This is a genomic window from Paenibacillus sp. FSL R7-0302, from assembly GCF_038006885.1.
Taxonomy (GTDB): Bacteria; Bacillota; Bacilli; order Paenibacillales; family Paenibacillaceae; genus Paenibacillus_AQ.
This window is the reverse complement of sequence record NZ_JBBOWB010000001.1, coordinates 748967-806637: the sequence shown is the minus strand read 5'-3', so window position 1 is coordinate 806637 and position 57671 is coordinate 748967. Positions and strand designations below refer to the sequence as shown.

Sequence of the window (57671 nt, the reverse complement as noted above, 5' to 3'; positions counted from 1 at the left end):
GCAGCCCCTCCGCCTTATTCTTATTGTATTCGTTCAGGGCGGCTATCCCCTGGCTCATGGATTTCTCCAGCCCGTCAGCGATTCTCTGCCCTTCCGGGGTCAGGCCCGGCTCCAGTGCCTTGACTGCCTGGGTCCACTGCATATGGAGATCGCTTACCGCTCCGCCAGCGTTCCCGCTGTCTCCCCCGCCCAGCAGGGAAGCAGACAAGCTGCTGAGCTCGCTTAACAGCTGGCTGCTAAGCTTGAAGTAGCTGTCTACCGCCGCCGCCGTTCCGGTATAGCGGACCTGGTTCACAGCTGGCAGGGCCACTTCTCTCACGTACAGCTCGATGCCCTGCCCCTTAAGGCCATTGCTGAGCAGCTTGGCCTGCTCACGGTCAGGCGACAATCCGGCGTACACACGGTTGCCGTCTGCCGGGTCAAGACCTGCGGCAAGGCCGGCGGTCAGCAGCTCCTGCCGGGCCTGCTCCGCTCCTGCCGGTGTACTGAACACGCCATATTGCAGCAGATAATAGCTCTGCGGCGCAACCTGAACCGGAATCTGCGTGCTCACCGCTTCTCCCGTCTGCTCAGGAGGCACGCCCGTAATCTCTGCTGCGTTACCGCTGTTTGCCGCCTTTTGCCCCTGAGTGATTCCCGTCTTAACCGCTGCATTGCCGGGAGCTTTAGCAGTCTCCCCCGTCCCTCCTGTGATGAACGACAGGGCTGCGTATCCGAGCAGAATTCCCGTTCCCAGCGCTCCAGCGACGGACAGTGCGAACTTCCACCAATACGAGGGACGGCGGGTATGATAAGAGCCGCCGTAGCTATTCCCTTGAGCTCCCGGTTGATCATGACTGTCTGTAGCGGATTCACGGTTATCTTCATACAGCGGGTAGTACTCATCTGCTGAATGCAGACCTTCTTCACTCGCCCCTCCATAGAAGGAATGCTCCTCCGAATCTTCACTCTGTTCCCATAGATGCCTTGCAGAAGCAGGACGGACAACAGAATACAGCCCCAAATCATAGTTATCCTCAGGAGCTTTCGGTTTCCGGCGGGCGGAGCCCGGGGGCTTCAAGTAAGCTGCCTCTACAGGCCGGAGCAGCTCCACCTTCTCCAGATCCACAATATATTCATCGGCCTTGGAATAGGAGGATGTCTTAATTTCCCCGCGCTGCACCTTGTCAGTGTCCTTATTCTCCAGAACCACACCGGTTTCGTTCACTGCCCGGCGCTCTGCCGTCTCTGTCCGCTGTCTGCTCTGGTTCCCGTCGAAGCGGAATGTCATTCTTCCGTTATTCAATACCCTCACCTCGCGATCTTCAGTTCTATACTGAAAGATATGAAAGATGCGAGAGAGATATGCTATTTTAATATATTTACACCAGACTAAGCAGCTTCGCCTTCACACCGTCTGCTGCATAATGCCTGCTCAGTGTCCGGTAGGCCTGATCCGCAATAATAGAGCCAAGCTCCGGCGTCGTCAGCAGCCTGATCAGATGATCGGCAGTGCCGGCCGTTGTTCCGGCCAGCAGAATATTCCGCCCCGGCTCGCAGATCAGCTCCTCCGAGCCCTTCAGGCTGCTGACCACCGGCGTGCGGAGGGCCCAGGCCTCCAGAATGCTGCTCTGAGCGCCGCAGTCCTCGCAGCATGAGGCAACCACAGCTCTGGCCCTGCGGATATAATCGGCTGTCTCTATGGCTTCACTGATAATTGAAATAGAAGAGTCCTTCCGGACGGCAGCTGCGACCTCTGCATGCACCGCTCTGCTAATAATGCAGCAGCGGATATCCGGCACCGCTGCCCGGATCAGCGGATATACCTTCTTGAAGAACAGCAGCGCTGCATTCTTGCCTTCAGTGGAATGCATGTCCCAGTGCAGAACGATAGAGTTCTCCTTGGCAGTATCTCCCGCAGCCGCATAAGGGGGTTCACTCAGATTAATGTACGGCGGAACAACATGCACCTTGCCTGCATCGGCAAAGGATAGCGCCTTAAAGGACAGCGCCTCTTCTTCTGAAGCGGCCAGCAGCAGGCTGGTCTTGTTCATTAACCGGCGCTCTTCGCGGCGGATCAGCGCATCATTCAGCTTGCGGTAGCCTGTACTTATTCCCCGCTTGCCAGCCGCCCGGCTCTGCACCCGTATGCCACCGGCACGGCGGGCGTCGGTGACGATAACAGCCCCGGGAAGCAGCGAGGCGACCAGATCCAGCCCATTGCCGAGCATGGCATACGAGACAAACACATGGCTGTAGGCATGCTGGTTGCACATCTCTGTTATTACCGCCCGCAGCGACTTGTCATTGCCGATCATCGAGGCATCCCTGCGGAGCCTGTTCAGCGGAAACAGCAGGCTTCTGCGGGTGGACGCAGGCCGCTTCACCTGATGCACGGTCAGGGCAGGACTGCGCAGAATCTGTGTCTCGCGGCGGTGGTAGCAATACTCCAGCAGATCGATATCAAACCGCTCCAGCAGCATATTAAGGAAATTCTCTATTCTGATGTCTCCTTCCCGGTCTCCCGGTGTGTGACTCCGGGCAGAAAGGAAAAGCATTCTCTCTCTCATGGCTATAGCTCCTTGGTTCTATGTAAATGTGTATGATTATGTACGAAACAAAAAAGGCCGGATGACATCCAGCCCAGAAATGTGAAACTTTCGATGTAGATCTATAGTAACGCAATCCCCCTGAGAAGGTTGTCGATTTATGGGGAAAAATAATTATTTTACCCTCCATATCCCTTCAGACCAGACGAAGCAGCTTATCCTTGACACTTTCCGCCTCATAATTCGCCAGCAGAGTCTCGTATGCACGGTCCGCGAGCACTACTCCTCTTTCATGATCCTGAAGCAGCAGTGTCACACTATCGGCAAAGGAAACCGGGTCATCGGCAATCATAATATTCCGCGAATGCTCATAGAGCAGCCCTTCTGCCCCCTTGGAGCTGGATACGACAGGCGTCCTCAGCGCCCAGGCCTCCAGAATTTTCAGCCTTGTCCCGCTGCCTTCCAGGAGCGGAGCTACGACCACCTGCGCCTTGCGTATATAATCCGCCACACTGTCCACATACCCGGTGATGACGATAGAGGAATCCTTCAAGGCCAGTGCCGCTACCTCCGGATGCACATCCCGTCCGACAATATACCACTTAATGTCCGGTACCCTCGCCTTAACCAGAGGATATACCTCACGGTAGAAGTAGAGGGCTGCGTTAATGTTAGGGAAGTAGTTCATATTACCCGGAAGAATAATCCACTGCTCCTTGGACTGCTGACTCTTGGTCCGGTAATCCTCCATGCGTATGAAATTGGGAATGACATGAACCTTCTGCGACCGGCTTGGAGCCAGTGCCTTGAAGGCCAGAGCATCCTCTTCCGAAGTAGTCAGCAGCAGATCAGTCTTGTCCATCAGCTTCAGCTCATCCCTGCGCGTCCATATAGCATTAAGGGAATAGTAGACCTTGGCGATCCCCTTTTTGCCGCCTGCCAGCTGTGCAGACAGTCCGCTCTCGAAATTATGCGCATCGGTAATGATCACAGTGTCAGGCAAGCAGCGCTGTACAATGTCGATGCAGCAGCCCAGCAGGCTGTGCGAAATAAATACATGACCGTAGGAATTCCGGCTGCAGAGCTCCATAATCTTCGCCTTCATGTCCACATCGACATGGCTCATATACGAGCAGTTCCGCCAGGTATAGAGGGATCGAAGAAGCGCTCTGCGGTAGCTGACCGTACGCTCTACTTCATACACTGTAAGTGACGGAAGTCCCTCCGGTGTCCCTGTCTTCCGGGGATTGGCATAGGTGATGAGCTCTACCTCATATTTGCCCTGCAGAAGCTTCAGAATGTTGCCTGTTCTCAGCTTGCCCCCGCTATCCTGCGGATATGGATTCTCTGCGGAAATGAATAGCAACGGTTCCTTCATGGCCTCTTCTCCTACTCTCCAATGATCAATTCGCCCTGGACTGCCCGGGACATCTAGGATCTATTACCCAAGTTAGGGTGTTTGACCACGCAGTTCCTTCCACGCTGCTTCGCCTCATATAGTGCGGTGTCACTCAGTTTGTATAAGGTGCTAAGCGGCATGCGTTCACCGGAGAGAATCGTAATCAGACCGATGCTGACTGTATAGGATAGCGGCATGCCTTCGACCGTCGCACCAAGCACAGAGCAGCGCAGCCGTTCCGCAATTCGCTCACCATCTTCCTCATCCGACCTGTGCAGCAGCACCGCGAATTCCTCGCCCCCGAATCTTCCGAAGAGATCCCCGCTGCCGAGCTGGCGCTCAATCCTGCGGGCGAAATCCTGCAGCACCCGGTCTCCCGTATCATGGCCATAGGTGTCATTAACCTGCTTGAAGTGGTCCACATCCAGCAGCATGAATGAGAAGGGCATCTTCTCCTTGGCGGCGGCAGCAATCAGAGGCTGGGCACGCAGCACGAAGGCCCTGCGGTTCAAGACGCCCGTCAGCTCATCATACGTTGCCACACGCTCCAGCTCCGCATAGGACTGTTCCCGGGAGAGCAGCATGAAGCCCGCAGTTCCGAGGAACATCAGCAGATAGATCCCCGCATAGAAATAGCTCTGCAGCCACGCCGCTGCAATCGAGCCGGCAGGCGGAAGATAGAACAGGCCGCTGGCCTTACTGAGCAGAGAGAGGATAGCCACGCCATACAGCATACCCGTAATTTCCTGCAGCGGGGTCTTTCTCGCCTTCCAGGATAACAGATAGGCCGGATAGAGCAGCAGAATGGCACCCGTAAGCGCAGAGGCTGCGATTAGCCCGGGGACATCCGGATGCAGCAGGTTGAGCAGAAGCAGACCTATCGCAGATATCCCGGCCAGCGCGTAATACCGCTGCTTCATTCGTTCGGAATCGGCTTCCAGCTTCTTCAGCAGAGCCAGAATCTCCGCAGTTCCTGCAGCCACGCTCAAGAGAATAAGACTTGGAAGCACGAATGGTAAATCATGAATTCCCTCTAATAATAACAGCTGCAGAATAGCGAGCTGCAGAATTTTGGCTGTCAGGAACAATGGGGTTGTCTTCTCTTTCGGATAACTGGGCCGGTATGCCAGAATAAGCAGAACCGTAAATAGATTGCCGAAAAAAAGACAAGCCAGCAATGTCTTCAAATCTAAGCCGGCTGTCATCATGTCCACCCCTTTGTTTGACGATATGTCTATGTATGATATGTATTCGAGCGTCCGGTTACCCGGGCCCTGACCACACGGTCCCGCCCTTCCTGCTTCGCCTGATAAAGCGCCAGATCACAAAGCTTGTAAAGTGCGTTCAAGCTGGTCTGCTGATCGGGCAGCACAGAGACTATACCAATACTGACTGTATACCCGCAGGGCAGACAATGCACAGAGGCCTCCCCCAGCGTCTCCCGCAGTGCTTCCGCCTGATGGCTGCTGCTAAGCGCATCCTGCCCGTACAGCAGAATGGCGAATTCCTCGCCGCCTACCCTTCCGAGCAAGTCGCCGCCTGCAAGCGTACTCTCAGCAGTGAGGGCGAAATCCTGCAGCACACTGTCGCCGGTGTCATGCCCGTAGGTATCATTCACTTTTTTGAAATGATCCAGATCCAGCAGCAGCAGGGAACAATATTCCCTCTTCTTGGCAGCCAGCGCCAGCTTCAGTTCGGCTTCCAGCAGGAAGGCCCGTCGGCCGAGAATCCCGGTCAGGCTGTCATAGGTGGCGATACGCTTCAGCTTCTGGTAGGAATGCTCATTGGAGAGCAGAATGAAGGCGGCAATGCCTCCAATCAGCATCAGGAACATCCCGAGATAATACAAATACTGCGCCGGGTTAGTCGTCAGCGGTCCCATATCCGGCTCCACCGCCAGCGCAACGAACGACCGGAGTAGCATCACCGCTGCAATCGCATAAAATACGGTGGCGAGTATCTTCTGGAGCGGAGAGCGCTCCGGGCTCGCTGTCAGTCGGCAACCTGGGTAGAGCACAAACAGCATGACCCATAACGAGGTCGTTGCGACCCGTATATTCGGATGGTTGAAGAACAGGGCAACGATAACGAAGCTGAGTATGCTCCCTGCCGTGATTGCCAGATAATAGAGCTTCGCCCGGCGGTCCAGCATACCCATCATCATCAGCAGCGCAGCGATCTCCAGCCCTCCGCCGGCCAGAATGAGCGCATTGCTCAGAGGCACAGCGATTCTATGGGGAAGATAGTCCCAGAGTAGAATGGAGCTCCAGAAGGTCACCTGAATCCACTTGGAGGCAATGAACAGACTGGAGGCAATGTCTTTGGGGAAGTGATAGCGGTAAAACGTAATCATCAGGCCGGAAAATAAATTTCCCAGAATGAACAAGTATAACAGCGACTTAATATCAAGCTGAAAGCTCATCAACACACCACCGAACTATGCGGATATACCTGCTCTATTCCGAACGATATCATTCACAGCTTATATCGGCAATATCATTATTATCTATAACCTCTAACTTCGTATGCAAAAAAACGGCCCTACACTCCTTATTAAAGGAATGTGGAGCCGTTTCTGTAGTCATGCGATACTATTTTACCGGTTCTTCAGGCTGTCTGCCAGCGCATAACCGACCTTCCAGATATCGCCTGCACCCATGGTGATGACCAGATCACCGGGAGCAATGCGGTTCTGCAGATCTGCCAGCACAGCTTCCTTCGTCGGCAGATGCCGCGCACCGGCGTTGCTGTTCTGTACAATCAACTCTACCAGCTTGGCGGAGGTGACGCCCTCAATCTGCTTCTCACCCGCAGGGGAGTAGATATCGGTAATAATCACTTCGTCCGCCTCGCTGAACGCGCGGCTGAAAGCATCCAGCAGGAAGAAGGTACGCGTGTAGCGCTGCGGCTGGAACACGGCGATAATGCGTTTGCCGGTTGCCTTGGCGGCGCTGATCGTAGCCTGAATCTCTGTGGGATGATGCGCATAATCATCAATGACGAGAATCTCGTCAACCTCGCCCAGCACCTGGAAGCGCCGTTTGGCGCCGTGGAACTTCACAATCGCAGCCGCAATGGCTTCAAAGGCAATGCCCGATTTCAGGCAGGAAATCACTGCCGCCATAGAGTTATACAGATTGTATTGTCCCGGAATAGAGAGCTCAATCCGGCCTAGCACCTCAGCTCCATGGTTCATCGTATACGATACCTGCCGGTCGCCGAGAACAATATCAGTCGCTGTATAATCAGCCGTCTCTGATTCGATCCCGTAGCTGATCACTGTACCTTTTACCTTAGGCAGCAGGGATTTCAGATTCTCATCATCCGCACATACGATAGCTGTTCCGTCCTCGCGCAGCTGATTCATGAACTGAACATAAGCATCCTTCAGCTTGCCGAAGTCGCCGCCGTAGTTCTCCAGATGGTCAGCTTCAATGTTCGTAACGATTCCCAGCCAAGGGTGGTACTGCAGGAACGAGCCGTCACTCTCATCGGCCTCTGCCACGACGAATTCCCCTTGTCCCGCTTTGGCATTCGTGCCGACATTCATAATCTCCCCGCCGATAATGTAGGTAGGGTCCACGCCGCAGTCTTCCATCACCAGAGCAATCATGGAAGAGGTGGTAGTCTTGCCGTGCGCTCCGGCCACCGCAACGCCCTTGCGTTCATTCAGCAGCCGGGCCAGCATCTGCGAACGGTGCAGAATGGGAATCTTCAGCCGCTCTGCTTCCACCCATTCCACATTATCCGCGGCAAGCGCCGTGGAGTAGACGACCAGATCCGCGCCTTTTACCTGCTCCGCCGTATGCCCGATGAAGACCTTGGCACCTTTGGCAATCAATTTCTCCGTTAACTCCTGGGCAGCTACGTCAGAGCCCGTAACTGTATATCCCATCTCCAGCATCACCCGGGCAATCGCGCTCATACCATAGCCGCCGATCCCTATAAAATGCACACGTTCAGTAGTATCCAACAGTTCGTCACCAGCCTTTTTCAGAATCGGGTTGCCGTAAAAGCGTACTGCGCACATCAGAAATCAAATACAGCGTTCCGGACACAACCGCGAGGTCATCGTCCGCTGTGATCGTCTGCAGCTTCTGCAGCGCTTGGCCCCAATTACGTTCTACTATGATTTCCAAGTTTTCCTTGGCATATTTATCCCGCAGACTTTCTGCGATCGCCTGCAGATCTTCCGCGTCCATCTTCTTACGGAAATCAGGTTCGGTCAGGATGAGCGTATCCACTATAGGCAGTATATGCTTGAGATACGACTCGTGATGCTTATTTGCCAGCATCCCCATGAGCAAATTTAATTTACCGTAAGGCTGGAACTGCGGAAGGCTCTTCGCAAGGCTCTCAGCCCCTTCCGGGTTGTGCGCGCCGTCCAGAATAATTCTGGGCGAGGCGCTCACTTCCTCCAGCCTTCCGGCCCAGAATGTGCCCCGGAAGCCCTCCAGCACATCCTCGTCCTCCAGCATGAAGGCCATATACTGCCGCAGCACCTCAAGCGCCATCATCGCTCCGGCCGCATTCTGCAGCTGGTGTTCACCTTTCATGGCAATATCCAGCTCAAGTCCCCGGAACGGCCCGTTGAAGGTGAAATGCTGGCAGCCGTCTCTCAGCTCAACTCCGCTATAGCTGAAATCTTCTCCGGCTAAATAGAGTGTCGAACGGGTAGCCGCCGCCTTGGCCTTCAATACAGCTACAGCCTCAGGCTGGCTCACGCAGCTGACTACAGGAACGCCCGGCTTAATAATCCCGGCTTTCTCGCCGGCAATCAGCGTAAGCGTATCTCCCAGCACATCGGTATGGTCATGTCCCACATTGGTAATGACCGACACCACCGGAGTAACGATATTCGTTACATCCAGCCTTCCCCCAAGCCCCGTCTCCCATACGACTACATCGGGATAACAGACTTCACCGTAATAGAGAATTGCAAGCGCCGTCGCCGCCTCGAACATGGTCGGTGAGCCCAGCTCAGTGCCGGCAATCTCCTCGACCAGCGGACGCAGCTGATTGGCAAGCGCAAGCAGCGTCTCCTCAGGAATATCCGTCCCGTTGTACTGGAACCGGTTCGTGAACTTCGTGATATAAGGAGAGGTAAATGTCCCCACCGAATATCCGCTCTGAATAAGGGCCGAGGTCAAAAAGGCGCAGGTCGAGCCCTTGCCGTTGGTCCCCGCCACATGAATGAACTTCAGCTTCCGGTGCGGATGTCCCAGCTTCTCCATTAGAAGCTCTATCCGCTCCAGACCCGGCCGGATTCCAAAAGGAATCAGGCTGTTGATCCAGTCTACGGCTTCTGTATAAGAACTTAAGGGAGCGGCAGCGCCGCTCCGGGTGATCTCTTCCATGTCTGTTATCCTCTCAGTTCTGCAATACGGGCCAGCACCTTATCGCGTCTGTCGGAATAATCCGCCTGCTTCGCCCGTTCCTCTTCGATGACTTTCGCCGGAGCTTTGGCCACAAAGCCCTGATTACTAAGCTTCTTCTCCACACGCTCCACTTCGCTGTTCAGGGTCTGAACTTCTTTTTCGAGACGAATAATCTCCTGATCGATATCAATCAGACCGGACAGCGGCAGAAGCAGCTCCGCTCCGGTAACCACGGCGGACATCATTTTGTCCGGCGTCTGCGGCGCAAGGCCTGCTTCGAAGGAAGAGGTGTTGCAGAAGCGCCCGATGTAATTGTCGTTGCGGGAAATAATGTCCAGGGTGTCCTGGCTGCCGGCCTTGATAATCAGCTCGACCTTCTTGCTCATTGGCGCATTCACTTCCGCACGGATCCCGCGAACGGCCCGGATAATATCCATCAGCAGGTTCATCTCTGATACTGCCTGCGGATTCTCAAGCGCCGCATCGTACTTTGGCCACTCGGCCAAGGTGATGGATTCGCCCTGATGCGGCAGATGCTGCCAGATCTCCTCCGTAATGAACGGCATGAACGGGTGAATCAGCCGCAGTGTGCGGTCCAGCACGTAAGCCAGAACAGACTGGGTCTTGGCCTTGGCAGCTGCGTCCGCTCCGTATAGCGAGAGCTTGGCGAATTCGATATACCAGTCACACAGATCATCCCAGATGAAGTTGTAGAGCAGGCGCCCGGTCTCGCCGAACTCGTACGAGTCAATTAGACGCGTAATATCGCGGGAAGTTTCGTTCAGGCGGTGCAGAATCCAGCGGTCCGCTGTGCCAAGCTCACCTGTAATGTCAATATCTTCAAAGGCTACGCCTTCCAGATTCATCAGCGCGAACCGGGAGGCATTCCAGATCTTGTTGGCAAAATTACGCGCCTGCTCTACCTTTTCCATACGGAACCGCAGATCCTGGCCCGCTGTACTGCCGGTAGTAATCATATAGCGCATGGCGTCAGCGCCGTACTGCTCGATAACATCCAGCGGATCAATACCGTTGCCCAGCGACTTGGACATCTTGCGTCCTTCGGCATCGCGTACGAGTCCGTGCATCAGCACATCGGAGAACGGCTTCTGGCCTGTGAATTCCATGGCTGAGAAAATCATGCGCGCTACCCAGAAGTAGATGATATCGTAGCCGGTAACCAGTACATTGTTCGGATAGTAACGCTGATAGTCGCTGCTGTCCTGATCAGGCCAGCCTAAGGTAGCGAACGGCCAGAGGTTCGAGCTGAACCAGGTATCCAGAACATCCTCATCCTGCTTCAGGTCGGACAGCCCGCTGATGCGGCGCGCTTCTTCTTCATCGTGTGCAACTACAAGCTCCCCGGTAGATTCGGAGTACCAGGCCGGAATACGGTGGCCCCACCACAATTGGCGGGAGATACACCAGTCACGGACATTCTCGATCCAGTTCAGGTACGTCTTCTCGAAGCGGTCCGGCACGAAGTGGACCCCGTCACCGTCCTTCTGTGCAGCGATGGCTGCTTCTGCCAGCGGCTGCATTTTGACGAACCACTGGGTGGACAGATAAGGCTCTACTACGGCCCCGGAACGCTCACTGTGCCCAACCTGGTGTACATGATCCTCAATGGAGATCAGCACGCCTTGCTCCTTCAGGTCGGCTACGATGGCCTTACGGCAGTCGCTGCGGTCCATTCCCTGGTAAGCGCCCGCTTCCTCATTCATCACTCCGCCTTCATCCATTACGTTGATCTGCGGAAGGTTATGGCGGACTCCCATCTCGAAGTCGTTCGGATCATGCGCCGGTGTAATCTTAACCGCACCGCTGCCGAAATCCTTATCTACGTATTCATCAGCAATAACCGGAATCTCACGTAAGGTAACCGGCAGAATCAGCGTCTTCCCGATCAGATCCTTATAGCGCTCATCCTCCGGGTGTACCGCTACCGCTGTATCACCCAGCATCGTCTCGGGCCGCGTGGTAGCCACCGTGATATGGCCGCTGCCATCCTTCAGCGGATAACGCAGATGGTACAGATGCCCGTTCACTTCCTTGTATTCAACCTCAATATCCGACAGCGCTGTACGGGCAGCCGGGTCCCAGTTAATAATCCGCTTGCCGCGGTAGATCAGGCCCTTCTGGTACAGCTCCACAAATACCTTGCTTACCGCCTTCTTCATTCCATCATCAAAGGTAAATCGTTCGCGGGAGTAATCGAGGGACAGGCCCATCTTGGCCCACTGGTCATGAATCGTCTCTGCATACTGGTCTTTCCAGGCCCATACCTGCTCCAGGAACTTCTCGCGTCCCAGATCATGGCGGGAAATTCCCTGCTGGCGCAGCTTCTGCTCTACCTTGGTCTGTGTAGCAATCCCTGCATGGTCCGTACCCGGCAGCCACAGGGTATCATATCCCTGCATCCGCTTGGTGCGGATCAGCACATCCTGAAGCGTGAAATCCAGCGCATGTCCGATATGCAGCATTCCTGTTACATTCGGCGGCGGAATCACGATGCTGTAAGGCTCCGCATCCGGCCGTTTGCCGGCTTCGAAGAAGCCCTTCTCCATCCAGTACGCATACCATTTCTTCTCTGCCGCTCCCGGATCATATGTAGTCGGCATGTCGCTCTGCTTGTGATTAGCTGAAGCGGTAGCTTCTGCCGCTTCCTGCCCGTTCGGCAGCTCTGCTGCTGCATTGTTGTTATCAGCCATTGTGAACCCTCCACTGTTAAATGTATTGAGTAGCTAGCGGTTTCTGAGAATACAAAAAGGCCCTTCGTCTCAAAGGACGAAAGGCCATTCTTTCGCGGTACCACCTTTGTTTCGCGCCAATAAAAAATAAACCACTGCCTTAAGTTCCCTTACAGGTTCCTGAAGCTTAGCGCGACACTCATGCAGGGTAACGGCTGCAACCGGCCGCATCCTAACCGGTCTTCATGATGAAGACAAGCTCAGAAGGGCAACTCCGGGGCGACTTCGGGGGCTGCATCCTGCGGGAATTCACACCAATGATAATCCCGCTCTCTGAAGGGCTGACCGCCTACTCTTCCCGTTCCCAGTCTTTATGCTAGTTATTACATAGTTCAATAATACATTCAGTGTTATCCCTAGTCAACCAGCATATACACAAAGGGCGCGCAGCAGACGTACATTGCTGCTTACTCCCCGCTCCAGATCACTTGAACCACATTGAAGCCCTGATTGCCGCCCGTTCCGGGAGCGCCATCCAGCGTAACGGAGAATGTGCTTCCGGCATCAATAATCGAGAAGGCTGAGGCGGAGACCTCCTCAGACTTGGAGGTTGCCCCTTTTTGTACAAAATAGTCCTTGTACGTATTGCCGAGCGTCTCCAGACTCTGCTTCGTGCGGTAGCTGAAGGTCGCGGACGGCTTACCGGTTGCCGAGCCTTCGATCAGATCAAATATCTTCGCGTCCGCCGGAAGCGGGAAGTCTGCCGGCAGGCTCTTCGGCCGCTTCACAGCATCTGCTGGTGTTCCTGCGGACGAGCCGCCGGAGGAGACAGCCGGAGCAGCCGCATCACCGATGATGACCCGGCTGGTTGCAGCATCGTAAGTAACAGCAGTGTTCAGCGCTTCGCCGATGGAGCGTACAGGCAGATAAGTGATGCCGTTGTAGGTAATCGGGGCGAGGGTTTTGCCGTTGCCGTCTTTGGGCGTGTACGCCTGGCCGTTCACGACGATCCCGATTTTGTTGTTCAGGAGCGCCTTGATCTCCTGCAGATTACTGGCGGCGTAGACACCGGCCGAGACTGTGAGCGTCAAGCTTAGTGCGGCCGCAGTGGCTGCCACTTTTCTCTTCATGTGATATATCATCCTTCCAGAAGTGATGTACCAGCGCATAGCTGCCTGAATGTGTAATGTATGTAGGCCGGTAGTGACTATTACCCCGACCTAGGCGGTTTGTAAACCAGGAGCGGAGACACGTGTAAACATGCCCCCAACAAAAGCCGGTTCACAAAAAACAGGAACAGCCCCATGCATAAGGCAAGGGCTGTTCCTGTTAAGCCTGAATTCTCCGCACACCGTCAATCTCAAGGAATGTATAATACCTGTCCCTCTTCTACAATCTGACCGGACAGCCGGTTATACATTGTCAGCTCCCGGGTGCTTAGCTGGTATTTCTCGGCTATGGTATCCAGCGTCTCTTCCCGCTGCACGATGCAGAGCCGTACCTTGCGGAACAGCTCTGTCCCGCCCATCCCGCCGATGAACCGGCTCTTCCACGCTGTATCATTGCCTGCCTCAGGAACAGCCTGCGCTACAGAGTCTATATTGCCAGAGAGCAGTTCCTCCTGCTCTCGGTTGGCGCGGCTTGCGCTGAGCAGCGAGGAGAAGGTGAGCGGCTCCTGCTCGGCGGCTCCCGGTTCTTTTTTGCTGCCAAGAGCAACCTTGAGATCCTGCTTCTCCTCCTGGGGAGACAGAGATTCCGCAGACAGGAAGACTTCATTGTCTGTGGCCTGGATCTCCTCTGCCGCCTCCCCTTCTTCGTTCCCGGCAAACAGCGCAGCAGCATCGTTGGCAGCGGAGGTAAGCACCGGCTCCGGCTGCGATACGGCATGAAGCTTCGCATTGCCCCAATGGTCCACAGTGTTCAAGGCGGCGGTGCCTGTCTGAAGCGTGGTGTCCTCCTGAAGCGAGCCGTTCACAGCCGCCGGTGCCGTCTTCTCTCTGGAGGTGAGGAAATGAGCGGAGGCCTTATCAGCCGACGGCTTGCTGCCTGCCGAAGAAGCCGTATCCAGACTATGGGTCCTTACTCTGGGTTCCTTGTCCTTCAGGGGTGTGGAGAGATAGGCCGCGGGCTGGCTGTAAGAAGTATCTTCTGCGTACAGCGGCTCAGCTGCTGCCTCAGCCGGAACAGCGGAGTTCTGATCTTCCGCAGCGCCCTCTGCCGTCCCTTCGCCATAGGTCCAGAGCGAATTCTCATACAGGGTGTCATTCTCCGGATTGCGGATTTGCTCCTCAGCCGCCCTGCTGTCTCCTGATTCCGGCGAATACGCTACCGTGTATTCCTCCTGCTGCCAGGCGGGCTGTACATCTGTACTTCCGATTCCGCGCAGCGAGAGCACTCCGGTAATGTTGACGGTTCGCATCGTCAGCAGATCAATATCGAAATTCTCGATCTCCACCCCTATGTCATCAAGTGAGCTGACCCGGGTCAGCGGAACAGTGATTTCAACAGGAATTGCATGCTCCAGACGCTGTGTAAGGTCATCCTCCCCCCGGTAGAGTCCGGTGAGCAGCAGCTGTCCGTGCAGCTCGGCCCGGTCCTCCCGCTGGATGACCTGGATGTCGGGAACCAGCTCGACTTCCTCAAGCTCTGCTATTCCCGGAAGCTCTTCCGAAAGGTGAATGCGTTCATAAATATCAAACCGCAAGCCATGGGACTGGTCAAACACGGGAAATGTCCTCCTTCTTGGCATAATCTATCCCTGAGACAAGCCCAGAGTATAAGCCCAAAATGTTACTCCCCTCATGTATATGCTTCAATCAGGCAGGCATGACAACTTTGCCGCTTCAATTGCGGACAGCGCCTATCCCAGGGGAGGAAGGGCCGTACGTGCATCAGGAATAGAGTAGTGCTGCGGAAGCTTGACACGCATCGTTACGGCAAGCGGATTCCCCGGATCACCCTCGTTAAGCACATCTGCCGGATGAAAAGCTGCCGGCAGCGCACCCGCGCCCGGTTCTTCCTCAAACCGGAGGTGATCCGGAATTCCCGGCCGGCCGGCCCGCAGATTGACCGCTCTCTGGTATACATGCAGCGTACCCGCAGCCATGACCTCCAGCGAACGGGTCTGCTCTGCCCAGTGCTTAGCCTGGAGGCCGGTGCGTCTTCTCAGCTCCTCATGCCCCAGCAGCTGCTCCATCTGCAGGGCGAGCTGAGCGGCATCTCCGGGAGGAACAATCCAGCCCGTCTCTCCCTGCCGGACCATCTCCGGCATGCCTGCAGTTCCGGCGACAATCGGCGCGATTCCGGCAAGCTGCGCTTCTGTAACCGAGAAAGGCTGCGTATCCTGGAGGGAGGGCTGCACATAGATGTCGGCAGCCCGGAGTGCAGCCGGAATATTGTTCAGCTTCCCGGTGAAATGGACCTTCCCCGCGATACCCAGCAGGCGGGCCTGCTCCATGAGCTCCTCCAGGAGGCTGCCGATTCCGGCCACCGCACAGATCCACTGCTGACAGCGCTGCTCCAGAATGCCTAGCGCCTCTATCAGCACATGGACGCCTTTGATATATTCAAGACGTCCGGCATACATGATGACAGGGATTCCTTCTGCAAATTGAAGCGGCGGCGTCTCTGCGGCCCTGGCTGCATATTGATGCAGGTCCAGCCCGTACGGCAAGGTATGAATACGGTCCGGGCTGACCCCCAGGCTCTGCGTAAGCTGTCCGATCCACTCCGAAGAGACCAGAATCTGGTCAGCCGCCTGGGCACCCAGTGTCTCAAGCCTGCGGAAATAGCTCCAGATCGGCCGCTGCTCATAGGCCTCCCGGGTCAGTCCGGGCTCAAGCCCCTTATACTCATAGTAGGTCTCCTTGGTCAATGCCCCATGAACACTTGCGACCAGCGGAACAGGACGGCGCATGATCCGCCGTATTGCATATGAGGCTATAGGGTCCTGGGCGTGAATGACATCATATTCCTCCAGCCCCAGCACAGCGGCGCCGCCCTCGAATACGTAACGCCCCAGCTCAAAGCTGAAGATGCCATGCTCCAGATGCAGCGAGGGGAACCGGCCGATATCAAGCTGGGGCAGCAGCAGCGAATAGAACGCTTTTTTATCAAAAGACTCCGTCCGGTTGAGCAAATACAATGTATTGTTCTCCGCATGGCTGCCCATCAGTGTAACGGAATGGCCCTGCTCGCCCAGCTTGTCGGCCAGCTGCTTCATATATGTCCAAATTCCGCCCATATTGGTGAGGCCCCAGTAGGTGACCAGCAATATCTTCATGCATTCCTCTCCCCGGCTATAGATGTATTTAGGTGCAGGAGCAGTCTGCTCCACCCTAATCAGAATAGTATATGTAGGCTGCGGGCAGGCGGAAAGGGATATATGATCATTCCCTGCAAATTTCAAAAATATCTTTTAATCAAGAATCATCTTTTCGGGTATAATCGGTATAAATCCTGAAAGGAAATTTCCGACATGTCAAAAGCGAGGGTATTTGACCTTTTTCTATTTGTCGCATCCCTGGCTATAGCCTTCATTCCCGCGCATGCTGTAGTCCTGGACGCTACCTATATAAAAGCATTACTGCTATACACTATCTTCTCCAGCATCTACTTCCAATTGCGGATTGTGACCCGGAGCGGGAACTCAACAATCGATTATGCCATCAGCTATACCTCCTCCTTCGGGATTTTTGCCGGTCCGCTCGGCACGCTCCTGTTCGAGACCGTATACCGGTTCATCGTATATTTCTATAAAAAGAAAACAAAAACCGCCGATCCCGGCGAGTTCCTGGATACCTTCTACAATATCGGTTCGTTCACACTGGGCGGCTCTGCTGCGTACTATCTGTATACGGCGCTCTCTCCCCTGGCGGACAAGCTTCCGCTCGGATACTGGCTGCTGTTCCTGCTCGTGGTCTGCGTCACCACCCTGCTGTCCTCCACCTTCCTGGTGCTGACCTTTGCCTTGTCGGGAGATATCAAGACACGCCGGGAAGCGCGAAATCTGCTATTCCGAAGCCGGAATCTGCTGGACTTCAGCAAGGTGGCTCTTAGTAACGCTCTGCTGCTGCGGCTGCTGCAAATGGAGAAATGGGAGATGCTGATCGCCCTCTTCCTGCTCAACTATGTAGTCAGCATCTCGTTCTATTCCAAATCACAGAGTGCCCAGCACAAGTATGAACGCGACAAATTCGAGCAGATGGCTTACCGCGACTTCCTCACCGGCACCTATAACCGGGCGCATATGGACAAAATGATGAAGGAGCTGAACCAGAGCGGGGAGTACATCGGGATTGTAGTGGCGGACATCGACCGGTTCAAAAAAATCAATGACAGCTACAACCACGCCGTTGGTGACCGGGTCATTGTTCATTTTGCCAAGACGCTGCAGATGCACCTGCAGGAGCAGGATGTTCTGTTCCGCAGCGGCGGCGAAGAGTTCACGCTCTTCCTAAGGGACAAGACCTTCGAGGAGTGCAGGACGCAGATTCAGGAGATTCTGGACAGCCTTCACGGTCACACCGTAAGTGCAGAATTCGAGGAGCAGATCATCCGCGTGCCCTATTCGGCATCCTTCGGACTCTTTTACTACAAGGCAGACCCGGACCAGAAGACCTCTATGGAAAAAGGGTACGTCTACGCCGACCAGCTCCTGCTGGAGTCCAAGAAGCTTGGCCGCAACCGTCTGTCTTACCGGAACGATGTGCAGCCTTGACACTCGTTTCCGCGCAGAGGGACGGCCTATGAAGGCGCGTGCGCGGCAGCACAATGTATGCTGTTTTTGGCATACACCCCAGCTTCCCGGCGGAGCAGAAACGGCTCCTCATGATAAATCCCAAATAAGAACAAGAGCCGCTCTCCGGCAACCGGAAGAGCGGCTCTTGGTGTTCCTGATGCAGGCGGCTACAGCTCAGCAGCCTTGAAGGTATCTCCGCCGGCAATCGTGCCGGAGTTGAAGCCCTTATAGAACCAGCGCTTACGTTGCTCGGAGGTTCCGTGCGTGAAGCTGTCGGGCACCACATATCCCTGCGCCCGCTTCTGGATCGTATCGTCCCCGACTGCGCTCGCTGCCGTCAGAGCCTCATCCAAGTCTCCCTCCTCCAGCAGATTCTCGCCCTGGACATGATGCGCCCACACTCCGGCATAATAATCGGCCTGCAGCTCAAAGCGAACCTGAACCTTGTTGAACTCGGTCTCACTGAGGCGCTGGCGCTCCGAATTCAGCTGCTCGGAAGCGCCCAGCAGCGTCTGCACATGATGGCCCACCTCGTGGGCAATCACATACGCCATGGCGAAGTCGCCCGGCGCATTGAACTGCTGCTGCAGCTCATCATAGAAGCTGAGGTCGATATACAGCTTGGCATCTCCCGGACAATAGAACGGGCCTACGGCCGAGCTGGCGGTACCGCAGGCAGAGTTCACACTGCCGCTGTAGAGCACTAGCGTCGGGTCCTGGTATGTCATCCCCTGCTCTTTGAAGATATCGGACCAGACATCCTCGGTATCGGCCAGCACCACAGATACGAACTCGGATAACTCCTTCTCCTGGGCGCTCTGTTCATAAGGGACACTTGAGTTCGTGCCCGAACCGGTTGACGTCAGATTCCCCATAATATCGCCGATGTTCCCGCCGCTCAGCAGCGTAACAATCACTATAATCACGATCCCGCTGATTCCGCCGCCAATCAGCTTGCCTCCGCCTCCGCCGCCGCGGCCTCTGCGGTCTTCCACATTGGAACTGCCTCTTCTGCCCTGCCATTTCATGGCCTTCCCCCCAGTTATGAATACTCGCGAATGCAGATATCTTTGTACTTATTAGTGTTATACCCATAATTGCAGGGGTGCCACTCTCCTGAGCAGAGGAGCCGGTCTGGCGATATGTGGCAACAGCATAGCAAAACCCCTCACAGCCGCAGCCATGAAGGGGTTGAAATCGGTTAAATGATGGAACAGCCGTTTATTTTGCAGCTTTGGCTGCGCTTAGAATGGCTTTCAGGTAACCTTGGGTATCCACCAGAGTTGCACCGCTTACCGCATCAACGACTTGCTCTTTGCTTTTGTTAGTCAGTGTAGCTTCGAGGGACTTTATAGTCTTGCCTGTTGCGAACTTCTCGATAGCCGCCAGGTTCTTGTCATAGGCTACTGTCGATTTGGCTTCTTCCGTCATGTGCTCACTGTAGTATTTGGCGTTGGTCTTCTTGGAGGCCAGCACCATATTCGGATCTTTGTAATTCTTGCCGAAGTCCTTGTCCGAGTTCGGTACGCCAGTGGCTACATCGGTGCCCAGGAACTGATAATCATCCAGCGAAGCCGCAACGATTACGCCATTCTGGACTACAGCAACCGCTACGGTGAAGCATTTGGTGCCATGGGCAGCCGCTTCCACCCGGCCTACCTTAAGCGGTGCGCTCGCTGCCGAAGTGACATTGTTCAGGGCGCCGCTGTTCCCTACCCCGACAAGTGCCAATGAGATGCCGGCCACGAGCATTAACTTAGTAACTTTTTTCACAAATATTCCCCCAGTTAACGTTATGAGTTACGCTTACATCCTATTTTTATCAATATATTGGGGGGCCGTCAGTTACAAATGTTACTGGGAATCTGCAAATATATGGATGAAGCACGGGAATGCATCAGAGGGAACGCGGGCTCACCGGCAACTTGACTGGTGGAGGTTTCCTTGAACAACAAGAACAAGATCACCCAGCGGGTAAACGATGCTAATGTCTCCCTCACCGGCCGCTTTTAAGGAGCAGTATTGTTGCACTTTTGGCAGGATTTCTCTATACCTTTCAATGCTTGTAGTACATTGTTGCATTATTTGCACAAATTTCGGTGTTTAGAGCAAGTTAGCGCTGAATTTGTTGCAGTTTGTGCAGGATTTCAGCATAGAACGCTTCTTTGGGGCAGTATTGTTGCATTTTTTTGCAGGATTCCTCTTAAATGGTTACTTCCTGTGATGTATGGGGCCCTTTAGCCAGGCCGCAATCCTCCAGAGTTCAGAGAAATGCGGCCCGGCTGGGCATGGCTTACATTGACTTATCTTAACTTCACAGAGCCGATTGGCTAATGGCCTACTCCTGATCTGTGCCGCCGATTTGCTCGCGCAGGCGGCGCATATCCTCCGGCCAGGGATCGGCTACTTCGATCTTGCTGCGGGTCCAGGGGTGGGCGAAAATCAGCTTCTCGCCATGCAGCGCCTGGCGGTCCGAACTCCCCTGCTTCGCCTTGACTCCCGGCTTCGAAGGTGGAGCCGGCGGCTGCTTGCCTTGGACTTGCAGACCAGGGGTGAGCCCTGCCTTCTCCTGCTCTTCGAACCAGGCCGTAATGGCAGACTTCACCTGACCGGGCTCCGAACGAAGGGGCTGCTTTTCCTTAAGGCTGTTGCCGGAAGGAATACCCGCAGAGTGCCAGGCCGATCCGCCGTACAGATCGTCCCCGAACAGCGGATGGCCCGCATGGCTGAGGTGGACACGAATCTGGTGCGTCCGGCCCGTCTCCAGCTGCAGCTTCACTACGGTTCCGCCGGGCAGGGCTTCGCGCCCCACAATCCGTGTTACCGCCGCTTGCCCTCCAGGGGATACCCGTCTGCGCGCCGCATGATGGCGGTCACGGCCGATGGGGGCATCGATCACCGTAAGCTCAGGCGGCACTGTGCCTTCAACAATGGCCGCATACAGGCGGGATACCTTCTTCTCACGCATCTCTTCATCCAGCACAAGCTGGGCGTATTCGTTCTTCGCATACAGCACGGGTCCGGTAGTATCCTTGTCCAGCCGGTGGATATGACGGACGGCAATGCCGCCGCCGGAAGCCGCATAATGCGCGGCTACAAGATGATCCAGCGTTACCCCAGTGCCGCTGCCGTCCGGGTGAACTGCCAGACCCGCAGGCTTGTGGACCACAAGGCAGAAGTCGTCCTCGAACAGCACCTCAGCCGCAGCCTCCTGCCACACCGGCTCTATTCCTGCCTCCCGGTGGGGGAACAGGGCCAGCCGCAGCCGGTCGCCCCTCCACTGGATGCCGTCCTCGCGGCGCAGCCGGGCGTGCAGCTTCTCCGGTATGCCGGCTGCGCCCAGCAGCCAGGCATCGATGGCTGCCGCTCTGTCGGCAGCCCCCGTAATGACCCGGCCAGGCATGGCTTCCAGCCATTCCCCGCGCCGGGTCCACTTGCCCCCGCCCGCGAAGCCGGCGGCGGTAACCGCAGGGTCTGCGCCTGCACGGCGGGCAACGCCCTCCGTATCTGCGCGTTGCCCGCCGGACCGGTCCTCCGGTCCAGCCGTCATAGCGATTTCAGGGCCTGGTAATGGCCCGCAATCGTATCGTCAATATCCTGCTCGCTATGCGCAGCGGATACGAACATTCCCTCGAACTGGGAGGGTGGAACGCTGATGCCCTGATCCAGCATTTTGCCGAAATAACGCTTGAACAGCTCCAGGTTACTGGTCTTGGCCGTCTCAAAGTTAATGACCGGCTCCTCCGTGAAGAATGGACATACCATCGAGCCCACACGGTTAATCGTCAGCGGAATTCCCGTCTCCTGCGCATTGCGCTTAAGTCCGGCTTCCAGTCTCGCGCCAAGCGACTCCAGACGGGTGTAGACCTCAGGGGTCAGCAGCGCAAGCGTGCTGTAGCCCGCCGCCATCGCCAGCGGATTCCCGCTGAGTGTGCCTGCCTGATAGATCGGGCCGGACGGGGCGATCTGCTCCATGATCTCTCTTTTGCCGCCGTAAGCCCCTACAGGGAGCCCGCCGCCGATTACCTTGCCGAAGCAGGTCAGATCCGGGTCCATCCCGAACAGTCCCTGCGCACAGCCCCTGTCTACACGGAAGCCGGTCATCACCTCGTCAAAAATCAGCAAAGCCCCGTACCCCGTAGTCACCTTACGGAGACCTTCCAGGAATCCCGGAAGCGGAGGCACAACGCCCATATTTCCGGCGATCGGCTCCACGATGATAGCGGCAATCTCGTTGCCATAGCGCTCAAACGCGATTTTGACCCCGTCCAAGTCATTATAAGGTACCGTGATCGTATTCACCGCTACCCCTTCCGGCACGCCCGGACTATCCGGCAGCCCCAAGGTCGCCACACCGGAACCGGCCTTAATCAGCAGGCTGTCGGCATGGCCGTGATAGGAGCCTTCGAATTTGAGGATTTTGCTGCGTCCGGTGTAGCCGCGGGCCAGTCTGATCGCGCTCATCGTCGCTTCCGTTCCCGAGTTCACCATGCGGACAATGTCCACCGAGGCCACGCGTTCTACCACGGTTTTGGCCATAGCGGTCTCGAGCAGGGTCGGCGCGCCGAAGCTTGTCCCTCTGGCCGCAGTCTCCTGCAGCGCCTTCACCACCTCAGGATGAGCATGTCCCATAATCAGCGGTCCCCACGAGCAGACGTAGTCAATGAAGCTGTTGCCGTCAATATCGTAGATCCGTGAGCCTTCGCCCCTCTCCACATAGACCGGGGTCAATCCTACGGACTTGAATGCCCGGACCGGGCTGTTCACCCCGCCGGGAATATATTGTTTTGCCTCTTCAAAAGCCATGCGGGAAGCCTCTTCCCGGCGGTTCAACGGCAGATTGCCCATGCTTGTTCCCTCCTGATCCTAGCCGCGCAGCCAGCGGGCTGCGTCCTTGGCGAAATAGGTAATAATTATATCTGCTCCTGCGCGCTTCATGCCTGTCAGCATCTCCAGCACAACCGCCTGCTCATCGATCCAGCCCTGCTGTGCAGCAGCCTTGACCATCGAGTACTCACCGCTGACGTTGTAGGCTACAAGCGGCAGATCGAACTGGTCGCGGATGGTGCGGATTACATCCAGATAAGCCAGCGCAGGCTTCACCATCAGCATGTCCGCGCCTTCCAGCACATCGGAATCCGCTTCGCGAACCGCTTCCCGCAGGTTGGCCGGGTCCATCTGGTACGTCTTGCGGTTGCCGAACTGGGGAGCGGAATCCGCTGCTTCGCGGAACGGGCCGTAGAAGGCGGAGGCGTATTTTACCGAATAGGACATGATCGGCACCTGCTCGAAGCCATTCGCATCGAGTCCGGCACGGATCGCCTGCACGAATCCGTCCATCATGTTGGACGGCGCGATAATATCCGCCCCTGCCCGGGCCTGCGAGACCGCCGTGCGGGTCAGCAGCTCAAGCGAAGCATCGTTAATTACATCCCCGTGCACTACACCGTCTACCGTATGGGTATGCACCATGCCGCAGTGGCCATGGTCGGTGAATTCACACAGGCAGGTATCGGCGACAACCAGCAGGTCGGGATACCATTTTTTGATCAGACGCGTGGCTTCCTGCACAATGCCATCGTCTGCGAAGCCGGACGAGCCAACCGCATCCTTCGTCTCGGGAATACCGAACAGCAGTACCGCCGGAATGCCGAGGGAAGCAATCTCATCCACCTCCTCCTTCAGCGTATCCAGCGAGAAATGATAGACGCCGGGCATGGAGCTGATCTCATTCTTTACACCCGTTCCATAGGATACAAAAATCGGCTGGATGAAATCCAGCACATGGAGTACGGTCTCGCGCACCATGCCGCGAATACCGGCCGACCCGCGCAAACGGCGGTGTCTGGTTATTGGAAAGCTCATTGCTGCAAACCCCCTGTTCAGTAAGTATATACACACATCTATTCGTCTTAAGCAATATTGAGATGTTAAAGTTATCGCTGCTAGTAAGCCAGACCCGATTGCAATGCTCAAAGGCAGCGCTGACAGATCCGGCAGGAACAGGCTATCTCAGCCTCGTCGATTCATTCCAGCGGCACAGCTCCTGCACCAGTCCTTCGATGGTGGCTTCTTCCGGGAGCAGTCCCGGCGTGAGGCCCGCTTCGACTGCGGTCTGCTCGGTAACCGGGCCGATGCAGGCAATCTTGACACCCGCCAGCAGCGCCAGCGGATCTTCCAGACCCATCCGCTTCAGGATGCCAAGGAAGTTGCGCACTGTGGACGAGCTGGTGAAGGTCACCGCATGAATGCGCTTCTCCTCCAGCAGCTTCACCAGCTCAATATCATCCTCGCCGGTGACAACCGTCTCATACGTATCCACCTCGGTCACTTCCAGCCCCAGCTCCCTCAGCTTGCCGGGCAGCCACTCGCGCGCCAGGTCGCCGCGGGGAAGCAGCACCTTCTGCCCCGGCTGCAGCTGTGAGCCGAAGGCTTCAATCAGCCCTTCGGCCTGGAAGCGGCCGGGCAATTCTTCAGAGATCAGCCCGCGCTCTGCGAGCGCTGCCGCAGTTCCCGGTCCCACTGCACACAGCCGCGCCCCGTGGAGGGCGCGAATATCCAGCTTCTGCTGCGTCAGATGACGCATGAAGAAGTCCACGCCGTTCGGACTGGTGAAGAACACCCAGTCGTACGCCGCAAGCCCGCCAAGTGCCGCAGCGATCTCCGCCTGCTTGCCCGCATCCCGCTGCATGACCGTCTCAATGACCGGGAACTCGTACGGCTCGCCGCCCAGCTCCTCGATCCGGTCCACCAGTTCGCTTGCCTGCGCACGCGCACGCGTCACTACAATGCGCTTGCCGAACAGCGGCAGCGCCTCCACCCACATCAGGTGCTCCCGCTGGAGCACAACGTCACCGACCACAATAACCGCCGGCGGCTGAAAATCCGCTGCCGTAACCTTCGCCTCAATATCGGCCAGCGTGCCGGTCAGCGTCTCCTGATCCGCACGGGTCCCCCAGCGCACCAGCGCCACCGGGGTTTCCGGCGGACGGCCGTGCTTCATCAGCTGGGCGCTGATATAGCCGATTTTGGCAACACCCATCAGGAATACCAGCGTGCCTGTCGCATTCGTTACTTTATCCCATTGAATGGAATGATCCAGCTTATCCGGGCTCTCATGGCCGGTAATAATCGACAGGGAAGACGATGCCTCCCGGTGGGTCACCGGAATCCCGGCATATGCCGGGACGCTGATGGCCGAGGTAATGCCCGGCACAATCTCATAGTAGATGCCATTCCTGCGCAGCAGCTCCGCTTCTTCACCCACCCGGCCAAAAATCACGGGGTCCCCGCCCTTCAGACGCACCACCGTTTTGCCCTCCAATGCGAGATCTACCAGCAGCTGATTAATATCCTCCTGCTTCATCGTATGGCGGTCCGAAAGCTTGCCTACGTATATTTTCTCGCCGCCGGGCTTCATCCATTTCAGCAGCCTTGGACTGGCCAGCCTGTCATAGACCAGCACATCGGCCTTGCGGATACACTCCAGCCCCTTGACTGTAATCAGCTTCGCATCCCCCGGACCTGCACCTACCAGATATACCTTCCCCACCATCTCCGTCATCCCCTTATCCCTCTACACATGCGATTCCTTACCCCTTATTCCCTTACATCCGCCAAAATCTTCTCCGCACCTCTTGCCACCAGCTTACGCGCGACCTCCGTACCCAGCTCCACCGGATCATTGCCGGTGCAGGTCTCCTTCAGAATGACTGTGCCGTCCGGTGTTCCGACCATTCCGGTTAACGTTATGGACGGATTCGCTGCTGCCACGGCCTCTGATTCAAGTACTGCATAGGCGCCAATGGGGACCTGGCACCCCCCGTTCAGAGCACCGAGGAAGGTCCGCTCCGCTGTCACCGTGAGTGCCGTGCGCTCATCATTATACAGCGCCAGCAGCTTGCGCAGCTCCTCATCGTCCTCACGGCACTCAATACCGAGTGCTCCTTGGCCTACAGCGGGCAGGCAGACCTCAGGCGGCAAATATGCCGTAATCCGGTCCTGCCAGCCCATGCGCGACAGCCCCGCTGCTGCCAGCAGAATCGCGTCATATTCGCCGCTCTCCAGCTTCTTCAGCCGCGAATCAATATTGCCGCGTACCGGCTCAATAAGCAGATCCGGCCGGAGTGCAGCCAGTTGGCTGGAGCGCCGCAGACTGCTTGTGCCTACGCGTGCGCCTGGCGGCAGACCCTCCAGGCCCGCTCCGCTATTAGAGATCAGAACGTCGCGCGGATCTTCACGCTTCGGCACCGCACCGTTCATCAAGCCTTCCGGCAATTCGGAAGGCATATCCTTCATGCTATGTACTGCCATATCAATATCCTTCGCCAGCATCGCCTGTTCAATTTCCTTAACGAACAACCCTTTGCCGCCCACTTTGGACAGGGTCACATCGAGAATCCGGTCACCCTTGGTCACAATCTTATGCACCTCAAAAGTAAAATCAAACCCATGCTCCCCGCTAAGCCGCTCCAGATCGGCAATCACATGCCCTGTCTGCGTTAAAGCCAGCGCACTTTGTCTGCTGCCCACGATAATCTTCCGCATGCCCACTCCCCCTGTTCAAGTCAGTCCCTTATTCCATCCGCCGCCGCCGTACCTAACCCCTGAATTTGCTCGCTTGAGCTGCTTCGGCCGTATTCAGGTGTATTTATACACCTCATTTGCTCGATTGAGCCGATTTGGCGGAATTCAAGTGTATTTATACACTTCATTTGCTCGACTGAGCAGCTTTCGCCGAATTCAGGTGTATTTATACACCTAATTTGCTCGCTTGAGCCGATTCGGCCGTATTCAGGTGTATTTATACACTTCATTTGCTCGATTGAGCCGTTTCGGCCGAATTCAGGTGTATTTATACACCTAATTTGCTCGACTGAGCTGTTTCGGCCGAATTCAGGTGTATTTATACACTTCATTTGCTCGACTGAGCTGATTCGGCCGTATTCAGGTGTATTTATACACCTCATTTGCTCAACTGAGCCGCTTCGGCGGAATTCAGGTGTATATATACACCTCATTTGCTTAACTGAGCCGCTTCTCCCGTATTCAGGTGTATTTATACACCTCATTTGATCAACTGAGCCGCTTCGGCCGAATTCAAGGGTATTTATACACTTCATTTGCTCGCATGAGCGGCTTTCGCCGAATTCAGATGTATTTATACACTTCATTTGCTCAACTGAGCTGTTTCGGCCGAATTCAAGGGTATTTATACACTTCATTTGCTCGACTGAGCTGTTTCGGCCGTATTCAGGTGTATTTATACACTTCATTTGCTCGACTGAGCGACTTTCGCCGAATTCAGGTGTATTTATACACCTCATTTGCTCGATTGAGCCGATTTGGCGGAATTCAAGTGTATTTATACACCTAATTTGCTCAACTGAGCCGCTTCGGCCGAATTCAAGGGCATTTTTGCCCTTGCTTTGCTCATCTCGGTGGCCTAGCCACTTAAGCACCTTATTCCACCCGGTTACACGCCACCCAAGCCTCAATCTGCTCGCGTGTCCATGGTATAAAGGTGCCCTGCCGCAGCTCATTCAACACATCCAGCTTCCCCAGCCGCCGCAAGAGCCGCGACCGGTTCTCTGCCGCTGGCTCCAGCTGCTTGATGGCCGTCCGCAGCTCATGCAGGAAATCCAGATACGGCTCGTATTCCTCGCCGAGCAGCCCCGCAATCTGCTGCGTAATCCCCGCAGCCGCAGACGGTCCCGCCCCGGAGGTCGAGACCGCAACCGTGAGGCGCCCGCGGCGGAGCACGCCGGGCGTAATGAACGTGCCCGCCTCCGCATGGCTGGCCACATTAACGGGCAGCCCCAGCTGCCGGGCTTCCGCGGCAACGGCCTCATTCACCGCCCTATTATCGCTGGCGGCATAGACCAGCACAGCTCCCTGGAGATCCCCGGGAGCATAGGTCCGGCTGATCCATTGCAGCCGCCCCCCATCAGCCATCGCAGCCAGCGTCCCGCTGAGCGAGGGGCTGATCACCGCCAGCTCCGCGCCCGCTTCCAGCAGCGGAGCCGCCTTGCGCGCAGCCACCGCCCCGCCGCCAATGATCACCACCCGCCGGCCTTCCACATCCAGCATAATCGGCAGATACTTTTTCATCCCGCTTCACTCCAGCTCTCCCAGCGCTTCCAACTCACTGTCATCCATCTTCCATCCCACAGGCAAGCTACTCTTCATCCTGCTCACTCCAGCTCTCCCAGCGCTTCCAACTCACTGTCATCCAACTTCCATTCCACTGGCAAGCTACTCTTCATCCTGCACACTCCAGCTCTCCCAGCGCTTCCAACTCACTGTCATCCAACTTCCATCCCACAGGCAAGCTACTCTTCATCCTGCTCACTCCAACTCTCCCAGCACTTCCAACTCGCTCTCATCCAACTTCCATTCCACTGGCAAGCTACTCTTCATCCCGCTCACTCCAGCTCTCCCAGCGCTTCCAACTCGCTCTCATCCAACTTCCATCCCACTGGTTAGCCACTTTCCATCGCGCTTACTCCAGCGCTTCCAACTCGCTCTCATCCAACTTCCATCCCACTGGTTAGCCACTCTCCATCCCGCTTCACTCCAGCTCTCCCCAGCACTTCCAACTCACTCTCATCCATCTTCCATTCCACAGACAAGCTACTCTCCATCCCGCTCACTTCAACTCTCCCAGCACTTCCAACTCACTCTCATCCATCGTCCATCCCACCTTACTCCCCGCCCCAGCCATGGAACTCCGACCAGGAATTCAGCAGGAAGTTAAGAATAATGAAGCCGTACCCGGTAATCGCCCAGCGGGCCATGACGGTACCGCTTCGGCGGCCGGAGAACTTCAGCACAAGGTAAACGATGTAGACGCCCAGGCCCGTAAGTGTTGTCAGGACCTTCGTATCCTGAAAAAGCGGTGTCCGCTCTTCCGCTACAATCGACAGACCCGCCAGAATCAGCGAGGCCAGCAGCAGTGGTACTCCGGCCAGAATCGCCGTGTAGGAATATTTGTCCATCGTCTCCAGGCTGGGCAGCCTGCGGACACGGTCATCCCACTTCTTATTCTTCAGCTTCGTATGCAGGAACAGATACATTATCGCAAATACCGTCCCCAGTGTCAGTGCGGCAAAGCTCAGATTCGCCAAAATCACATGCATCGCCAGCCACCCGTGCACCGCACTCCAGCTCTGCAGCGTATGATCCTCCGCCGTCAGCCATACCCGGTTCAGCAGGAATACACTGAAGCCCGCCATGCTGAGCAGCAGGACGGTGAACTCGCCGCCGCGCGTATAGGCCACCGCAAACGAGGTGACCACCATGCTGAAGGAGAACCAGAACAGGAAGTCGTAAGGCGTAAAGATCGGCAAGCCGCCCTCCTGGGAGAAGCGGATGGCCAGGCCCCCAAGCTGAAGCAGGCCGACAACAGCAAGAAGCCCTGTGCCCAGCCGCTTTCCGCCCGGATTGCGCCGAAGGCAATCCGAGAAAACAAACAGCAGGCTCAGGGCATATAGCAGCAGAGCGGCATCATATATTCCGTTCAGCAGCATGTGGCTCACCCGCCCAGCAGACCGGCTGGGGTAAGCACCGCTCCCGGCACACGGATCTCTCCGCCGGAGGGCCGTTCAGCAGAGCTGCGCTGAAGCGGTTCAACACTTTCACCGGCCGGACCTGCATCCAGCTGCTCCTGCAGGGCGAAGATTTGAGTGAAATACTCCAGTGCTTCATTCCCTTGCTTGCCGCCGGACATCTCCTTGATCACATTGATCGGATCATGCATCATCTGGTTGACAATGCTCTTGGTCAGGCGGCGGATCACCTTGCGCTGATGCTCATCCAGCTCAGGCAGCTTGTTGAACAGACTTTCCATCGTGTCTTCATATATTCCGTTTGACTTGTCCTGCAGCGCACGGATCACCGGTCTGACGCCCAGCGTCTTCAGCCATTGCTGGAAATCCGCCATCTCGCCTTCAATCATAACCTCGATCTTGGCAGCTTCACTGCGGCGCATCTCCAGGTTGCTCTCCACAATGCCCTCCAGATCATCGATATCATAGAGGAATACATCCGGTACACTGGCAGCAGCAGGGTCAATATCGCGCGGCACAGCAATGTCGATCATGAACAGCGGCCGTGAAGGGCGGCGCTTCATGCCCTCGGCTACCTGGGCAGCCGTCAGCACATAGCCGTCCGCACCCGTAGAGCTGATCACAATATCCACTTCATCCAGAGACTTCAGCGCCTCTTCAATCGTGCTGGGCTTACCCGAGAATTTCTCGGCCAGCTCGATAGCACGGGACAAGGTACGGTTGGCGACAATCACTTCCGCCGCGCCGCTGCTGTACAGATGCTTTACCGTCAGCTCGCTCATTTTGCCGGCGCCGAGAATGAGCACTCTTTTGCCGGTGAACATGCCGAAGATGCGCTTCCCCAGCTCCACCGCCGCATAGCTGACCGACACCGCACTCTCGCCGATCGAGGTCTCACTATGCGCACGCTTGCCGAGCGTCACCGCCTGCTTGAACAGCCGGTTGAACCAGGTTCCGGTAACCCCTTCCGCCTGAGCCGTCAGGAAGGCACTGCGCACCTGACCCAGAATCTGCGTCTCGCCTATCACCATTGAATCCAGACCGCAGGTGACACGCATCAGATGGGCAATCGCCTGCTCGTCTTCATATATATACATATGTTGCGTAAATACATCGCTTCTTACTCCGAACCACTGCTCCATGAAGCTGCGGATGAAATATCCGCACATATGAAGGCGGTCCACGACCACATAAATTTCCGTCCGGTTACAGGTGGCGACAACGACCCCTTCCAGAACGCTCTTCGTCTGCAGCAGCTGATGAAGCGCAGCAGGCAGATCCTTCTCGGCAAAAGCGAACTGTTCCCTCACCTCTACGGGAGCCGTACGGTAATTCAGGCCAACGACGACAATATGCATCGCTTGTTCACCATCCTAATCTATATTCATTGGTGTAGGCACTGTTGCTGCTTATCAGCAGATATTAGAATCAATTTCACAAGATCCACGAACACTGTGTTAAGTATATCACATCAAAATACGGCTTTTAACAAAACCTTTGAACTATTTATGAATTGCAGATAATAATTATTATAAACAAGTATATAGGTCATGTAATATGACACAATAATGAAATATTGACACACTTTATTACGGATGATAGCATATAACAAATGATCTGAGTTAACTTTTATAACATCCATAGCAAAAATCGTCTGATTCCCCGTCCCTAAGTTAACACCGCGTCAGTTATCCCCCTTCAAACCTCTCTTGTATAAGCCCGTTAATCCGGAACGGGCGTATCTACAGGCAACCGTAAATTGCCCCAGGCTACAAGAGGCCAGCCCCCCTGCTGGATGTATCAGCGTGAGCTCACGGGCGAAACCGTGCTTTTCTACGCTGATGTATCCTGCTTTGGACTGCGCCTCCTTTAGCCTGGGGTTTTTGGCATCCATTATAATAGAAGGAGTGAGGGCAAATGAGTGCTTCCTACGCAAGCTTAAGTGAATCGATCCGTAAGGCCAGAAATGTGAGAATCTACAAGAATAAGGACACCGCCTATGACTTCAAGCTCTACCCCTTCGGAGAACGCGGTACGTATATCGCCCCCGAGCTGATCCGTGAAATCACTCACAATCTGGCGGATGCTGTAACGGAGCAGTTTCCCGATTTTGATTACATTGTCTCCCCTGAACCCGGCGGTCATACCTGGGGGATGCTGGCTGCCTATAAGCTGATGAAGCCGATGAATATTCTGCGCCTCAGCACTGAGCTGTACGAGAATTATGAGGTTAGTGTGAGACGCGAGACGGCGTATAATGAGAATTATATTTATTTTGACGGCTTCTCCGCCGGTGACCGGGTACTGCTTCTGGATGATGTCATCAGTTCAGGCGCTACGATCCGCTGCATTGCTGCTCAGTTGTCCGTGATGGGCATAGAGCTTGTCGGCGTGCAGGCGATTCTGGCCAAAGGGGAGCATTACAAGCAACTGGAAGCGGACATTAGAGTACCCGTCAGATTTCTGTCCCAGGTATGATTTATCAAAAAATAGCAGGGGAGTGACAAGCCATGGCTTTTTATTACGAGCAGCCTTCAAGAACCTTCAGTGAGTTCCTGCTGGTACCCAGCCTGACCACCAAAGATTGCATTCCCGGAAATGTGGATCTTAGCACACCAGTAACCAAATTCCGCCGGGGAGAGACCCCGGCACTGACCATGAACCTCCCCGTGACTTCGGCGGTAATGCAGGCGGTATCCGACCACAACATGGCGATTGCACTGGCCAAAAGCGGGGGCATCTCCTTCATCTACGGCTCCCAGTCCATCGGCCAGCAGGTCGAAATGGTCCGCCGGGTCAAAAAGTTCAAAGCAGGATTCGTCCTCAGCGACTCCAACCTGCGCCCGGAAGATACGCTTCAGGATGTGCTGGCGCTGAAGGCGCGCAGCGGCCACTCCACCATTGCGATTACAGACAGCGGGGAACCGACAGGCAGACTGATGGGCATCGTCACCAGCCGGGATTACCGCGAGAACCGCCTCCCGCCGGATTGCCCGATTACAGAGTTCATGACCCCGCTTGCTTCACTGATCTACGCCGAAGAAGGCATCACGCTGACAGAAGCGAACGACATGATCTGGGATCATAAGCTGAACTGCCTGCCGATTGTGAATGCCAGCGGCCATCTTGTCCATTTGGTCTTCCGCAAGGATTATGACAGCCATCAGGAGTATCCGCTGGAGCTGCATGACGACAACAAACAGCTCATTGTAGGCGCAGGAATTAATTCGCGGGATTATAAGGAGCGTGTGCCAGCACTGGTGGAAGCGGGGGCAGATATCCTGTGCATCGATTCTTCTGACGGGTATTCGGAGTGGCAGGCGGAGACCATCCATTATATTAAGGATACTTTCGGGGAGAGCGTGAAGGTTGGCGCGGGCAATGTTGTTGACAAGGAAGGGTTCCTGTACCTGGTGGAAGCCGGGGCGGATTTCATCAAAGTCGGCATCGGCGGCGGCTCCATCTGTATTACCCGCGAGCAAAAAGGGATCGGACGCGGTCAGGCCTCCTCTGTCATCGAAGTGGCGGCGGCCCGCCAGGAATATTACGAGCAGACCGGCATCTATGTCCCCATCTGCTCGGACGGCGGGATTGTCCATGATTATCATATTGTGCTGGCGCTGGCGATGGGCGCTGACTTCGTGATGCTTGGCCGCTATTTTGCCAGATTCGATGAGAGCCCCGGACGTAAGCTGCTGGTCGGCGGGAACTTCGTGAAGGAATATTGGGGCGAAGGCTCCAGCCGTGCCCGCAACTGGCAGCGTTATGACTTCGGCAATACCGATAAGGAGAGCAAACTTGAGTTCGAGGAGGGCGTGGATTCCTTCATTCCCTATGCCGGGCGGCTGAAGGATAATCTGGATCTCAGCATCAGCAAAATCAAGTCCACCATGTGCAATTGCGGCTCGCTGACCATCCCGGAATTACAACAGAAGGCCAAGATTACCCTGGTCTCCTCGACAACGATCTTTGAAGGAGGCGCACATGATGTTATGCTTAAGGAAAAGGATAGATCCTCCTCGTGATCACATCCTAATCCATAAGGAGCGTCAACCATGACCCAAATTACCAAAGTTCTGGTCAGCAAGGACCAACTGCAGCAGCGAGTACAGGAACTGGGCGCTGAAATATCGCGCGATTACGAAGGCAAGGAGCTGGTGCTTATAGGTATTCTTAAGGGCGGGGCCGTCTTCATGTCTGATCTGATGCGTGAGATCACCTTTCCGGTCGGCGTCGACTATATGTCGGTGTCCAGCTACGGGGCAAGCTCTACCTCCTCCGGCGTCATTACGATCAAGAAGGATATCGACATGGATATCCGCGGCAAGCATATCCTGCTGGTCGAGGATCTGATCGACACCGGCCTGACGCTTCAGCATCTAAAGGAGCTGTTCGCCCTGCGCGAGGCGGCAAGCGTGCGTATCTGCACCATCCTCAGCAAGCCTTCCCGCCGCCTCGTCGATGTTCCCATTGACTACAGCGGGATTGATATCCCCGACGAATTTGTTGTCGGCTACGGTCTCGACTACGCCGAGCAGTACCGCAATCTGCCGGAGGTCTGGATCGTCGAGACCGGGGACTAGGATGAATAAGCAAGCAGAAGGGAGCGCCATTCACGGCGCTCCCTTTGTACTGCAGCGGCCTTCAAAGCCCGCTCAGCAAATCAACATTCAGATAGTTCGTATTTCCGAGCGCACTGTTATACCCGAGTTGAATCGTGTTAGAGCCAGCGTTCAGCGGGATCGTGACGGATACCGTTCCGTAGGTGCTCCAGCTGGAGGTGGAATTGAACACCAGATTGGAGGTAGTAACCACGCCGTTCACTTTCACGTAGCGGGAAGCATTGCCTGCCGCCGCCGCGTAGCGGAAGGTGACAGTTCTGGTTCCGGCCGTATTCTGGTTGACATAGAAATCAATGGAGGTGCCGCTTGTGTTCCAGCCCCCGACATACCCTCTTCCGGTAAAGCCGGCATTAGTGCTCTCATTGATCATCCCGCCTCCGCCAGCCAGCGTCCGCGCGGCATTCTCCGCTTCATAAGCCCCGTTGCCCGCAATGTACCCGGTGTAGCCGTCAGCGGGAACGATCTGCAGAATGGAAGCGCCCGCAGCGGCGGCCAGGCTCTGCACATAGGAAGTGCCCGTATTACGCAGCCAGTCACTGCCGATGATTCCGTCGCTCATGCGGCGGTGATTCCAGGCCTGCGTTGCATTCTGCTGAAGAAAGTTTAAGTATTGCGGCTGTCCGCCCAGCGTACGGAGGCGGTTCAGGTTGCGGGCAAAGACCATTTTAAAGCCCGCAGCATCATTCTCCCCTTCATACAACAGAGTCTGGGCGGAAACCATTTTATTAACGGCATACCCGGCTGCATTGTTGGCATCCGTTAGGTAGGCGGAAGCTCCGGTAGCCTGATACAGGGATACAGCCGCCCCCAGGAACGTTCCGTAATTGTAAGTGAAATCCCAATCCTTAATGAGACCGCTGCCCGCACCTTCAATATGATCATTGATTTTGCTGCCATTGACCAGGGTGGATTTGGTCCAATTATAGATTTGTGTAGCCTTGGTCAGATAAGCAGGATCATTGTAGGCACTATACAGCTTGACTGCGGTCATGACCATCGGGGCATTCGTGGCCATATTCTTTTGGGCGTTGGCCTGGCCCGGGACATGGGCGTCCCTTCTCCACCAGATCCCGCCGCCGTATGTGCTGTCCCATTCGCTGTAGATTTGGCCAAACAGGAAGCTGGCACGGTTCAGATACTCCGTCGTTCCCGTCAGTTCATAGGCTCTTGCGCAGGCCAGCGCCCACCAGCCCAGGTCATCGTTGAACGGATTCGTCATCATATCCGGGTATTTGGCGTTGAATCCGGTGTAGATCTCATCGATCATCGTGCGGTAGACATTGCTGCCCGTGCGTTCGTAGGCATCCATTACAGTCTCCCAGAGCTGTGCCTCCCACCAGAAATCGGTGTAGAGTCCCCCGTTCGGCCCGTGAGCATGTTCAGAATGAATCAGATGATCACTGTTGGTATAGAAGTATTTGGCGGAAGAATCATAGAATACTTGCACAAATGAGTTCATTGCAGCATCAGCGTTAGAGACGGTGAATGCCTCTGCCGTACCTCCTGCACCGGGAGACGGCACAGACAGAGACAGGGACAACAGACAGAGAACAGCGGCACTTCTTATTTTCTTCCAGGTGAACATTTCCGGGTACCCCCTTCATTTGTACATCCAGTCCACAACCGTCAGGCGGCAATGGGCTAATGATCAAGCTTGACTGCTCCCTCTAGCAGCATCAGACCGCTTAGCTGTACACTGAGTTGTACCGGCAGCCCGGGAACCTTCTCCCATGAGGGTCCGCACAGCCCCAGCGTCCGGTCCAGCCCTTGCGCCCATAGCGTCCGGGCATTGGCCAATATGACTTCACGGACCCGGTCATTTCCGGGGAAATGCTGCTCCAGCTGTACCAGATAGCGGATCAGAATTCCCTTGAACAATCCGGTGTCGTCAATCCCTTCATCCGGCAGCAGCAGCGATTCAGAATAGCATAAGCGGTCTAAGCAGGCCTCAGCGGTCCGGCGGGCATCTGCGGCATAGCCGGAATCGCCGGTGACACGGCAGAGCTCTATTCCCGCTCCTATGAATACTCCCTGACAGTAAGTGAATTCCCAGTCGTAATCGATCTGCCCATCCCCCTGCCGGTTGATTCCGTCCCATACGAACCCGGTGTCCGGGTCCACCAGATTGGCCTGGTTCCAGCGGTAAATCCGGATCGCCCAGTTCAAATCCTCCTCCTGTCCACGCAGCGAGTATAGGCGGGCGGCCAGAATAGCGGCCGGGGCATTCGCCGGGGTGTTCTTGTAATCCAGCTGATCTTTTTTCCAGGCCATGCCGCCCCCGCAGTGTTCATTCCAGGCCGTCTGAATATCCGCCCATAATTCAAGGACAGCATTCAGGTATTCCGCTTCGCCGGTTGCCTGATACGCCCGCAGCAGCGCAAGGGCAGTCCATTCCATATCATCATAATAATTATGCTTGAACGTCCCGCCGTTATAGGCATGCAAGCTGCGGCTCAGACTGCGGATGCGTCCGGCATACCTGGAATCCCGCGTCCGTTCGTAAGCATCGGTCAGAGCATCAATGACATGAGCCTGCCACCAGTAGTAGAAATTGTCGCCTGCCCTGCTGTATTCCTGCGGATACCATTGGTTCATTATTCCGCTGTCTGCATTATAGTAATGCTCCCACAGGGAGTCCTGGAGCGAGTCGGCGCGCGCCGCCCAGTTCTCTGCCAGTGATGTCCCGTTAGAATGATCCATAAGCCAGCTCCTCCCCTTAAAATGAGGCTCGGGCATTCGCCTGCCCCGTCCCTGCAAGCACAACCATCCGCTCCAGCAGCTTGATTCCGCTGAGCTGGGTGCTCAATTGCACAGTGTCCGAAGGTGCCGTAGTCCAATCGGGTCCGAACAGCACCCGGTCCGCCGCCCTCCCTTGGTCCCACAGCAGCTCTGCGTTACTGCGCAGAAAGGCCCCGGCAGCTCCGTCTGCCTGACCGGCCTGTGCCAGTTCTGCCGCATAGCGGACCAGAATGCCCTTGAAGAGACCGGCATCGCCGCCGCCCTCATCCGGGAGCATGCCGGAATGCTGGCCAGCGAGTTCCTTGACCGCTGCGCCGAACGTGCGCCGGGCCTCCTCCAGATAGTCACGGCTCCCGGTAACCCGGTACAGCTCGATAGCCGCACCGATATAAACACCCTGATTGTACGTATATTTCCAATCCTTATCGATCCTGCCGTCACCGGTACGGTTCATTCCATCCCAGACGAAGCCCGTCTCCGGGTCCACCAGATGGGACTGCTGCCAGTTATACAGCGTATGTGCCCACTCCAGGTCCTGCGGATCTCCAAAGGCTTGATACAGGCGGGCGGCAAGGATAGCAGCCGGTGCATTAGCCGGGGTGTTCTTGTAATCCAGCTGCGATTTCTGCCAGGCGATGCCGCCCCCTGAATGGCTGTTCCAGCCGGTTCTGATATCCGTCCAGAGGATAAGAACCGTCTCTTTGTACAGCTCATCTCCGGTTGCCTGATATGCGCGAAGCCAGGCCAAGGCCATCCACTCCATGTCGTCGTACAACTCATTGGGCCACAAGCCGCCATTACGGCGGAGCAATCCCGCATGTAGAGCGGACAGTCGTTCGCGGTACTTAGCAGCCCCAGTCCGCAGCAGGCCGTCCACCAGCACATCCACGGCATGGGCCATCCACCAATAATGAAAGACCGTATTACATGCGCCTTCCGGACAAGGTGTCTCAATGTCATACATTCCGATGGATTCGTTCCAAAAGAATTCATCCAGCGCTTCCTGCGCCGAGTCCGCCCGTTCCGTCCATTGTTCAAGCTCTATTTGCTTCATATGGTGTCTCTCTCCCCGTAAATGATTTGCCATCGGCAGCTGACTTAGCCTTTGATACCGCTGAAGGCAATCCCCTGTACAAAATAACGCTGCAGCGCCAGGAACAACACCAGTATCGGCAGAATCGCCACCAGCGCCCCGGCCATCATCGGCCCGTAATCCGTCTGGAAATTATAAGAAAAAGCCTGCAGGCCCATCTGAATCGTTGCCTTGTCCGGATCATTCAGCACAATCATCGGCCACAGGAAGCTGTTCCAGCCGGCCTGGAAGGTGAAGATGCTCAAGGTCGCCAGCGCCGGGCGGGTAAGCGGCAGATAAATCCGCCAGAAAATTTTAAATTCCCCGCAGCCCTCAATCCGGGCCATCTCCAGCATGTCGCTGGGGAGCGTCAGAAAAAATTGCCGCATGAAGAATACTGCGAAGCTCCCGGACGCGCCGGGCAGAATGATGCCCCAGAACGAGTTCATCAGTCCATTGCCGCCTCCGCCAAAAAGATCATTACCCCCGGCAAACGGAATATGGCGCATCACATACACTGTCGGGATCATGGTCACAATGCCGGGAATCATCATTGCCGCCAGCAGCACGCGGAACACCGGCTTGTTCAGCCTGAATCTTAGCTTCGCAAAGGCATAGCCGCTAAGTGATCCGAAAAACAGGTTAGCCAGGACGCCCGACACCGCAAGCACGAGCGAATTCCAGAAGAATAAAGCAAATGGCACCGTTGAAAAGGCTTTGCGGTAATGCTCGAAGGTCAGATGCTTCGGAAACCACTGAATCGGCATGGCAAAGATCTCATCATCCGGCTTGAGTGAGGTTAGCAAACTCCAGTAGAATGGCAGAAACATAACAACCGCTATAAGGATACATACAATATAGAAAATGAGCTTGTAGAGGCCCTGCTTCAAGGCCGAACCGCCAGTAACACCCATCCTGCAAACCTCCTTTTCCTGGACAAGCTGCCCCTAAATGATCGATTCCTCCGCTTTGGAGACCCGCATATTAATCAGCGAGAAAATAAGAATGGCTACAGCAAGCACAAAGGCCTGCGCCGAGGCATAGCCCATCTGCAGCTGGTTGAAGCCCTGCTGATAGATTAGGTAGACCGGGGTCTTGGTCACATTGGCCGGACCGCCCTGCGTCAGCACAAAGGCCTGGTCAAACAGCTGCAGCGCACCGATAATCGCCATCGTACTGACCAGGAAGGTCGTAGGCCGCAACTGCGGCCAAGTGATGTAGCGGAAGCTGGCCCATTTGTTCGCCCCGTCCAGCCGTGCCGATTCATAGAGATAATCCGGGACCCCCTGCAGACCGGCCAGATAAATAATCATATTGGAGCCGACGGATTGCCAGAGGGTGAGCATTACAATGGACAGCATCGCCGTGCTTGTCTCGGACAGCCAGGCAGGACCGGTAATGCCCACATAGGACAACAAGCCGTTCACCAGACCGAATTCCGGATGCAGCAGCCAGATCCATACGGTTGCCGCCGCTACAGCCGAGGTCAGCGTGGGCAGATAATAGAAGGTGCGGAACAGCTTGACGCCCCGCCACGCCCTGCTCAGCAGCATGGACAGCAGGAGGGAAATGATAATATTCAGCGGAACAAAAATAATCGAGTAGAAGAACACATTCTTGAATGTCTTCCACAGCAGACTGTCTTCCATCAGGCGGCGGTAGTTGTCCAGGCCGACCCAGTCATTCTGGCTAAGCACATCATAGTTGGTGAAGCTTAAATACAGGGCCATCACTACAGGAATCACTGTAAACACAGTGAACAGCAGCACCGTTGGCGTAATGAATACATAAGCCGTCCGGGCTTCGTGCCGTTCCACTTTTCTCATGGAAGCCATACAACTCCCCCTCTCATCCTCCGGCAAGGTTCCATGGCAGCAGGGAGGCGCTGCCTCCCTACGGTACAGGACAGACTATTTAACGACTGCGTTATCCTTCAGCATCTTGTCGCCTTGTTCCTGAGCCTTCTTCAGCGTGTCTTCAATGCTCTGCTTATTCTGCTGGTTCAGCTGAAGATTAGGCGCAAGCGCATCGGTCTCCATTACGGAATAGCCAGGATGGGTCGGACGGATCTTGGCGAATTCCAGCGTATCCAGGAACGGCTTCCACTGCGGGTCATCCTGGAAAAACGGATCTTCCATCGAAGGCTTGAAGCCCGGAAGATTCAGGCTGGTCTTGGCCCACATCAAGGCATTATCCTTGTTGGCGGTCCACCATTTAATGAATTCCCATGCTTCATCATGATGCTTGGAGCCTTCAGGAATCACGAGTCCGAAGCCGCCCATCACACTACCCTTGTCGCCGTTTGGTCCGGCAGGAGGGGGTACAATGCCATATTCGAGATCTTTACCGTATTTGTTATAGGTACTGAGCATCCATGGGCCGGAATAGAGCATGGCAACCTTGCCTGTAACGAAGGCATCCTGCCCTTCGCCAAGCCCCAGCTCGAACCCAACCTTATACACCTTGTCTTTGTTCATCAGACGGTCCCAGAATTCAAGCACCTGCTTGCCCTGCTCATTATTGAAATTGGTTTTGCCGTCCTCTGTAAGCATCTGGCCGCCCGCCTGCTGGAGATACATATTGAACAAGCCCAGGTCGCCCATGGAGAAGCCTGCCACCTCCAGCTTGTCGCCGTTCCACTTGGTCAGCTTTGCGGCAGCCTGCTCCAGCTCATCCCAGGTAGCCGGAGGCTGAAGCCCTGCATCGTCCAGCAGCTTCTTATTGTAGAATAAGGCCCGTGCATCAACGGTCAGCGGAAGTCCGTATAACTTATTGTCATGGGAGAGCTCAGTCAATGACTCGCTGTAGAAATCATCCTTGGAAATGCCGTCACGTGTTAAGTACTCATCCACCGGATGCAGCACGTTCTTGGGAGCATACAGCGAGGTCCGCCAGCGGTCCCAGAACAGCACATCGGGAGCACCGCCATTCGTAGCCGCCGTCAGGAATTTGGTGATCATATCCTGCTGCAGCACATATTTCACATGAATCTTGTCTTGTGATTTGTTGAAGGCATCCACCATGGTCTCGAACTGTTTCTGGCCTTCACCGCCCCAGTCGCCCCAGAACGTAAGCTCCGTCTTCTTCCCGCTGCTGCCGCTTCCGGCTTTGCCGTCATTTGCAGGGCTTTCTTTTCCCGAATTGCCGCTGCAGCCCGCAGCCAGAGCAGCGACCATCATCACCGAAAGTGCCGTAACCCATCCTTTTTTCATTGCTTCATCCCCTTAATTTGTATTTGTCTGTTATAGGAGCCAACGCTGCTCAGCCTCGCTTCACCTCAATTCCGCAGCGCATAAGCAGCAGCTCGCAGAACATCATATTGGCCCAGGAGAACCAGGGTCTGGTATACCTCTGCGGATCATCCGCATGAAAAGCCTCATGCATGAATCCGGTCCCGGCATCCGTCTGTTCCAGCAGCCCCAGCAGAGCCTCCTGCTCCTCCCTCTTCCCGGAGGTCATTCCCTGAACCGCCAAGGCGATAGGCCATATATAATGCGGAGGGGTATGCGGACTTCCAATACCCGCTGCGGCTTTGCCTTCATAGAAATAAGGATTGGTCCGGCTTAAAATAAGCTTGCGGGTGTTGAGATACACCGGATCATCTGCAGGCGCATAGCCAAGGTAAGGAATGGACAGCAGGCTGGGCACATTGGCGTCATCCATAAGGTTCACCCCTCCCAGGCCATCGGTCTCATAGGCGTAGACCGGGCCGTATTCAGGATGCTGCACAATGCCATGCTGCCGGATTCCCCCGTCAATCTGCTCAGCCAAATCTTCCGTTGCCTGCGCAAGCTCCGGGTTGTGAAGCACTTCGCCTGCAATTTCGCTGACGTATCGTAAGACAACTACGGCGAACATATTGGCAGGCACCAGGTGACCGTATTCGCAGGCATCATCACTTGGGCGGAAGCCTGACCAGGTCATTCCGGTATAGGCAGTAACAGCTCCTTTGCCGCTGCGCACAAGGGTATCCGTTGGGACACCGTTCATGCGCTCAAAAACATAATCGGAACCGCTCTCATGATTCTGCTCCCTGATCCACAATTTAATAATCTGCCACACTCCGGCTTCAAACGCTGAATTGAACTGCGTGACCCGCCCGGTGTTTTTCCATAGCAGATAGCTAAGCTGAATGGGATAGCAGAGGGAATCGATTTCGTATTTCCGTTCCCAAATCCATGGATTCATCATTGTCTTGTCTTCCTGGTGACCCCGTCCATCCGCTTCCCGGTTGAACGCATTTGCATAGGGATCAAGGGCAATATAGGCGAATTGCTGTGCGATAAGCCCTTCAATCATGCCGGCCATCTCTTCGTCCCCGGAGGCGGGGATCAGGAAGGGGCGGACTTGTGCGGTGGAATCCCGCAGCCACATGGCCGGGATATCACCGGTAATGACAAAGGTGGTTCCATCCGGATTGCGCTTGATCGTTGTGTTCCAGGTGTTGAGCATGCATTGTTCGAACATGTCAGCCAAGCGCGGATGGTCCGGCAGTGTGTTACGTACACGGTCAGCCAGCTTCTTCAGGGAATCAGGTGTTTCTATAGTCGCTTTCAGTTGGAATGACCTCCTTTTGTGTAATGAAGCGCTTTCACAAATGAGTATATTGATATGCTATTGGTATGTCAATATATATTTTCAGATAATAATATACTAATATATGAAATTCACGGTAATCCACTAGATTGCAAGCTTCACTCCCGACCGGAAGAAGTAAATTAGACGCACCAAAAAAACCCATTCGGCAGAATGGGTTCTCGGATTATAACAGCTAGTTGTTACGGACAGGACCGGTCGAATTCCCGGGCACCAGCTCAGCTTCCAGCATCACCTTATTGGGGACGGCTTGCCCGTTCATAATACTGAGCACATTCTCCAGGGCCATCCGGCCCATCTCCTCTTCATTCTGCCGCATATGGGTGAAGGCATACCCGCTGCCCAAATGTGTCGGCGGACTGTCGAAGCAGATAATGGAAATATCCTCAGGTATGCGCAGCCCCAGACGTTCCACCGCCGTCTTCGCGAGCAGCGCAATATTATATTCAATGGCAAATAACGCCGTTACGGACGGATGGCTCTGCAGATGGGTGACCAGCCGCGAGATGTCCCGTTCAATATTATCCGCATGAAAAAACTTCGGCAGTGTCGAGGTTAAATCACTGACCCACAGTTCCTTATCAACCACAACTCCCCGCTGGGCATGAGCCTGAATGAAGCCCTCAATCCGGTCCTCCACCGCAGTAGTATCCACGGGAGGCGGAGACAGAAACGAAATATGCGTATGCCCGAGGTCAAATAAATACTCCGTCGCTTCAAGAGCTGCCTGCAGATTATCGGTGCTGATGGAGGCCGCAGCTACTCCTTTTAGATGTCTGTCTACCAGCACGAGCGGAAAACGTCCGATGACCAGCTTCAGAATTTCCGCATTGAAAAACTCGCCCTGGGCCGGGAAAATAATCAGACCGTCCACACCCAGATTCAGCAGCTTCTGGACCGCCTGCTCTTCATTCTCCGGAACACCGAAGGTTCTGCGCAGCACCAGAAAGCAGTCATTGTCGCGTGAAGCCTGCTCCATCCCGTAAATCAGCCCTGTCCCGTAGCTGTTGCCAAAGTCGGTGATAATCAGGCCGATTGTTTTCTCATTGGCACGAATATTCATCGCAGCCGGGGCTGTAAGGCTCATCCCCGGGTCAGGCTGCTTAGCGGAACCATCGGCCACGAACGAGCCGCGGCCGGGCTTACGGACGATCAGCCGTTCGACGGCAAGCATCTCAAGTGCTTTTTTGCTGGTTATGCGGCTGACACTATAGGTCTCGGCCAGCTCTTTCTCGGAAGGAACCCGCTCTCCGGGTTTATAAGCCTCCGTAAGGATGCTCTCCTTCACTTCATCAAAGATCTTCTCATACATCGGCTTGGAAGAGGTTGATTCAGCCATAACATTCCTGGTCCCCTGACGTTCATTTTTCGGTATCATACATAATAATATATCATGATATATTCAAAATGTCGATCCGTGGCGGGTTATGAGCATTCTGATTACTATGATTAACAGAATTCAACCGCCCGGGTGATCCGAAGACTAATGTAGTCCACTTTCTGCTTACAACAAAAAACCGCAGCAGGAGTGATTTGTCCCGTCTGCGGGTGTTCGGGTAGTACCGGTGATCTCTGCGAGGATCAAGACAGGCTAGTAAGTGCGGCTGTCCTGAACATGAATATAATTAACGCCTTGCGCAGTCAGTTTAGAGCCGCTTGTATTCGCGACGCGGACCGCCTTCTTGCCTTTACCGCTGAGGGAGAAGCTGATGTTATTCGCCAGTTTGTTCTCCACAATCTGTTCGAGTGCACTGTGGAAGCCCCCGACCGTCACACCCTCCAGGTTCTCCAGTACCGGTTCTTTGCCCTCTTCAATCGTCTTGAGAATTTGATAGATCAACGACTTGCTTCCGTCCATCCTGATTCGCCTCCTGCATCTATTGTGAGCGTTTACACAACACTAGCCTTACATGCGAACTTTTCACTCTGTATATCTATTCTCTTATTCGACAGCACAGACCTTTTACCTCTTATTGGAATCTAATCTTCAATAAAAAGTCTCATCTATATGTCCTCCGCTCATGCTGCTGACTCCGACTAGTCTGAACACTCCATTCACTTTGGCATAGGTATTTATCACACTGGTGAATGCCGGCAAACAAATTGTATTCGGTTTTTCGCATACATTCAGCCACTCACCCATTTGCCATCATATTGTATTCGGTTTTTCGCATACATTTCGGACTACTCATATACTCCTTCAGCTTGCGTCCGGTGAAATCAGATATACTCCCACTCTTTTTGCCCTTGCTTCACTCTTAACGCAAAAAAGCACCCCTCAAGGTGCTTCTTGCCACTAGCCACTCTTTCTGCCACTTTCCATCTTATGCGTTCTGGCGGTATATCGGTGCGCCGAGCGGAGAGCTTCCGGCCCCGCCGTCTACGGAAATATCTGCGCCTTGGATATATGACGAATCCTCGGAGGCCAGGAACAGTGCTACCTTAGCGATCTCTTCGGGTACACCCGCGCGGCCCAGCGGAATCGACAGTGCCATGCCTGCCTCGACCTGCTTCCAGTTATCCATCGCCGACTCGCCCCAGATAGGAGTGCGCGTTACGCCGGGCGCGATGTTGTTGACCCGGATGCCCAGCGGAGACAGCTCGGAGGCCAGCACCTTCGTCATGCTGCTGACCGCTCCTTTGCTGGCGGCATAGGCGGAATTGCCGGGTCTTCCGGCCTTGGCTAACACGGAGCCGGTCAGAATGACTGAAGCTCCAGCCTTCAGATGAGGCAGTGCAGCCTGGACGGTGAAGAAGGTACCGGTCACATTGACCCGGAGCACTTCCTCGAAGGTGGCAAGCTCTGTGCTGCCCAGCGGTGTATAGCCCGCGATTCCTGCATTCGCATAGACCACATCCAGTCTGCCGAAGGCCTCTATTGCTGCATTCACAGCCTTCACCGCACTCTGCGGATCAGTCGCATCCGCCTGGACAGCAACTACGTGCTCCGCACCCAGCTCTTCTACCGCCGCCTGCAGAGATACCGGATTACGGCCGGTAATGACCACTCTGGCGCCCTCCGCCACGAATAACCTGGCACTAGCCAGCCCAATCCCGCTATTCCCTCCAGTGATCAATGCAACTTTCCCGTTAAGCTTCCCCATCGTTAACACTCCTCATCTATTTTATTTGAGACCGTTCGTTCTATTATAGTCAAAAAAATAATCTGCCTCGTACCAGCATCTTAGCACATTCGAGAACGATCAGTAAAGTATTTTTTACCGGACGTTCTCGAATATCATCATCCCTGCAAAAAACAAAAAATATCCCCCAATCCACAGTAACGCCCCTATCATGATGAAGATTCCTGTGTACCCTGCCCAGCCTGGCGGTTTCCTTGTGTACTTCAACAGAAAAAGCGATGCAACAACCAAAATCGCAGAGGGGATGCCTAAGATCTGCATTAGCATTATATTTACGATATCCAGGATAAACCCTTGGCTGAACCCCGGGCTCGTCTGTAACAGAAAGAGGGCCAATCCTACGATATTTACCACTACAGCGCTGATCCAGAGTATTCTAACGGGTCTGACCATACTTCACCCCCTATGCTATCCCATTACCCGCTAGTCACAAGTATTACACCAAAGCAAACGTTATTCTCCACAATACCTGTCCTTCTGCTGCACCACAATAGAAACGATACCGTCCATTTAAAAGGACGGTATCAGCCGAACACAACGTATGCTGTTTTTCGCATACATTCAGGCCGGGCCTGCTTGCGAGCACCGAATGTAATCGAAAAACCGATTACAATGGGACGGCGAGCGGCGCGTGGGCCGATTGTAATCGAAAAACCGATTACAACGGGACGGCGAGCGGCGCGTAGACCGAATGTAATCGAAAAACCGATTACAATGGGACGGCGAGCGGCGCGTGGGCCGAATGTAATCGAAAAACCGATTACAACGGGACGGCGAGCGGCGCGTAGGCCAAATGTAATCGAAAAACCGATTACAACGGGACGGCGAGCGGCGCGAGCACCGATTGTAATCGAAAAACCGATTACAATGGGCCAGCGAGCGGCGCGTGGGCCGATTGTAATCGAAAAACCGATTACAATGGGACGGCGAGCGGTGCGTGGGCCGATTGCTCCTATTACAACAAGCAAGACGGGCCCGCCCCCATAGGGAGAAGACCCGTCTTTGTCTTTGTCTTTGTCTTTGTCTTTGTCTTTGTCTTTGCCTTTGACCTTCGTCATTTGTCATTCGTCATTCGTCATTCGTCATTTGTCATTTGTCATTCATCTTCGTCATTCATTCTTTCCTGCGTCATTCGCCATTATCTTACGGACAACCTACCGCCCTGCCGTCTCAAAAGAAAACCGCGCTGTCCAGGTAGCACCTGCATCCTTAGTCACGTAGAGAGTGGAGCTGTTCAAATCCTTGACCGCCAGCCAGCCCTGGTTGGCATCGGTGAACGAGATCGTTCCTTCGAAGCCGGGAACGGTCTGCTGATTCTTCCAGCTCTGTCCGTTGTTCTTGGTGAGCCCGATGCCCACTTGCTCCGCTGCCGGCTGGTACCCTGCCAGGAAGGCAGTCTTTGTGCCGATCAGCACCATATTGCCTGGGGTGCCCGAAGCGGGGCCCTTCTTCGCTACGGCTGCGCCGCTACCCGGAGCCGGACCGCCGCCTGCGGTCTCCTGGGCAATCACCCGGGTCCAGCTGCCGCCGGAGTTAGAGCTGCCGTAGAGGGAATAAGAGGTCTGCGACATGCCGACGCCGCCGTACAGCAGCGCATACACCTGACTGCCCTTGGCGTAGATCTGTCCGTAATTCGCCTCAGGGATGGAGGCGCTAAGTACCTGCTTCCAGGCTGCTCCGCCGTTAGTTGTCTTCATTACCCGATAGCCGCTCCCGGGAACAACTACCACAGCCCAGCCGTTATTCCTGCTGGTGAATTCCGCTCCGCGTGTGTTGGCAGGCGTCTTGATCAGACTCCAGTTCTCCCCGCCATCCTTCGTATAATATGTAGATGCGCGGTTGTAGCCGAAGCCCTGGTTGCTGTCCAGGAACTCTATCCGTTCAAAGGTTACTGCCTGGTTAGACAGCCTTGTCCAGGTAGAGCCGCCGTCTGCCGTTCTTAACAGATATTTAGCCTGTCCGTCCTTAACCGCGGCAAGTGCCCAGCCATGCACATTATCCGGGAAATCGATCTGCTGGAAGCTCCATTGCCCCTCATAAATCTTCTGGAAATGGCAGCCGCCGTCCGAAGTACCAATCAGGAAGCCGTTCCCGGCTGCGCGCCCGGTATTCGCGTTCAGAAACTCCACATCCGAGAAGGTAAGCGGAACGCTGTCAGCTCCGCTATGTGCCTTTTGTAAATCCTGAAGCAGCCCGTGATCTCCAGTCCCGCAGGCCGGTGCCGGTGCCGAAGCTGCCGCCGCCTGAACCGGGGAAGCCGCCGTCCCCCAGCCTGACAGGGTAACTAGACCTGCGGTAAGAAGAGTTACGGTTATCTGCTGTAATCTGGTCGTTCTATTCATCGGTAACACCTCCTACATATATATACCCTCTCCACAGAATGCCACTCCGAAGGCACATGAGTATTGTAACCAGAGCTTCTGCTTCACATGATATAAAAAGACCGCATTCCGTCACTAAAGTAACAGAATGCAGCCTATTCATTTGTCTCTTCTTTGCTCATTTCAGTTTTAAAGGATTCGACTCGTTCATCTGCCCAATTGTATACCTTATCTTTATCACGAGGACCTATAGCAATAATCTCCATACGAATCATTCCATTAGACTGCAGAACCGGTCTGTAAACAATCCGCAACGCCATTGCTTTGGGTTTTATTTTTGTAAAACCCAACAGCTTTCCAATAAGAGGTTCGCCATAACCATCAGGTTTGATCAGCGGCCCTCTCAGTGCCTGCTTATAGATTAAGGCCAATATGGTGGTGATCTCTTTTCGGTAGCTCTTTAAATCATTAAGCGCACCTGATCCTAAAACAACTTCAACATTAGTATCGGCAAGTAGCTGCTGTAATTTATTCTCTATTTCGGATGGCTGCATCAACTATATCTCCAATTCATCCGCCATATCTTGAATTTCCTGAAGATTTATATCCGTTACACCGATCTCATCTAAAGCGTGTGCCAAAGAGACGTTAGGTTCGAAGGTTTCCAGCCGCTGTAAGGCTGTAGCTTCTACTGCCTTATCCATGGCCTCGTAATACTTATCACGCAGTTGAAGTAATTCAGTCAGAAATTCCACGTTAATTATCGCACCCATGGAGTCCCTCTGACGGCCACTCTTCACTAAGAAGATTTCTTCACTTTTTTGATCATTAAAGGTTTCGAGTATTTCTGACAGCTTATTTTTACGAGTCAATTCTGTAATCGAGAGTACATTATTTTTGGCAAAGTTTATCATTGAGGTTGTGATGTTCTTAGGATCACTTGTCATTGAATGCACCGCCTTGTGACGAATGGTATTCATATGGGCTATCGACCTCCCCTTCTACTTTTACCTTGATATGTTAAGATTATTCTTACACGCACTTAGTTGTGTCGAAGTATACACATATAATAACACAATTATTATTCATCCTAAACATTCTTGGCCAGCCTGCATAATCCAATTTGAATCCATGACTATCACTCATAGCGCTTCCACCTCTTCAGACAGCGCTATTAACAATATACCTCCATCAGCCGAATGTATATAAGAAATGGTACAAAACTGTAACCAATTTTGCTGTTAAAATCTCCTATCCGTGTTTAATAATAAGTACAGAGCTTTACAAGCATACTGCATTCGAGGAGGAAGTGAACGGTATGATTAAACAGGATATTCAGCATGCACTTCTCTCCAATCTATGCCAGCGCGTGCATTTGATCAGCGGAGAAACGTACACCGGAGTATGCCAAATCGATCATTCCGCAGATGCCCTGCATATTGAAACGAATAAAGGGACCTTCACCGTCCCCTATTGGACCATCAAGCGATTCATCTAATCACATAACTACAACCAAAAAGACCTCACGGCCACATCCGCAGATGTGAATCATGAGGTCTTTCTTGTATACTCATACAACCGGATTTGGTATCATACTGCCGCCCCGGCAATGCTTCAGGTAATTCAGCGCATGAACCTGGCCTGTCATCTCCAGCTCGTCCCGGTAGACCGGATCATGCCAGCCTTCAATATCAATCGTGCCCTGATAGCCGCCCTGCCGGAGAATGGTGATAATATCCGTCCAGTTCGTATCCCCGAAGCCCGGCGTCCGGTCCCACACATAAGGCTTCGGACCATGAATTCCGTACTCCTTGACTATGTCCCAGGCAATCGTCGCATCCTTCCCATGGACATGGAAGATCTTATCCACCCATTTGCGCAGCTGCGGGATCGGATCAATCAGCGCGGTGTGCTGGTGGGCAGGCTCCCATTCCAGCCCGAGATTGTCTGCCGTAACGGCGTTGAACATTTTCTCCCAAGCCGTAGGATTATGGGCGATATTCCAGTCACCCTTCTGCCAGCTCCCGCCCATCGCACAGTTCTCAAAGGCAATCCGCAGACCCTTATCTGCCGCCCGCTTCGACAATTCGCCGAACACCTCGGCGAATCTCGGAAGCGATTCGTCAATCGACGAGCCGGGCAGCCGTCCGGTGAAGCCGCCAATAATGTCCGTCCCAAACAAGTGAGCGTGCTCAATCAGCTGCTCCCAGCCCGCCAAGGTCGCCTCCGTCTCGGCCTCCGGCCCGCCGCCAAGCGGATTACCATAGATCCCGACAGATGAGATCACGAAGTGATGTTCAGCAGCCAGCTCCCGAATCCGTGCCGCCGTCTCCACCAGATCGGTATCGCCAACCGTCTGCCAGAAATTCAGTTGAAAGGATTCGAAGCCATGCTCCACAATCTGCGGAATGACCTGGACGGCTTCGCCACCGCGTACAAGCGTTCCTATTCTTAGTGAATCTTGCATGATTTTGTCATCTCCAGTTAGTTTTATAGTCAGCGCCCTGCTGTTACCGGCCCTTAATCATCTTGCATGAGCCCCGTTTGAGCAATACCGCATCATAGACAATATGCTGATGGGGGGAATGTTTGGTAATCAGGTCGAACAGCACGCCCACACTGGACAGTGCCATTTCGGTGCCCGGCTGGCTGATCGTATCCAGCGCAGGATGATAGTATTCGGCCATCTCAATACCGTCGAAGCCGATGATGGATATATCATCGGGGATAGATAAGCCTGCGGTAAGCACAGCTTTGGCCGCACCGATCGCAATCGTATCGGAGGCCGCAAAGATAGCAGTTACGGTTCTGTCGCGGTTCAGCAGTCTGCGTGCAGCGTTGAAGCCCGAGCTTGGACTGTATTCACAATCCTCTACGAATCCCGAATGATAAGGTATGTTATGTTCTTCCAGCGCCATCCTGTAGCCAAGAAGGCGTCGGCTGCCTGTGGTGTCTTCCAGTAAAGGGGATTTGGCGAGAAAGCCGATGTTTCGATGTCCAAGCGAAAGTAAATATGAGGTTGCCTTATAGGCTTCCTTGGATTCATCGATCGTTACGCTTGAGAAGATGGACGGGTCCACTTCCTGTGAGGTAGTGATGGTCGTGAGTACGAATGGAACCGTTAACTGCTTGAATTTCTCTTCGGAGTGATTATAGGTACCGCCCATGAAAATGATTCCGCTAAGATTCTTCTCCTTCACCAGCTGAATAGCAGCGTTGATCTCATCGGTGCCGTCCTCTACCTGATGGATGAGAAACGGGTAGCCGCGCAGATTGACCTGACGTTCAATCTCCTTAATCATAATGGAGAAGAACGGGTTAGTAATCCCTTTAACCATAAGTGCAATATTTTTGGATTGGGTTGTTTTCAGATTTCGGGCATTGGAATTGGGAATATAGTTATATTCCTTGACGACACTCAGAACCTTCTCCCGGGTGGCATCGCTCACCAGCCCCTTATTATTAATGACTCTGGATACTGTTGAGATGCCGACACCGGATATCCTCGCGATATCCTTAATGTTTACGTCCACTCTACTCCCCCATTTATAGGTAAGGGAGCTATAAGATATAGCTCCCCTGTAACCTATACATTCTTTTAGTTAACAGGTGTAAATTCTGCCAATTGTTTCTCTACTTCGGCAATGACCTTGTCAACTCCTGCTTTTTTCAGCTGATCGCGGTATTCTGCTACAGCCGTTTTTGGATCTTTATTTGTTTTACCCAGCATGAGCTGAATACCAAGCTGTGCATTCACGTTCGAGATCGAAGCAATTTCGGTAGTTACATTAGCCGGGTCGAAGCTGAAGCCGTTGTACGGATCATCGATCGCTTCTTTATCCCATGCAGCGAACAGGTCTTTACGGACCGGGTTCTCAGTATCACTAGGAATCACGAACTTGTCGTTTCTGAGCGACCAAGCTGAGAAGCCGCCGCCGTCTGTTTTTTCATTGAAGCCTTCCGGCTGTTTCTTCACGCCGTCTTCAATAACATAGTGCTTGCCTTCGATACCGTACTGCATCAGATCGTAGTAGCTCTTATCAGTCATGAACTTCTCAATGACCATCAGGGAGCGCTCTGGATTATTGGAATTGGCGCTGATAACAGTTGAGTTGTCTACACCCATCTTACGTTTGATTTTTTTGTTGGCTTCAGCAAAAGTATAGAAAGCTGTAGGAGCATCAGGCAGCGCCTTGATATCTCCGCCATACTGGCCGATCCAGTCTTGTGCATGAGTCAGATAACCCGCAGAGTTCGCGGCTCTGAAGTTGTCTTTGCTGCCGAGGGAAGCGGACAGAACGTCTTTGCCCCAGTAGCCCTTGTCGCCCCACTCACGCATTTTCACAGCCCAATCCTCGAATTCCTGGGTGAAGGCCGGATGGAATACAGTCTTGTAATCCTCTGGGCTCTTAGTGACCAGGTTCAATTCATTAAGCGAGATCCCAGGTGCGTTCAGCCACATGCCTGTAGTATCTACGAGCATTCTGTACATGTTCTGTGCATCCTCAGCTTTACCGTTAATTGGCGGGAAGGATTCCTTGGCCACTACATTATCCATGTATTTAACCATATCATCGATTGTCTTAATTTCAGTCATACCGTATTTCTTCAGCAGATCGGTACGATAAGCATAACCGGCAGGCGTATATTCGCTGAACAGACTCGGTACGCCGTAGATTTTGCCATCCACCTTGGTGTTCTGCCAGGAGGATTCTGGAATCTCCGCTTTCAGCTTAGGCGCTACCTTGTCCAGCATGTCGGTAATGTCAGTCAGCGCGCCTTCAGTAGCCAGGGTGTAGTAGGACACAGGAGCACCCGGAGAAGCATGCGACAGATCGAACGATTCGCCGGAAGCGAACAGCAGCGGATACTTGGTCGCTACGTCTCCCCAGTCAATATATTTGATTTCAAGCGTAGTATTCAGATCGGCCTTAAGCTTCTTGTTAATCTCAGCCAGAATGTCTTTATTGGTAACTCCCTCACTGCCCCACAGGTAGTACGTCAGCTTCGCTTCCTTAGAAGTGTCTACGCCTCCGGAATTAGTGGAAGAGGATGGAGTATTCGACGAACCCGTATTTCCATTTGCATTATTGCTTGACGAACAAGCGGATAGCACTCCAGTAAGCATGAGGACAGCAGCTAGAGAAGAAGCAATCTTTTTACCTTTCATTCGGTAAGCCTCCCTTTTCTTTTCTATATTATGGATTTTGCATCTATAACAAACACCCTACAATAAGCAGGCGTCCATTAACCCTTGACAGCACCGATGGTAAGACCGGTTACGAAGTAACGCTGAATGAATGGATACAGGAGAATGATCGGGCCTGTGGCCAGCACGGCTGTAGCCATTTTGATCGATTGGGTCGGCAGATCGGCTGTATTGATGACCGCCCCCGAGTTGATGAGACTGCCCATATTCGCCTGGTTGATCATGCGCTGCAAGAAGTACTGGAGCGGGAACTTGCTCTGAGTGTCCATGTACAGCATTCCGTTGTACCACTCATTCCAGAAGCCCAGTGCCGAGAACAGTCCGATCGTTGCCAGTGACGGAACCGCCAGCGGCATGAAGATCCGCCAGTAGATGCGGAAATCGCCTGCGCCGTCAATTGTCGCTGATTCATACAGGGAATCCGGGATCGCCTTCATGAAGTTACGCATCAGGAAGATCGACCACGCTCCTACCACCGCTGGCAGGATCATCGCGAACAGGTTGTCCTTGAGGTGCAGATGCTTAACCATCAGGATGTAAGTCGGAATCAATCCTCCGCTGAACAAGGTGGTGAAATAGATCAGGAAGGAGAAGAAGTTACGGTATTTGAAATCCTTGCGGTTCAGGACAAATCCGGCCATGGACATCATGAACAGCCCGAGCACCGTACCGACAACTGTGATAAAGATCGTTACCTGATAAGCATCCACCAGCTTGGAGGAGTTACTGAGCAACAATTCATAGGCCTTGAAAGACACCTCATTCGGTATCAGCTTGTACCCCTCGCGGATAATCTCCTGCTCATTCATGAAGGAGGAGGAGATCATCAGCGCAAAAGGAAACACACAGAACAGGGCAAATACGGAGATGCAAATGTAGCTGATCACCTTAATGAAAATGCTCCCTGAATCCTGTTTAATAGTATTACTTGCCATATTAACACCCCTGTTTCTTATCTTGTCTTAGAACAACGCACTATCCGGTTCAACCTTGCGCACAATAAAGTTAACGACAAGCACCAGAACCAGACCGAATAAGGATTGGTAGAAGCCTACAGCAGCACCCATGGAGAAGTTAAATTGTCCCACGAGCGACCGGAAGACATACGTATCTATAATATCCGTCTGCGGATACAGCACGGAGTTTGTTCCAATCAGATTGTAGAAGAGATCGAAGGAGCCTTTGAGAATTCCGCCCATACCGAACAGGAGGAGCAGAATGAAGGTTGGCTTCAGAATCGGCAGAGTCATATAACGGATACGCTGCCAGGTAGTGGCGCCGTCCATATAGGCTGCTTCATAAAGATCATGGTTAATCCCCGTAATGGCTGCCAGATAGACAATCATACCGTAACCGGTACTTGCCCAGATCTTGAACGCTACAATGATGTATTTCCAGATTCCAGCGTCGGAGTAGAACTCAATCTTGTCTAAGCCCGTACTGGTAAGCATCGTATTGATAAACCCGGAGTTGAAATTGAACAGGTTATACGCGAATACGCCGACGATAACCATCGAGATGAAATTCGGAAGCAGAATAACCGACTGGGAGATCTTCTTGAACCACTTGCCCGCAATCTCCGACAGCATGATGGCAAATACAATCTGGATGATGTTACCCAGTGCAAGGAACACCAGATTGTAGAGCAAAGTATTCTTGGTGATATTCCAGAGGTCTCCGTTCTGAATCAGGAACTCAAAATTCTTGAGTCCGATAAAGTCACTGCCAAAGATCCCTTTGTTGAGCTTGTAATCTACGAATGCAACGTACGCGCCAGGCATTACCGCATAATGAAACACAGCAAAATACACAATGACAGGCAGCAGCATGAGATACAACACTTTGTTCTTCAATAATTCCCGGACAACATTTCCGCCCGATTGTACAAATCTTGCCAATGAACCCACCTCCAAATTAAACATTGCATTCTACTGCAACTAACTTAACCCTTTTCGACCATATAGAAACGTTTCCATTATTTCTTTGTGTTTCCCCTTGCTCAGAGCATACTCCTTCCTTGTATACGCTGTCAAACATTTTTTATTTTCAAATAACAAGTAATAAATTTACATTTAACTGAGCATAATATATAAAAAGCCGGTTTTTTTATAGATAATTGACTTTTTTCCGTCAAAAGTCTACACTCGAAATGTATCGCCTATGGAAACGTTTCTATTTATTCTTTACATGGACATGTCAGCCCTTTTTTGTGACATCTGATGATGAATTCCCCCGTTCTGATCGATTTCATGTCCTAACACAAGCACTGGAAAGCGAGGCTCGATATGATATTCAAACAACAAATGAACATGATTACCTTAACCCGGGATGACCTGTCGTATACATTCCTGCCTACAGGAGATATTTTTGAATTCACGCAGGGCTCCACTCTTATTAATCTGTTCCAGGGTAATCCGGCAGACGGCTCTTCCAATAATATCTATCTGCGCGTATATACGGAGCAAGGAATCCAGAGCTATCCGCTGCTGGGTATTGCGTCGGGCTCCAAGCTGTCCCGTACAGATGACAAACTGATTTTTGAAGGTTCTATAGAAGCAATCAGCTACCGCGTTACCTTCGCACCGGCCAAGGACGGCATCTGGTTCTGGCAGCTTCAGCTCTCCGGCAACGGTGAGACTGTAGATGTAGTGTATGGCCAGGATGTGGGCATTGCTGACAAAGGCGGCATTCTCGCCAATGAGCTGTACATGAGCCAATATCTGGATCACAGCATCTGGGAAGGCCCGCAGGGCTACGCTGTATGCTCGCGCCAGAACCAGCCGCAGGGAACGGACTTCCCTTATCTCCAGCAGGGTGTAGTCGGTTCACGGGCTGTAGGCTACTCCACGGATGGTATGCAGTTCTTCGGCATTTCCTATAAAGGAAGCTATGTGCCGGAGGCGCTGAACGGCAATCTGCAGAACCGTAATTATCAATACGAGCTGGCTTATACCGCACTCCAGACTGAGAAGATGGTCCTGTCGGCTCCGGCTGAGTTCGCCTTCTACGGCCTGTTCCGTCCGAATCATCCGTCTGCAGTTACAGAGCTTGAATTCCAGGCTGAGCTGCAGGCAGCTTATGCAGAGATCGACTGGAACGGCAAAGATGCCGTGCCAAGCCGGGATGTTCCTGTACTGAGTGACGATATCGGCAAGCCTTATGTCTCCCCACAGTGGTCACAGGCCGAGATTGATGCCGCCTTCCCTAACCGGAAGCTTGAGGAGACTCAGAACGGCCAGTTGCTGTCCTTCTTCACAGACGGGCATGTCCATGTGGTTCTGCAGCCTAAGGAGCTGCTGGTGGAACGTCCGCATGGCCATATCATCACCTCGCTGCTGGGCGACAAGCAGGTAGACAACAACCTGATCTCCTCCACTAACTATATGTACGGTCTTTTCAACGGTCAGACCGTGGTGGGGAATACCTCTTTCCATAAAGGGCTCTCCACGCCGCGCGGCCTGCTGAACATTCAGCACAATAGCGGTCAGCGGATCTATGTCCGCATGGACGGGGTTTACCGCATTCTTACACTGCCGGCGGCTTACGAGATGGGCGTGAATTTTGCGAAATGGCATTATCAGCTTGAAGACGATGTGCTGACCGTGACTTCAATCGCAGCAGCAGGCCAGCCGGATGTCGCGCTTCAGGTACAGTCGAAGCTGGGCAGATCCTATGATTATCTGATCACGAACCAGCTGGTTATGGGCGAGCATGAATTCCGGCACCCGGTAAGAGTGGAGTCCAAGGATGGCATCCTGCAGATTCTTCCCGATGAGGCATCTGTTCACAAGCTTCCATATCCCGGCCTCCATTTCGATATCCAGTTGCCGGGAACCGCATATACGTACAGTGATGACCGGGTGTTCTATGCGGACAAACAGCCGCGCAACGGTACACTGCTGACAATTTCTGTTACACAGTCAGGTGGCTTCCAGCTAGTAATACAGGGCAGACTTACAACATCGGATGTTCTTCCGCTAGTGTCGCCTTACACCCAGGAGAAGGAGCAGGCTCTGTTCCATGAGTTCTACTCGTCGTTCATTTCCGGCTTCCAGCTCCAGATTGGCGGCACAGAGCAGTCACGGATCGACATTCTGAATGAGACCGCATGGTGGTACACCCATAACGCAATGACTCACTTCATCATGCCGCATGGCCTTGAGCAGCCGGGCGGAGCAGCCTGGGGCACACGCGATGTCTGCCAGGGGCCAATGGAATACTTCCTGATGACCCAGCATTATGAGCTGGCCCGCAGCGTTCTGCTGAAGATCTATTCGCATCAGCTGTGGGAGAGCAAGGAATGGCCGCAATGGTTCATGTTCGACCAGCATCCGGTCCAGGCTCATGAATGGCATGGCGACGTAGCGCTCTGGCCGCTGAAATGCATCAGCGATTACATCATGGCTACCGGAGACTACGCGATTCTTAACGAAGAAATCGGCTATCACCATCTGGCGGATGCTCAGCCAAGCCAGCAGACCGAAACGGTCCTCGAACATGTGAAGGCTGCAGTAGAGACCATCCGTGAACGCTTCGTACCGGGTACGTCTCTGATCAACTATGCCGGCGGCGACTGGGATGACACCCTGCAGCCAGCCAATGAAGCCCTCAAGACCAAGCTGGTCAGCGCATGGACGGTCGCACTCGCCTTCCAGGTGATCCGCAAC

General features: G+C 54.0%; 46 protein-coding genes, 1 pseudogene, 1 riboswitch and 1 other annotated feature (2 of these 49 running past the window's edge). Of the genes and pseudogenes, 7 read left to right on the top strand and 40 right to left on the bottom strand.

All coding sequences use genetic code 11. From position 1 onward, the window contains the following. The 11 genes from MKY96_RS03515 to MKY96_RS03465 all read right to left on the bottom strand — a co-directional run. Window positions 1-1285: the 5' portion of an SPOR domain-containing protein gene (locus MKY96_RS03515; protein WP_340938664.1), read on the bottom strand. 71 nt of this gene lie to the left of the window's left edge; 1285 of the gene's 1356 nt are visible here — the first part of the coding sequence; its start codon is at window positions 1283-1285; its stop codon lies off the left edge, out of view. 76 nt (window positions 1286-1361) lie between these two features. Then, a complete protein-coding gene (locus tag MKY96_RS03510; RefSeq protein WP_340938663.1) occupies window positions 1362-2549 on the bottom strand; it encodes a glycosyltransferase in 1188 nt (395 codons plus the stop codon). Between the two features lie 175 nt (window positions 2550-2724). Then, a complete protein-coding gene (locus MKY96_RS03505) occupies window positions 2725-3906 on the bottom strand; it encodes a glycosyltransferase family 4 protein (RefSeq protein WP_340938662.1) in 1182 nt (393 codons plus the stop codon). A 53-nt stretch (window positions 3907-3959) separates the two neighbouring features. Continuing rightward, complete coding sequence (locus MKY96_RS03500; RefSeq protein ID WP_340938661.1) at window positions 3960-5132, bottom strand: GGDEF domain-containing protein; 1173 nt, start codon at window positions 5130-5132, stop codon at window positions 3960-3962. Window positions 5133-5161: 29 nt separating this feature from the next. Further along, a complete protein-coding gene (locus MKY96_RS03495) occupies window positions 5162-6349 on the bottom strand; it encodes a GGDEF domain-containing protein (RefSeq protein WP_340938660.1) in 1188 nt (395 codons plus the stop codon). 174 nt (window positions 6350-6523) lie between these two features. Continuing rightward, entirely contained in the window at window positions 6524-7900 is a 1377-nt protein-coding gene (gene murC / locus MKY96_RS03490; protein ID WP_076079445.1) for a UDP-N-acetylmuramate--L-alanine ligase, read from the bottom strand. 7 nt (window positions 7901-7907) lie between these two features. Beyond that, window positions 7908-9284: a bifunctional folylpolyglutamate synthase/dihydrofolate synthase gene (locus tag MKY96_RS03485; RefSeq protein ID WP_340938659.1), complete on the bottom strand. Its 1377-nt coding sequence runs from the start codon at window positions 9282-9284 to the stop codon at window positions 7908-7910. A gap of 5 nt (window positions 9285-9289) precedes the next feature. Further along, on the bottom strand, window positions 9290-11926 hold the full coding sequence (locus MKY96_RS03480) for a valine--tRNA ligase (protein WP_340944430.1): 2637 nt from the start codon (window positions 11924-11926) through the stop codon (window positions 9290-9292). A 159-nt stretch (window positions 11927-12085) separates the two neighbouring features. After that, window positions 12086-12370 (bottom strand) — a binding site (T-box leader). Window positions 12371-12462: 92 nt separating this feature from the next. After that, entirely contained in the window at window positions 12463-13125 is a 663-nt protein-coding gene (locus MKY96_RS03475) for a stalk domain-containing protein (RefSeq protein WP_340938658.1), read from the bottom strand. A 230-nt stretch (window positions 13126-13355) separates the two neighbouring features. Further along, on the bottom strand, window positions 13356-14720 hold the full coding sequence (locus tag MKY96_RS03470) for a LysM peptidoglycan-binding domain-containing protein (protein WP_340938657.1): 1365 nt from the start codon (window positions 14718-14720) through the stop codon (window positions 13356-13358). Between the two features lie 135 nt (window positions 14721-14855). Beyond that, window positions 14856-16277 carry a glycosyltransferase family 4 protein gene (locus tag MKY96_RS03465; RefSeq protein ID WP_340938656.1) on the bottom strand — a complete coding sequence of 474 codons (1422 nt, stop codon included), beginning with the start codon at window positions 16275-16277 and terminating at the stop codon, window positions 14856-14858. Window positions 16278-16472: 195 nt separating this feature from the next. Between MKY96_RS03465 and MKY96_RS03460 the strand changes: the two genes are divergently transcribed. Further along, complete coding sequence (locus tag MKY96_RS03460) at window positions 16473-17714, top strand: GGDEF domain-containing protein (RefSeq protein WP_340938655.1); 1242 nt, start codon at window positions 16473-16475, stop codon at window positions 17712-17714. 188 nt (window positions 17715-17902) lie between these two features. Here MKY96_RS03460 and ypfJ read toward each other — a convergent pair whose 3' ends face one another. From ypfJ to hemA, 10 genes and pseudogenes are all read right to left on the bottom strand, one after another. Continuing rightward, window positions 17903-18763, bottom strand: coding sequence for a KPN_02809 family neutral zinc metallopeptidase (ypfJ, locus tag MKY96_RS03455; protein WP_340938654.1), 861 nt, complete (start codon window positions 18761-18763; stop codon window positions 17903-17905). 193 nt (window positions 18764-18956) lie between these two features. Further along, complete coding sequence (locus MKY96_RS03450; protein ID WP_340938653.1) at window positions 18957-19508, bottom strand: hypothetical protein; 552 nt, start codon at window positions 19506-19508, stop codon at window positions 18957-18959. A 904-nt stretch (window positions 19509-20412) separates the two neighbouring features. After that, window positions 20413-21138: pseudogene (locus tag MKY96_RS03445) on the bottom strand (RluA family pseudouridine synthase); the annotation flags it as partial. Between the two features lie 143 nt (window positions 21139-21281). Continuing rightward, on the bottom strand, window positions 21282-22583 hold the full coding sequence (gene hemL, locus MKY96_RS03440) for a glutamate-1-semialdehyde 2,1-aminomutase (RefSeq protein ID WP_340938652.1): 1302 nt from the start codon (window positions 22581-22583) through the stop codon (window positions 21282-21284). Between the two features lie 18 nt (window positions 22584-22601). Beyond that, on the bottom strand, window positions 22602-23600 hold the full coding sequence (gene hemB / locus MKY96_RS03435) for a porphobilinogen synthase (RefSeq protein WP_340938651.1): 999 nt from the start codon (window positions 23598-23600) through the stop codon (window positions 22602-22604). 142 nt (window positions 23601-23742) lie between these two features. Then, window positions 23743-25290 (bottom strand): uroporphyrinogen-III C-methyltransferase, encoded by a 1548-nt coding sequence (gene cobA / locus MKY96_RS03430; RefSeq protein WP_340938650.1) that lies wholly within the window; start codon window positions 25288-25290, stop codon window positions 23743-23745. 44 nt (window positions 25291-25334) lie between these two features. Continuing rightward, window positions 25335-26282: a hydroxymethylbilane synthase gene (gene hemC, locus MKY96_RS03425; RefSeq protein WP_340938649.1), complete on the bottom strand. Its 948-nt coding sequence runs from the start codon at window positions 26280-26282 to the stop codon at window positions 25335-25337. A gap of 915 nt (window positions 26283-27197) precedes the next feature. Then, window positions 27198-27845, bottom strand: a complete 648-nt coding sequence (locus tag MKY96_RS03420) for a precorrin-2 dehydrogenase/sirohydrochlorin ferrochelatase family protein (protein ID WP_340938648.1) — start codon at window positions 27843-27845, stop codon at window positions 27198-27200. A gap of 593 nt (window positions 27846-28438) precedes the next feature. Next, window positions 28439-29263: a cytochrome c biogenesis protein CcsA gene (ccsA, locus tag MKY96_RS03415; protein WP_340944429.1), complete on the bottom strand. Its 825-nt coding sequence runs from the start codon at window positions 29261-29263 to the stop codon at window positions 28439-28441. Between the two features lie 5 nt (window positions 29264-29268). Next, window positions 29269-30660, bottom strand: coding sequence for a glutamyl-tRNA reductase (gene hemA / locus MKY96_RS03410; protein ID WP_340938647.1), 1392 nt, complete (start codon window positions 30658-30660; stop codon window positions 29269-29271). Between the two features lie 331 nt (window positions 30661-30991). Then, window positions 30992-31094: riboswitch (purine riboswitch) on the top strand. Window positions 31095-31219: 125 nt separating this feature from the next. On the opposite strand from hemA, the gene MKY96_RS03405 reads away from it, so the two are divergent. The 3 genes from MKY96_RS03405 to hpt are packed head-to-tail and all read left to right on the top strand — an operon-like array spanning window position 31220 to window position 33885. Next, a complete protein-coding gene (locus tag MKY96_RS03405; RefSeq protein ID WP_340938645.1) occupies window positions 31220-31780 on the top strand; it encodes a phosphoribosyltransferase in 561 nt (186 codons plus the stop codon). A 32-nt stretch (window positions 31781-31812) separates the two neighbouring features. Next, window positions 31813-33327, top strand: coding sequence for an IMP dehydrogenase (locus MKY96_RS03400; protein WP_340938644.1), 1515 nt, complete (start codon window positions 31813-31815; stop codon window positions 33325-33327). A gap of 30 nt (window positions 33328-33357) precedes the next feature. Further along, window positions 33358-33885 carry a hypoxanthine phosphoribosyltransferase gene (gene hpt, locus MKY96_RS03395; protein ID WP_076079431.1) on the top strand — a complete coding sequence of 176 codons (528 nt, stop codon included), beginning with the start codon at window positions 33358-33360 and terminating at the stop codon, window positions 33883-33885. Between the two features lie 61 nt (window positions 33886-33946). Here hpt and MKY96_RS03390 read toward each other — a convergent pair whose 3' ends face one another. The 11 genes from MKY96_RS03390 to MKY96_RS03340 form a co-directional block, all read right to left on the bottom strand. Continuing rightward, the gene (locus MKY96_RS03390; protein ID WP_340938643.1) at window positions 33947-35509 is read right to left on the bottom strand and encodes a glycoside hydrolase family 76 protein; all 1563 of its coding nucleotides are present in this window, start codon (window positions 35507-35509) and stop codon (window positions 33947-33949) included. Between the two features lie 56 nt (window positions 35510-35565). After that, window positions 35566-36624, bottom strand: a complete 1059-nt coding sequence (locus MKY96_RS03385; RefSeq protein WP_340938642.1) for a glycoside hydrolase family 76 protein — start codon at window positions 36622-36624, stop codon at window positions 35566-35568. Window positions 36625-36640: 16 nt separating this feature from the next. After that, window positions 36641-37717 carry a glycoside hydrolase family 76 protein gene (locus MKY96_RS03380; protein WP_340938641.1) on the bottom strand — a complete coding sequence of 359 codons (1077 nt, stop codon included), beginning with the start codon at window positions 37715-37717 and terminating at the stop codon, window positions 36641-36643. 44 nt (window positions 37718-37761) lie between these two features. Continuing rightward, window positions 37762-38649: a carbohydrate ABC transporter permease gene (locus MKY96_RS03375; protein WP_340938640.1), complete on the bottom strand. Its 888-nt coding sequence runs from the start codon at window positions 38647-38649 to the stop codon at window positions 37762-37764. 33 nt (window positions 38650-38682) lie between these two features. Continuing rightward, window positions 38683-39570, bottom strand: coding sequence for a carbohydrate ABC transporter permease (locus tag MKY96_RS03370; protein ID WP_340938638.1), 888 nt, complete (start codon window positions 39568-39570; stop codon window positions 38683-38685). A 75-nt stretch (window positions 39571-39645) separates the two neighbouring features. Beyond that, on the bottom strand, window positions 39646-40947 hold the full coding sequence (locus MKY96_RS03365) for an ABC transporter substrate-binding protein (protein ID WP_340938637.1): 1302 nt from the start codon (window positions 40945-40947) through the stop codon (window positions 39646-39648). A gap of 49 nt (window positions 40948-40996) precedes the next feature. Continuing rightward, window positions 40997-42292: a glycoside hydrolase family 125 protein gene (locus tag MKY96_RS03360; protein ID WP_445671464.1), complete on the bottom strand. Its 1296-nt coding sequence runs from the start codon at window positions 42290-42292 to the stop codon at window positions 40997-40999. A gap of 214 nt (window positions 42293-42506) precedes the next feature. Beyond that, window positions 42507-43670, bottom strand: a complete 1164-nt coding sequence (locus MKY96_RS03355; RefSeq protein ID WP_340938635.1) for a GntR family transcriptional regulator — start codon at window positions 43668-43670, stop codon at window positions 42507-42509. Window positions 43671-43922: 252 nt separating this feature from the next. Further along, window positions 43923-44189, bottom strand: a complete 267-nt coding sequence (locus tag MKY96_RS03350) for a hypothetical protein (RefSeq protein ID WP_340938634.1) — start codon at window positions 44187-44189, stop codon at window positions 43923-43925. Window positions 44190-44655: 466 nt separating this feature from the next. Further along, window positions 44656-45435, bottom strand: a complete 780-nt coding sequence (locus tag MKY96_RS03345) for an SDR family NAD(P)-dependent oxidoreductase (RefSeq protein WP_340938633.1) — start codon at window positions 45433-45435, stop codon at window positions 44656-44658. Window positions 45436-45549: 114 nt separating this feature from the next. After that, window positions 45550-45867, bottom strand: coding sequence for a hypothetical protein (locus MKY96_RS03340; RefSeq protein WP_340938631.1), 318 nt, complete (start codon window positions 45865-45867; stop codon window positions 45550-45552). Window positions 45868-46050: 183 nt separating this feature from the next. On the opposite strand from MKY96_RS03340, the gene MKY96_RS03335 reads away from it, so the two are divergent. Beyond that, window positions 46051-46461 carry a hypothetical protein gene (locus tag MKY96_RS03335; RefSeq protein ID WP_340938630.1) on the top strand — a complete coding sequence of 137 codons (411 nt, stop codon included), beginning with the start codon at window positions 46051-46053 and terminating at the stop codon, window positions 46459-46461. 167 nt (window positions 46462-46628) lie between these two features. Here the strand turns inward: MKY96_RS03335 and MKY96_RS03330 are convergent, their stop codons facing one another. The 3 genes from MKY96_RS03330 to MKY96_RS03320 all read right to left on the bottom strand — a co-directional run bounded on the left by MKY96_RS03330 (window position 46629) and on the right by MKY96_RS03320 (window position 48775). Next, on the bottom strand, window positions 46629-47816 hold the full coding sequence (locus MKY96_RS03330) for a hypothetical protein (RefSeq protein ID WP_340938629.1): 1188 nt from the start codon (window positions 47814-47816) through the stop codon (window positions 46629-46631). A 134-nt stretch (window positions 47817-47950) separates the two neighbouring features. Then, window positions 47951-48349 carry a hypothetical protein gene (locus MKY96_RS03325; RefSeq protein WP_076079412.1) on the bottom strand — a complete coding sequence of 133 codons (399 nt, stop codon included), beginning with the start codon at window positions 48347-48349 and terminating at the stop codon, window positions 47951-47953. Window positions 48350-48352: 3 nt separating this feature from the next. Further along, window positions 48353-48775 (bottom strand): hypothetical protein, encoded by a 423-nt coding sequence (locus MKY96_RS03320; RefSeq protein WP_076079411.1) that lies wholly within the window; start codon window positions 48773-48775, stop codon window positions 48353-48355. Window positions 48776-49113: 338 nt separating this feature from the next. Here MKY96_RS03320 and MKY96_RS03315 point away from each other — a divergent pair, with 338 nt between their 5' ends. After that, window positions 49114-49293: a hypothetical protein gene (locus MKY96_RS03315; protein ID WP_036697495.1), complete on the top strand. Its 180-nt coding sequence runs from the start codon at window positions 49114-49116 to the stop codon at window positions 49291-49293. Between the two features lie 72 nt (window positions 49294-49365). Here MKY96_RS03315 and MKY96_RS03310 read toward each other — a convergent pair whose 3' ends face one another. The 5 genes from MKY96_RS03310 to MKY96_RS03290 form a co-directional block, all read right to left on the bottom strand. After that, window positions 49366-50262, bottom strand: a complete 897-nt coding sequence (locus tag MKY96_RS03310) for a sugar phosphate isomerase/epimerase family protein (RefSeq protein ID WP_340938628.1) — start codon at window positions 50260-50262, stop codon at window positions 49366-49368. A gap of 43 nt (window positions 50263-50305) precedes the next feature. After that, window positions 50306-51328: a LacI family DNA-binding transcriptional regulator gene (locus tag MKY96_RS03305; protein WP_340938627.1), complete on the bottom strand. Its 1023-nt coding sequence runs from the start codon at window positions 51326-51328 to the stop codon at window positions 50306-50308. Window positions 51329-51393: 65 nt separating this feature from the next. Further along, window positions 51394-52965, bottom strand: coding sequence for a DUF3502 domain-containing protein (locus tag MKY96_RS03300; RefSeq protein ID WP_340938625.1), 1572 nt, complete (start codon window positions 52963-52965; stop codon window positions 51394-51396). Between the two features lie 77 nt (window positions 52966-53042). Then, a complete protein-coding gene (locus MKY96_RS03295; RefSeq protein ID WP_340938624.1) occupies window positions 53043-53939 on the bottom strand; it encodes a carbohydrate ABC transporter permease in 897 nt (298 codons plus the stop codon). 27 nt (window positions 53940-53966) lie between these two features. Continuing rightward, complete coding sequence (locus MKY96_RS03290; RefSeq protein ID WP_036725975.1) at window positions 53967-54902, bottom strand: ABC transporter permease; 936 nt, start codon at window positions 54900-54902, stop codon at window positions 53967-53969. Between the two features lie 411 nt (window positions 54903-55313). Here MKY96_RS03290 and MKY96_RS03285 point away from each other — a divergent pair, with 411 nt between their 5' ends. Beyond that, on the top strand, window positions 55314-57671 hold the 5' portion of the coding sequence (locus MKY96_RS03285) for a GH36-type glycosyl hydrolase domain-containing protein (RefSeq protein WP_340938622.1). 969 nt of this gene lie beyond the right edge of the window; the window shows 2358 of its 3327 coding nt (coding positions 1-2358); its start codon is at window positions 55314-55316; its stop codon lies off the right edge, out of view.

What these genes read in the sequence shown, in the direction of transcription:
- MKY96_RS03350 (WP_340938634.1), bottom strand. Translation starts at nt 44,189, where the DNA reads ATGGACGGAAGCAAGTCGTTGATCTATCAAATTCTCAAGACGATTGAA.
- MKY96_RS03460 (WP_340938655.1), top strand. Translation starts at nt 16,473, where the DNA reads ATGTCAAAAGCGAGGGTATTTGACCTTTTTCTATTTGTCGCATCCCTG.
- MKY96_RS03465 (WP_340938656.1), bottom strand. Translation starts at nt 16,277, where the DNA reads ATGAAGATATTGCTGGTCACCTACTGGGGCCTCACCAATATGGGCGGA.
- MKY96_RS03295 (WP_340938624.1), bottom strand. Translation starts at nt 53,939, where the DNA reads ATGGCAAGTAATACTATTAAACAGGATTCAGGGAGCATTTTCATTAAG.
- MKY96_RS03375 (WP_340938640.1), bottom strand. Translation starts at nt 38,649, where the DNA reads ATGGGTGTTACTGGCGGTTCGGCCTTGAAGCAGGGCCTCTACAAGCTC.
- MKY96_RS03325 (WP_076079412.1), bottom strand. Translation starts at nt 48,349, where the DNA reads ATGCAGCCATCCGAAATAGAGAATAAATTACAGCAGCTACTTGCCGAT.
- MKY96_RS03400 (WP_340938644.1), top strand. Translation starts at nt 31,813, where the DNA reads ATGGCTTTTTATTACGAGCAGCCTTCAAGAACCTTCAGTGAGTTCCTG.
- MKY96_RS03380 (WP_340938641.1), bottom strand. Translation starts at nt 37,717, where the DNA reads ATGAAGCAAATAGAGCTTGAACAATGGACGGAACGGGCGGACTCGGCG.
- ypfJ (WP_340938654.1), bottom strand. Translation starts at nt 18,763, where the DNA reads ATGAAATGGCAGGGCAGAAGAGGCAGTTCCAATGTGGAAGACCGCAGA.
- cobA (WP_340938650.1), bottom strand. Translation starts at nt 25,290, where the DNA reads ATGGTGGGGAAGGTATATCTGGTAGGTGCAGGTCCGGGGGATGCGAAG.
- MKY96_RS03420 (WP_340938648.1), bottom strand. Translation starts at nt 27,845, where the DNA reads ATGAAAAAGTATCTGCCGATTATGCTGGATGTGGAAGGCCGGCGGGTG.
- hemA (WP_340938647.1), bottom strand. Translation starts at nt 30,660, where the DNA reads ATGCATATTGTCGTCGTTGGCCTGAATTACCGTACGGCTCCCGTAGAG.
- MKY96_RS03485 (WP_340938659.1), bottom strand. Translation starts at nt 9,284, where the DNA reads ATGGAAGAGATCACCCGGAGCGGCGCTGCCGCTCCCTTAAGTTCTTAT.
- hpt (WP_076079431.1), top strand. Translation starts at nt 33,358, where the DNA reads ATGACCCAAATTACCAAAGTTCTGGTCAGCAAGGACCAACTGCAGCAG.
- MKY96_RS03320 (WP_076079411.1), bottom strand. Translation starts at nt 48,775, where the DNA reads ATGAATACCATTCGTCACAAGGCGGTGCATTCAATGACAAGTGATCCT.
- MKY96_RS03385 (WP_340938642.1), bottom strand. Translation starts at nt 36,624, where the DNA reads ATGGATCATTCTAACGGGACATCACTGGCAGAGAACTGGGCGGCGCGC.
- ccsA (WP_340944429.1), bottom strand. Translation starts at nt 29,263, where the DNA reads ATGCTGCTGAACGGAATATATGATGCCGCTCTGCTGCTATATGCCCTG.
- MKY96_RS03365 (WP_340938637.1), bottom strand. Translation starts at nt 40,947, where the DNA reads ATGAAAAAAGGATGGGTTACGGCACTTTCGGTGATGATGGTCGCTGCT.
- MKY96_RS03480 (WP_340944430.1), bottom strand. Translation starts at nt 11,926, where the DNA reads ATGCCGACTACATATGATCCGGGAGCGGCAGAGAAGAAATGGTATGCG.
- hemB (WP_340938651.1), bottom strand. Translation starts at nt 23,600, where the DNA reads ATGAGCTTTCCAATAACCAGACACCGCCGTTTGCGCGGGTCGGCCGGT.
- MKY96_RS03500 (WP_340938661.1), bottom strand. Translation starts at nt 5,132, where the DNA reads ATGACAGCCGGCTTAGATTTGAAGACATTGCTGGCTTGTCTTTTTTTC.
- MKY96_RS03310 (WP_340938628.1), bottom strand. Translation starts at nt 50,262, where the DNA reads ATGCAAGATTCACTAAGAATAGGAACGCTTGTACGCGGTGGCGAAGCC.
- MKY96_RS03475 (WP_340938658.1), bottom strand. Translation starts at nt 13,125, where the DNA reads ATGAAGAGAAAAGTGGCAGCCACTGCGGCCGCACTAAGCTTGACGCTC.
- MKY96_RS03315 (WP_036697495.1), top strand. Translation starts at nt 49,114, where the DNA reads ATGATTAAACAGGATATTCAGCATGCACTTCTCTCCAATCTATGCCAG.
- MKY96_RS03300 (WP_340938625.1), bottom strand. Translation starts at nt 52,965, where the DNA reads ATGAAAGGTAAAAAGATTGCTTCTTCTCTAGCTGCTGTCCTCATGCTT.
- MKY96_RS03505 (WP_340938662.1), bottom strand. Translation starts at nt 3,906, where the DNA reads ATGAAGGAACCGTTGCTATTCATTTCCGCAGAGAATCCATATCCGCAG.
- MKY96_RS03405 (WP_340938645.1), top strand. Translation starts at nt 31,220, where the DNA reads ATGAGTGCTTCCTACGCAAGCTTAAGTGAATCGATCCGTAAGGCCAGA.
- hemL (WP_340938652.1), bottom strand. Translation starts at nt 22,583, where the DNA reads ATGGGCAATCTGCCGTTGAACCGCCGGGAAGAGGCTTCCCGCATGGCT.
- MKY96_RS03495 (WP_340938660.1), bottom strand. Translation starts at nt 6,349, where the DNA reads ATGAGCTTTCAGCTTGATATTAAGTCGCTGTTATACTTGTTCATTCTG.
- hemC (WP_340938649.1), bottom strand. Translation starts at nt 26,282, where the DNA reads ATGCGGAAGATTATCGTGGGCAGCAGACAAAGTGCGCTGGCTTTAACG.
- MKY96_RS03355 (WP_340938635.1), bottom strand. Translation starts at nt 43,670, where the DNA reads ATGGCTGAATCAACCTCTTCCAAGCCGATGTATGAGAAGATCTTTGAT.
- MKY96_RS03510 (WP_340938663.1), bottom strand. Translation starts at nt 2,549, where the DNA reads ATGAGAGAGAGAATGCTTTTCCTTTCTGCCCGGAGTCACACACCGGGA.
- MKY96_RS03390 (WP_340938643.1), bottom strand. Translation starts at nt 35,509, where the DNA reads ATGTTCACCTGGAAGAAAATAAGAAGTGCCGCTGTTCTCTGTCTGTTG.
- MKY96_RS03345 (WP_340938633.1), bottom strand. Translation starts at nt 45,435, where the DNA reads ATGGGGAAGCTTAACGGGAAAGTTGCATTGATCACTGGAGGGAATAGC.
- MKY96_RS03340 (WP_340938631.1), bottom strand. Translation starts at nt 45,867, where the DNA reads ATGGTCAGACCCGTTAGAATACTCTGGATCAGCGCTGTAGTGGTAAAT.
- MKY96_RS03370 (WP_340938638.1), bottom strand. Translation starts at nt 39,570, where the DNA reads ATGGCTTCCATGAGAAAAGTGGAACGGCACGAAGCCCGGACGGCTTAT.
- MKY96_RS03330 (WP_340938629.1), bottom strand. Translation starts at nt 47,816, where the DNA reads ATGAATAGAACGACCAGATTACAGCAGATAACCGTAACTCTTCTTACC.